This window comes from Agrobacterium tumefaciens (assembly GCF_017726655.1).
Taxonomy (GTDB): Bacteria; Pseudomonadota; Alphaproteobacteria; order Rhizobiales; family Rhizobiaceae; genus Agrobacterium; species Agrobacterium tumefaciens_B.
Genome location: NZ_CP072308.1, coordinates 2,052,501 through 2,109,649, shown reverse-complemented (window position 1 = coordinate 2,109,649; position 57,149 = coordinate 2,052,501). Strand labels below are relative to the sequence as shown.

General features: G+C 58.5%; 54 protein-coding genes (2 of these 54 cut by a window edge). 18 read left to right on the top strand and 36 right to left on the bottom strand.

Going from position 1 to position 57,149, the window contains the following annotated elements:
- From rho to hemE, 3 genes are all read right to left on the bottom strand, one after another.
- Positions 1-1,027, bottom strand: the 5' portion of a protein-coding gene (rho, locus tag AT6N2_RS10465; RefSeq protein WP_004444236.1) for a transcription termination factor Rho. Its footprint begins 239 nt before the window's first position; only the first 1,027 of its 1,266 coding nucleotides appear in the window; the start codon lies at positions 1,025-1,027; the stop codon falls past the left edge of the window.
- Between the two features lie 186 nt (positions 1,028-1,213).
- Positions 1,214-1,759 (bottom strand): protoporphyrinogen oxidase HemJ, encoded by a 546-nt coding sequence (gene hemJ / locus AT6N2_RS10460; protein WP_209086445.1) that lies wholly within the window; start codon positions 1,757-1,759, stop codon positions 1,214-1,216.
- On the bottom strand, positions 1,756-2,790 hold the full coding sequence (hemE, locus tag AT6N2_RS10455) for a uroporphyrinogen decarboxylase (RefSeq protein ID WP_209086442.1): 1,035 nt from the start codon (positions 2,788-2,790) through the stop codon (positions 1,756-1,758). The genes hemJ and hemE overlap by 4 nt, the downstream gene beginning before the upstream one ends.
- 407 nt (positions 2,791-3,197) lie before the next feature.
- Between hemE and AT6N2_RS10450 the strand changes: the two genes are divergently transcribed.
- From AT6N2_RS10450 to dnaQ, 5 genes are read left to right on the top strand one after another with little or no spacing between them, the layout of a single operon-like run.
- Positions 3,198-4,019: a pyruvate, water dikinase regulatory protein gene (locus AT6N2_RS10450; RefSeq protein ID WP_063951559.1), complete on the top strand. Its 822-nt coding sequence runs from the start codon at positions 3,198-3,200 to the stop codon at positions 4,017-4,019.
- Between the two features lie 29 nt (positions 4,020-4,048).
- Positions 4,049-4,648, top strand: a complete 600-nt coding sequence (locus tag AT6N2_RS10445) for a Maf-like protein (RefSeq protein WP_209086439.1) — start codon at positions 4,049-4,051, stop codon at positions 4,646-4,648.
- The gene (locus AT6N2_RS10440; protein ID WP_209086437.1) at positions 4,641-5,501 is read left to right on the top strand and encodes a shikimate dehydrogenase; all 861 of its coding nucleotides are present in this window, start codon (positions 4,641-4,643) and stop codon (positions 5,499-5,501) included. The genes AT6N2_RS10445 and AT6N2_RS10440 overlap by 8 nt, the downstream gene beginning before the upstream one ends.
- On the top strand, positions 5,501-6,109 hold the full coding sequence (gene coaE, locus AT6N2_RS10435) for a dephospho-CoA kinase (protein ID WP_209086434.1): 609 nt from the start codon (positions 5,501-5,503) through the stop codon (positions 6,107-6,109). Before AT6N2_RS10440 ends, coaE begins: the two co-directional genes overlap by 1 nt.
- Positions 6,102-6,800 (top strand): DNA polymerase III subunit epsilon, encoded by a 699-nt coding sequence (gene dnaQ / locus AT6N2_RS10430; protein WP_144578396.1) that lies wholly within the window; start codon positions 6,102-6,104, stop codon positions 6,798-6,800. The genes coaE and dnaQ overlap by 8 nt, the downstream gene beginning before the upstream one ends.
- A 94-nt stretch (positions 6,801-6,894) precedes the next feature.
- Here the strand turns inward: dnaQ and secB are convergent, their stop codons facing one another.
- Both secB and AT6N2_RS10420 read right to left on the bottom strand, forming a co-directional pair.
- Positions 6,895-7,377 carry a protein-export chaperone SecB gene (gene secB, locus AT6N2_RS10425; RefSeq protein WP_209086431.1) on the bottom strand — a complete coding sequence of 161 codons (483 nt, stop codon included), beginning with the start codon at positions 7,375-7,377 and terminating at the stop codon, positions 6,895-6,897.
- A 92-nt stretch (positions 7,378-7,469) separates the two neighbouring features.
- Entirely contained in the window at positions 7,470-7,994 is a 525-nt protein-coding gene (locus tag AT6N2_RS10420) for an FxsA family protein (protein WP_063951565.1), read from the bottom strand.
- A 141-nt stretch (positions 7,995-8,135) separates the two neighbouring features.
- Here AT6N2_RS10420 and AT6N2_RS10415 point away from each other — a divergent pair, with 141 nt between their 5' ends.
- The 5 genes from AT6N2_RS10415 to gyrB all read left to right on the top strand — a co-directional run bounded on the left by AT6N2_RS10415 (position 8,136) and on the right by gyrB (position 13,462).
- Positions 8,136-8,834 carry a Tim44/TimA family putative adaptor protein gene (locus tag AT6N2_RS10415; protein ID WP_209086415.1) on the top strand — a complete coding sequence of 233 codons (699 nt, stop codon included), beginning with the start codon at positions 8,136-8,138 and terminating at the stop codon, positions 8,832-8,834.
- A complete protein-coding gene (mltA, locus tag AT6N2_RS10410) occupies positions 8,831-9,943 on the top strand; it encodes a murein transglycosylase A (protein WP_209086412.1) in 1,113 nt (370 codons plus the stop codon). The genes AT6N2_RS10415 and mltA overlap by 4 nt, the downstream gene beginning before the upstream one ends.
- Positions 9,940-10,509, top strand: a complete 570-nt coding sequence (locus tag AT6N2_RS10405) for a Smr/MutS family protein (RefSeq protein ID WP_063951568.1) — start codon at positions 9,940-9,942, stop codon at positions 10,507-10,509. The genes mltA and AT6N2_RS10405 overlap by 4 nt, the downstream gene beginning before the upstream one ends.
- Entirely contained in the window at positions 10,506-10,871 is a 366-nt protein-coding gene (locus tag AT6N2_RS10400) for a helix-turn-helix domain-containing protein (RefSeq protein ID WP_063951569.1), read from the top strand. The genes AT6N2_RS10405 and AT6N2_RS10400 overlap by 4 nt, the downstream gene beginning before the upstream one ends.
- A 155-nt stretch (positions 10,872-11,026) precedes the next feature.
- Positions 11,027-13,462 (top strand): DNA topoisomerase (ATP-hydrolyzing) subunit B, encoded by a 2,436-nt coding sequence (gene gyrB / locus AT6N2_RS10395; RefSeq protein WP_209086409.1) that lies wholly within the window; start codon positions 11,027-11,029, stop codon positions 13,460-13,462.
- A 135-nt stretch (positions 13,463-13,597) separates the two neighbouring features.
- Here gyrB and AT6N2_RS10390 read toward each other — a convergent pair whose 3' ends face one another.
- The 8 genes from AT6N2_RS10390 to AT6N2_RS10355 form a co-directional block, all read right to left on the bottom strand.
- Positions 13,598-14,977, bottom strand: a complete 1,380-nt coding sequence (locus tag AT6N2_RS10390) for a bifunctional folylpolyglutamate synthase/dihydrofolate synthase (RefSeq protein WP_209086381.1) — start codon at positions 14,975-14,977, stop codon at positions 13,598-13,600.
- A gap of 87 nt (positions 14,978-15,064) precedes the next feature.
- Complete coding sequence (accD, locus tag AT6N2_RS10385) at positions 15,065-15,961, bottom strand: acetyl-CoA carboxylase, carboxyltransferase subunit beta (RefSeq protein ID WP_063951571.1); 897 nt, start codon at positions 15,959-15,961, stop codon at positions 15,065-15,067.
- A gap of 27 nt (positions 15,962-15,988) precedes the next feature.
- Positions 15,989-16,828 (bottom strand): tryptophan synthase subunit alpha, encoded by an 840-nt coding sequence (gene trpA, locus AT6N2_RS10380; RefSeq protein ID WP_144578406.1) that lies wholly within the window; start codon positions 16,826-16,828, stop codon positions 15,989-15,991.
- Positions 16,829-16,832: 4 nt separating this feature from the next.
- Positions 16,833-18,053 (bottom strand): tryptophan synthase subunit beta, encoded by a 1,221-nt coding sequence (trpB, locus tag AT6N2_RS10375; RefSeq protein ID WP_063951573.1) that lies wholly within the window; start codon positions 18,051-18,053, stop codon positions 16,833-16,835.
- A 1-nt stretch (position 18,054) separates the two neighbouring features.
- Positions 18,055-18,717 carry a phosphoribosylanthranilate isomerase gene (locus tag AT6N2_RS10370; RefSeq protein WP_063951574.1) on the bottom strand — a complete coding sequence of 221 codons (663 nt, stop codon included), beginning with the start codon at positions 18,715-18,717 and terminating at the stop codon, positions 18,055-18,057.
- A 102-nt stretch (positions 18,718-18,819) separates the two neighbouring features.
- Positions 18,820-19,587, bottom strand: coding sequence for a M48 family metallopeptidase (locus AT6N2_RS10365; RefSeq protein ID WP_209086366.1), 768 nt, complete (start codon positions 19,585-19,587; stop codon positions 18,820-18,822).
- A gap of 68 nt (positions 19,588-19,655) precedes the next feature.
- Positions 19,656-20,888: a polyhydroxyalkanoate depolymerase gene (locus AT6N2_RS10360; protein WP_233282502.1), complete on the bottom strand. Its 1,233-nt coding sequence runs from the start codon at positions 20,886-20,888 to the stop codon at positions 19,656-19,658.
- Positions 20,889-21,013: 125 nt separating this feature from the next.
- Positions 21,014-21,856, bottom strand: a complete 843-nt coding sequence (locus tag AT6N2_RS10355; RefSeq protein ID WP_209086350.1) for a fumarylacetoacetate hydrolase family protein — start codon at positions 21,854-21,856, stop codon at positions 21,014-21,016.
- 125 nt (positions 21,857-21,981) lie between these two features.
- Here AT6N2_RS10355 and AT6N2_RS10350 point away from each other — a divergent pair, with 125 nt between their 5' ends.
- The gene (locus AT6N2_RS10350; RefSeq protein ID WP_209086348.1) at positions 21,982-22,584 is read left to right on the top strand and encodes a nitroreductase family protein; all 603 of its coding nucleotides are present in this window, start codon (positions 21,982-21,984) and stop codon (positions 22,582-22,584) included.
- A 75-nt stretch (positions 22,585-22,659) separates the two neighbouring features.
- On the opposite strand, the gene trxA is transcribed toward AT6N2_RS10350, so the two are convergent.
- The 12 genes from trxA to chvI all read right to left on the bottom strand — a co-directional run bounded on the left by trxA (position 22,660) and on the right by chvI (position 40,271).
- Positions 22,660-22,980, bottom strand: coding sequence for a thioredoxin (gene trxA / locus AT6N2_RS10345; protein WP_063951578.1), 321 nt, complete (start codon positions 22,978-22,980; stop codon positions 22,660-22,662).
- A 77-nt stretch (positions 22,981-23,057) separates the two neighbouring features.
- On the bottom strand, positions 23,058-26,615 hold the full coding sequence (gene addA / locus AT6N2_RS10340; protein ID WP_209086345.1) for a double-strand break repair helicase AddA: 3,558 nt from the start codon (positions 26,613-26,615) through the stop codon (positions 23,058-23,060).
- Complete coding sequence (addB, locus tag AT6N2_RS10335) at positions 26,605-29,790, bottom strand: double-strand break repair protein AddB (RefSeq protein WP_209086342.1); 3,186 nt, start codon at positions 29,788-29,790, stop codon at positions 26,605-26,607. The genes addA and addB overlap by 11 nt, the downstream gene beginning before the upstream one ends.
- Positions 29,787-30,524, bottom strand: a complete 738-nt coding sequence (locus AT6N2_RS10330) for a nucleotidyltransferase family protein (RefSeq protein WP_209086326.1) — start codon at positions 30,522-30,524, stop codon at positions 29,787-29,789. Before AT6N2_RS10330 ends, addB begins: the two co-directional genes overlap by 4 nt.
- Positions 30,525-30,529: 5 nt before the next feature.
- The gene (gene tsaE / locus AT6N2_RS10325) at positions 30,530-32,050 is read right to left on the bottom strand and encodes a tRNA (adenosine(37)-N6)-threonylcarbamoyltransferase complex ATPase subunit type 1 TsaE (RefSeq protein WP_209086323.1); all 1,521 of its coding nucleotides are present in this window, start codon (positions 32,048-32,050) and stop codon (positions 30,530-30,532) included.
- A complete protein-coding gene (locus AT6N2_RS10320) occupies positions 32,047-34,692 on the bottom strand; it encodes a sensor histidine kinase (protein ID WP_209086306.1) in 2,646 nt (881 codons plus the stop codon). Before AT6N2_RS10320 ends, tsaE begins: the two co-directional genes overlap by 4 nt.
- 208 nt (positions 34,693-34,900) lie before the next feature.
- Positions 34,901-36,301 carry an adenosylhomocysteinase gene (gene ahcY, locus AT6N2_RS10315; RefSeq protein ID WP_144578426.1) on the bottom strand — a complete coding sequence of 467 codons (1,401 nt, stop codon included), beginning with the start codon at positions 36,299-36,301 and terminating at the stop codon, positions 34,901-34,903.
- Positions 36,302-36,429: 128 nt separating this feature from the next.
- Positions 36,430-36,705 (bottom strand): HPr family phosphocarrier protein, encoded by a 276-nt coding sequence (locus tag AT6N2_RS10310; RefSeq protein ID WP_004444304.1) that lies wholly within the window; start codon positions 36,703-36,705, stop codon positions 36,430-36,432.
- An 11-nt stretch (positions 36,706-36,716) separates the two neighbouring features.
- Positions 36,717-37,118: a PTS sugar transporter subunit IIA gene (locus AT6N2_RS10305; protein WP_063951584.1), complete on the bottom strand. Its 402-nt coding sequence runs from the start codon at positions 37,116-37,118 to the stop codon at positions 36,717-36,719.
- A gap of 125 nt (positions 37,119-37,243) precedes the next feature.
- On the bottom strand, positions 37,244-37,708 hold the full coding sequence (locus AT6N2_RS10300; RefSeq protein WP_209086302.1) for an HPr kinase/phosphorylase: 465 nt from the start codon (positions 37,706-37,708) through the stop codon (positions 37,244-37,246).
- On the bottom strand, positions 37,698-39,488 hold the full coding sequence (gene chvG, locus AT6N2_RS10295) for a two-component system sensor histidine kinase ChvG (RefSeq protein WP_063951586.1): 1,791 nt from the start codon (positions 39,486-39,488) through the stop codon (positions 37,698-37,700). The genes AT6N2_RS10300 and chvG overlap by 11 nt, the downstream gene beginning before the upstream one ends.
- Before the next feature lie 57 nt (positions 39,489-39,545).
- On the bottom strand, positions 39,546-40,271 hold the full coding sequence (chvI, locus tag AT6N2_RS10290; RefSeq protein WP_003505377.1) for a two-component system response regulator ChvI: 726 nt from the start codon (positions 40,269-40,271) through the stop codon (positions 39,546-39,548).
- Positions 40,272-40,609: 338 nt separating this feature from the next.
- Between chvI and AT6N2_RS10285 the strand changes: the two genes are divergently transcribed.
- Both AT6N2_RS10285 and arfB read left to right on the top strand, forming a co-directional pair.
- A complete protein-coding gene (locus AT6N2_RS10285) occupies positions 40,610-42,220 on the top strand; it encodes a phosphoenolpyruvate carboxykinase (RefSeq protein ID WP_209086299.1) in 1,611 nt (536 codons plus the stop codon).
- Between the two features lie 129 nt (positions 42,221-42,349).
- On the top strand, positions 42,350-42,784 hold the full coding sequence (gene arfB / locus AT6N2_RS10280) for an alternative ribosome rescue aminoacyl-tRNA hydrolase ArfB (protein ID WP_063951588.1): 435 nt from the start codon (positions 42,350-42,352) through the stop codon (positions 42,782-42,784).
- A gap of 18 nt (positions 42,785-42,802) precedes the next feature.
- Here arfB and coaA read toward each other — a convergent pair whose 3' ends face one another.
- The 7 genes from coaA to hisB are packed head-to-tail and all read right to left on the bottom strand — an operon-like array spanning position 42,803 to position 47,423.
- Positions 42,803-43,804: a type I pantothenate kinase gene (gene coaA / locus AT6N2_RS10275; RefSeq protein WP_172801665.1), complete on the bottom strand. Its 1,002-nt coding sequence runs from the start codon at positions 43,802-43,804 to the stop codon at positions 42,803-42,805.
- Positions 43,801-44,124 carry a phosphoribosyl-ATP diphosphatase gene (locus AT6N2_RS10270; RefSeq protein WP_063951589.1) on the bottom strand — a complete coding sequence of 108 codons (324 nt, stop codon included), beginning with the start codon at positions 44,122-44,124 and terminating at the stop codon, positions 43,801-43,803. Before AT6N2_RS10270 ends, coaA begins: the two co-directional genes overlap by 4 nt.
- Before the next feature lie 15 nt (positions 44,125-44,139).
- Positions 44,140-44,916 (bottom strand): imidazole glycerol phosphate synthase subunit HisF, encoded by a 777-nt coding sequence (gene hisF, locus AT6N2_RS10265; protein WP_063951590.1) that lies wholly within the window; start codon positions 44,914-44,916, stop codon positions 44,140-44,142.
- Complete coding sequence (gene hisA / locus AT6N2_RS10260) at positions 44,913-45,656, bottom strand: 1-(5-phosphoribosyl)-5-[(5-phosphoribosylamino)methylideneamino]imidazole-4-carboxamide isomerase (protein ID WP_209086296.1); 744 nt, start codon at positions 45,654-45,656, stop codon at positions 44,913-44,915. Before hisA ends, hisF begins: the two co-directional genes overlap by 4 nt.
- Before the next feature lies 1 nt (position 45,657).
- Positions 45,658-46,308 (bottom strand): imidazole glycerol phosphate synthase subunit HisH, encoded by a 651-nt coding sequence (gene hisH / locus AT6N2_RS10255; protein WP_063951592.1) that lies wholly within the window; start codon positions 46,306-46,308, stop codon positions 45,658-45,660.
- 1 nt (position 46,309) lies between these two features.
- Complete coding sequence (locus AT6N2_RS10250) at positions 46,310-46,804, bottom strand: DUF2628 domain-containing protein (protein ID WP_209086293.1); 495 nt, start codon at positions 46,802-46,804, stop codon at positions 46,310-46,312.
- A 22-nt stretch (positions 46,805-46,826) separates the two neighbouring features.
- Positions 46,827-47,423: an imidazoleglycerol-phosphate dehydratase HisB gene (gene hisB, locus AT6N2_RS10245; protein ID WP_063951594.1), complete on the bottom strand. Its 597-nt coding sequence runs from the start codon at positions 47,421-47,423 to the stop codon at positions 46,827-46,829.
- Positions 47,424-47,624: 201 nt separating this feature from the next.
- Here hisB and hslV point away from each other — a divergent pair, with 201 nt between their 5' ends.
- The 4 genes from hslV (at position 47,625) to AT6N2_RS10225 (ending at position 52,980) form a co-directional block, all read left to right on the top strand.
- A complete protein-coding gene (gene hslV / locus AT6N2_RS10240) occupies positions 47,625-48,149 on the top strand; it encodes an ATP-dependent protease subunit HslV (RefSeq protein WP_004444336.1) in 525 nt (174 codons plus the stop codon).
- A 73-nt stretch (positions 48,150-48,222) separates the two neighbouring features.
- A complete protein-coding gene (hslU, locus tag AT6N2_RS10235) occupies positions 48,223-49,530 on the top strand; it encodes an ATP-dependent protease ATPase subunit HslU (RefSeq protein ID WP_063951596.1) in 1,308 nt (435 codons plus the stop codon).
- A 196-nt stretch (positions 49,531-49,726) separates the two neighbouring features.
- Positions 49,727-50,692 carry a DUF1402 family protein gene (locus AT6N2_RS10230; protein WP_209086290.1) on the top strand — a complete coding sequence of 322 codons (966 nt, stop codon included), beginning with the start codon at positions 49,727-49,729 and terminating at the stop codon, positions 50,690-50,692.
- A gap of 119 nt (positions 50,693-50,811) precedes the next feature.
- Complete coding sequence (locus AT6N2_RS10225; RefSeq protein ID WP_209086288.1) at positions 50,812-52,980, top strand: malate synthase G; 2,169 nt, start codon at positions 50,812-50,814, stop codon at positions 52,978-52,980.
- A 77-nt stretch (positions 52,981-53,057) separates the two neighbouring features.
- Here AT6N2_RS10225 and AT6N2_RS10220 read toward each other — a convergent pair whose 3' ends face one another.
- A complete protein-coding gene (locus AT6N2_RS10220) occupies positions 53,058-53,771 on the bottom strand; it encodes a L,D-transpeptidase (RefSeq protein WP_063951598.1) in 714 nt (237 codons plus the stop codon).
- A gap of 184 nt (positions 53,772-53,955) precedes the next feature.
- Between AT6N2_RS10220 and AT6N2_RS10215 the strand changes: the two genes are divergently transcribed.
- Positions 53,956-54,441, top strand: coding sequence for an MmcB family DNA repair protein (locus tag AT6N2_RS10215; protein ID WP_063951599.1), 486 nt, complete (start codon positions 53,956-53,958; stop codon positions 54,439-54,441).
- Between the two features lie 58 nt (positions 54,442-54,499).
- Here the strand turns inward: AT6N2_RS10215 and AT6N2_RS10210 are convergent, their stop codons facing one another.
- From AT6N2_RS10210 to hrpB, 3 genes are all read right to left on the bottom strand, one after another.
- Complete coding sequence (locus tag AT6N2_RS10210; RefSeq protein ID WP_063951600.1) at positions 54,500-55,087, bottom strand: ActR/PrrA/RegA family redox response regulator transcription factor; 588 nt, start codon at positions 55,085-55,087, stop codon at positions 54,500-54,502.
- Positions 55,088-55,160: 73 nt separating this feature from the next.
- Positions 55,161-56,468: an ActS/PrrB/RegB family redox-sensitive histidine kinase gene (gene actS, locus AT6N2_RS10205; protein WP_209086285.1), complete on the bottom strand. Its 1,308-nt coding sequence runs from the start codon at positions 56,466-56,468 to the stop codon at positions 55,161-55,163.
- Positions 56,469-56,497: 29 nt separating this feature from the next.
- A protein-coding gene (gene hrpB / locus AT6N2_RS10200) for an ATP-dependent helicase HrpB (protein WP_209086269.1) crosses the window boundary here: on the bottom strand, positions 56,498-57,149 show its end. The gene runs 1,829 nt beyond the window's last position; 652 of the gene's 2,481 nt are visible here — the last part of the coding sequence; its start codon lies off the right edge, out of view — the gene reads right to left on this strand; it ends in the stop codon at positions 56,498-56,500.

The following is a 57,149-nucleotide window of genomic DNA, read 5'->3' as shown; positions in this document are numbered from 1 at the left end:
TACCCGTTCCCTTGAATTCCTCGAAGATGACTTCGTCCATACGGCTGCCGGTATCGATCAGCGCCGTCGCAATAATCGTCAGCGAGCCACCTTCTTCGATATTACGCGCGGCACCGAAGAAGCGCTTGGGACGCTGCAGCGCGTTGGCGTCGACACCGCCGGTCAGAACCTTACCAGAGGAGGGAACGACGGTGTTGTAGGCGCGGCCAAGGCGCGTGATGGAATCCAGCAGGATGACCACGTCACGGCCATGTTCGACCAGGCGCTTTGCCTTTTCGATGACCATTTCAGCGACCTGCACGTGCCGAACTGCCGGTTCGTCAAAGGTGGAGGACACAACCTCACCCTTTACCGAGCGCTGCATGTCGGTCACTTCTTCCGGGCGCTCATCGATCAGGAGAACGATCAGATAACATTCAGGATGATTTGCAGTGATCGAATGGGCGATGTTTTGCAGCAGGACCGTCTTACCGGTGCGCGGCGGCGCCACGATCAGTCCGCGCTGGCCCTTGCCGAGCGGCGCAACGAGATCGATGACACGCGATGACAGATCCTTCGAGGTCGGAACATCGAGTTCCATCTTGAAGCGCTCATTAGGGTAAAGCGGTGTCAGATTATCGAAGTGAACCTTGTGGCGAATCTTTTCCGGGTCATCGAAATTGATCGTGTTGACCTTCAGAAGCGCGAAGTAGCGCTCGCCTTCCTTCGGGCCACGGATCGGCCCTTCGACTGTATCACCGGTTTTCAGCGAAAAGCGGCGAATCTGCGAGGGCGAGATATAAATATCGTCCGGGCCAGGAAGATAGTTTGCATTCGCGGAACGCAGGAAGCCAAATCCGTCCTGCAGAACTTCAACGACGCCTTCGCCGATGATTTCTATGTCCTGGCTCGCGAGAACTTTGAGGATTGCGAACATGAGCTCCTGCTTACGCATAGTGCTCGCATTTTCAACTTCCAGGGATTCAGCAAAAGTCAGCAAGTCGGTAGGCGATTTGCTCTTAAGTTCCTGAAGCTTCATTTCAGCCATGAAGAGAAGACCGTTTGATAATGTAATGTCGGGGGAGGGCGTGTTCGCGAATCAGATGCTGTGGGAAAGACCGCAGATGACTGAATAATTCACATGCCACGAAGATGAGTGGGCTGAAAATAGCGATTGAACACGTTCCCCGCAAGAGGAAAGCACGAATTCCGCGAAATTTATCGTCTGACCGGCCTAACCAAAAGGTTTCACAACCACAAGTATGACAATCAGGATCATCAGCAGGGTCGGAACTTCATTCATCAACCGCCAGTGACGGGCAGGTCTCGTGTTTTCATCCCGCGCAAACCGTTTTGCACTCCGCGTGAAATACACATGCGTCCCGGTCAATAGAACGACCAATCCGATCTTGGCATGCAGCCAGCCACCGGAAAATCCGTAGACCGACCACGCGAGGTAGAGACCGAGAACCCAGGATATCATCATCGCAGGGTTCATGATGACCCTGATCAGCCGCTGCTCCATCACCTTGAAGGTTTCGGACTGTTGCGAACCCGCGGGCGCATCCGTGTGATAAATGAAAAGCCGCGGCAGATAAAAAATCGCTGCCATCCAAGAAATCACGGCGATGATGTGAAGCGCCTTGATCCAGAGATAAAGATCGGCCGGATCTGCGTATAATAACAACGCTATGAACGCCAGGAAGACGCCAAGCGCGATGCCGGCACGCAAGGCCGCCCTTTTTCCAGAAAGGGTGGATGTCTGTTTTTCGGCGCTCATGCCGAAGCTCCAATGCCACGCACCCGCTGCACCAGCCGCGTCACGTTTTCCGGGTCCGCCTGCGGCGTAATGCCATGGCCGAGATTGAAAATCAGCGGGCCCTGTCCCAGTGCCTGCAGCACGGCGTCAATACCATCCTGCAAAGCCTTTCCGCCCGCCACCATCAGCATCGGGTCCAGATTGCCCTGGACAGGACCTTCCTTCTGCAACTCGGCTGCAAAGCTTAATGGAACCGACCAATCGAGCCCAATTGCATCAGCGCCTGTCTTGGAGCGATAGTCCTTCAGCAGGTAACCGGCGCCCTTGGCGAAAGCGATGATCCGCGCATTAGGTCGGCGGGCACGCACGGACGCGATAATCCGGGCAACCGGCTTCACCGCGTAGTCCTCAAATTCCTTTTCGCCGAGAACGCCCGCCCAGGAATCGAAAATCTGCACGGCATCAGCGCCCGCATCGATCTGCGCCACGAGATAGTCGGCAGACACCTCAGCCAGAAACGACAGCAGCTTTTCCATCGCGGCACGCTCCTGATAACCGAAGAGCCGCGCCGGTGCCTGATCCGGCGTGCCATGGCCAGCAATCATATAGGTCGCGACCGTCCAGGGAGCGCCACAGAAGCCGAGAAGAGTGGTTTCATCCGGCAAGCTGTTGCGTAATCGTGAAACCGTTTCGAAGACAGGTGACAGATGCGTCATGACGCCAGATGCATCGAGACTGGCTATCCCGGTGACATCGATCGGGTCCATCGCTGGCCCTCTGCCTTCAGTGAAGGAAACGTTGCGATGCAGCGCGTCGGGGATGACAAGAATATCGGAGAAGAGAATGGCTGCATCCAACCCGAACCGGCGTATCGGCTGAAGAGTGACTTCCGTCGCCAGTTCAGGGTTATAACAGAGGTCGAGGAAACTTCCCGCTGTCTTGCGCGTTTCACGATACTCCGGGAGATACCGCCCAGCCTGGCGCATCAGCCATATAGGTGGCGGCGTGACCGTCTCACCGTTCAACACCGTCATTACCTTACGTTCACTCATGGCACCAAGCTTCCAAAAAATAAAATCAAAGAGATTTAAAAGATTTTCTATTTCTTAGAGTCTGTGAGTAGCAAGGATTAATATCGTTCCAGCTGAAATGCCGCAGGACGCCATTTGATGAGAGAAGTGCAAGGAACATCCGGCCACGCTTTCAGGCCTAATGGTGAAAAGCGATTTAACATAATATTTTCAGTTAGTTGATCAAATCCACTTGCCGACGCTACCTGTGAATGACCTGTGGAAAATTTCCGACAGTTTTCGGTTCTTCCAACAATTCACAGGCTTGGCAAGAACGATTGCAGCCACTTGCGGATTGTGGAAAAACACCACCTTATTCACGTCGCGGTTCGGCCCGCAGGACGATTCAGGGATTTGTCCCGGTTTATCAACAGCGGGAGAAAAACAGCGTGGAGAACAAAAAAAGCTTCTTCCATCTGCACTTGATTTCGGACTCAACAGGAGAGACTCTGATGTCGGCGGGTCGCGCCGTATCCGCCCAGTTCCATGCTTCCATGCCGGTGGAACATGTCTACCCGATGATCCGCAATCAGAAACAGCTCGCGCAGGTGGTCGATCTGATCGACAAAGAACCCGGCATCGTTCTCTACACCATTGTTGATCAGCAACTGGCGGAGTTTCTGGATTTGCGTTGCCATGCGATCGGCGTGCCCTGCGTCAACGTACTGGAACCCATTATCGGCATCTTCCAGAGTTATCTTGGGGCACCATCCAGGCGCCGGGTGGGCGCACAGCATGCGCTGAACGCCGATTATTTTGCCCGTATCGAAGCGCTCAATTTCGCGATGGACCATGATGACGGACAGATGCCGGAAAATTACGATGAAGCCGATGTCATCATTATCGGCATCAGCCGCACGTCGAAGACGCCAACGAGTATCTATCTCGCCAACAGGGGTATAAAGACGGCCAACATTCCCGTCGTACCCGATGTGCCATTGCCAGAAAGTCTTTATGCCGCCACCCGACCGTTGATCGTGGGTCTAGTAGCGACGTCGGACCGCATTTCTCAGGTGCGTGGAAATCGGGAGCTGGGGACAACTGGCGGGTTCGACAGCGGTCGCTACACCGATCGCGCCACGATCATGGAAGAACTCAAATACGCACGCGCGCTGTGCGCACGCAACAATTGGCCGCTCATCGATGTCACGCGCCGTTCGATAGAGGAAACGGCGGCCGCAATCCTTGCCCTTCGCCCAAGGACGCGATAATCCGAATCCCATCATCGGGAGCGGAAGTCATGCCACAAGAGTTGATCCTCGCCTCATCCAGCGCATCGCGCCAGATGTTGATGCGAAATGCCGGACTGATATTTTCAGCGATCCCCGCGAATATTGATGAACGCGCCTTGGATGAGAAGCTGGAGCGAGAGGGCGCGAGACCTGAGACGGTAGCCCTTGAACTTGCTAGGGCCAAGGCGCTGTCCGTAAGTACGCTTCATCCGCAGGCTCTGGTGCTTGGGTGCGATCAGACCATGTCCCTTGGCGCTCGCGTTTATCACAAGCCAGCAACCATGAAGGAAGCTGAAGCGCACCTACTATCCCTCTCCGGTCAGGTTCACCGTCTTAACAGCGCGGCCGTTCTTGTTCAGCATGGCGAAGTGATCTGGGAGACCGTGTCGAGCGCAGAGTTGAAGGTGCGCGAGTTGAGCGCTGAATTTGTCTCCCGACACCTGAAACGGGTGGGTGAACGCGCTTTGAGCAGCGTGGGCGCATACCAGCTGGAGGGAGAAGGAATCCAGCTATTCACCTCAATCGACGGTGATTACTTTACGATCCTCGGCCTTCCGCTTTTACCAGTGTTAACAAAATTGCGCGATCTGGGTGTCATCGATGGTTGATTCACGTGAAACATTAACCGTAAATGCCTTCGTCGTCGGATACCCGATTAAGCATTCCCGATCGCCTATCATCCATTCCCACTGGTTGAAAACATTCGGTATTACTGGCTCCTATAAGGCTGTCGAAGTCGCGCCAGCCGACTTCGGAAACTTCATCATGTCCCTGAAGCACGGTGGACCCGGCGCACCGGTCGGTGGAAACGTCACCATTCCGCATAAGGAAGCAGTTTGCCAGCTCGCCGACAGACCAGATGAACTGGCGCGGGAACTCGGCGCTGCCAACACGGTCTGGATGGAGGAGGGCAGGCTGTGTGCCACCAATACGGATGGTTACGGTTTTGTCGCCAATCTCGATGAACGTCATCCCGGCTGGGACAAGACGGAGCGCGCGGTCGTTCTTGGTGCCGGTGGTGCCAGCCGAGCGGTTATCCAGTCACTGCGTGACCGGGGGATCGCTGAAATTCACGTCCTCAACCGAACTGTCGAAAGAGCCCATGAACTTGCCGACCGTTTCGGCCCGAGGGTTCACTCCCACCCGCAGGCCGCGCTTCACGAGGTCATGCAAGGAGCAGGGCTGTTTGTAAACACGACATCCTTGGGGATGGACGGAACGGAGGTCCCACGTCTTGATTTTTCGCCGCTCGCCGCTGGCGCGGTGGTCACCGATATCGTCTATGTTCCGCTCGTCACGCCGATTCTGGAAATGGCGCAGGAGCAGGGGATCGCAACGGTCGACGGTCTGGGCATGTTGCTGCACCAGGCAAAGCCCGGTTTCAAGACGTGGTTCGGCCAAATGCCTGAGGTTGATGAGACACTGCGATCGCTGATCATTGCGGATATGGAGAGACATTGATGATCGTCATCGGTCTCACCGGCTCGATCGGTATGGGAAAAACCACCACCGCCCGCCTGTTTGCTGCCGAGGGTGTGGCTGTTCTTGACTCCGATGCGGTCGTTCATGAGCTCTACCGTAAAGAAGCGGCCCCGCTGATCGAAGAGGCCTTTCCGGGAACCACTGTTTCCGGTGTCGTTGACAGAGGGAAACTCGGGGAAGTCTTACGAGAGAATCCGGCTAATTTTAAGAGGCTGGAGGAGATCGTGCATCCGCTGGTGCGAAAAAGGCAGCGAGCTTTTCTGGCCGCGGCACAAAATGAAGGGCGAGAATTCGCGCTGCTCGACATTCCACTGCTCTTCGAAACCGGTGCGGAAAATAGGGTCGATAAAGTCGTGGTGGTAAGCTGTTTGCCTGAAGTACAGCGGGAGCGGGTGTTATCCCGCCCGGGCATGACGGAAGAGAAATTCGCAATGATCCTCGCCCGCCAGATGCCCGATGAGGAAAAGCGGCGACGCGCCGATTTCATCGTGGAATCGGGAAGTGGTGTCGAAAATGCGCGGGATCAGGTAAGAGAGATATTGCAGACATTGGCCGCTCAGTCGCGCCGCGGAGAGACGAATGCGTGAGATCATTTTCGATACGGAAACCACGGGGCTAGAATCCAAGCTGGACCGTGTCATTGAAATTGGCGGGATTGAACTGATCAACCACTTCCCGACCGGGCGTACGCTGCACCTCTATATCAATCCGGAAGAACGCAAGGTTCATCCAGATGCGCTTGCGGTTCATGGCATCACTGACGAGTTCCTGAAAGACAAACCGAAATTCGCCGAGGTTGTTGACCAGATACGTGACTTCTTTGAGGGCGCGCGCTGGGTCGCCCATAACGCGACCTTCGATATGGGTTTCATCAATGCGGAATTCGCGCGGCTGGGCATTGAGCCCGTTTCACCTGAGTTGGTGACCGACACCCTGTCGCTTGCCCGCCGCAAGCACCCGATGGGACCGAATTCGCTGGATGCACTTTGCCGGCGGTATGGCATCGACAATTCACACCGCACAAAGCACGGCGCGCTCCTCGACTCCGAACTGCTCGCCGAAGTTTATATTGAGATGATCGGCGGTCGTCAGACCGCACTCGGTTTTGGCTCATCTGCCAAAGAGCAAACGATCGTCATCGAAGAGGACGTCGCGTTTGAGCCGATGCAGAGGCCACGGCCTCTGCCGCCAAGGCTGGATGCGGAAACCATTGCGGCCCACGGTAAACTCGTCCTTGGCATGGGCGACAAGGCGATCTGGAACCGATATCAGAATTGATCATCGCTCGGCTGAAGCGCCAACAAAGACCAAACAAAAACCCGGGCGAAGAACCCGGGTTTTGTTTTTCGTGCAATTTGCCGTTGGCTGCAGATCAGTTTGGAACAGCCTGAATCTGAGCCTTGGCCTGTTCTTCGGCAACGCGCTGGGCAAACATCTGCGCAAAATCGATCGGATCGATCATCAGCGGCGGGAAGCCGCCATTGCGGGTGACGTCGGCAATGATCTGGCGGGCAAAGGGGAAGAGCAGGCGCGGGCACTCGATGAAGAGAACCGGCAGCATGTGCTCCTGCGGGAAACCGGAGATGCGGAACACGCCGCCATAAACCAGCTCGGCAGCGAAGAGAACCTTGTCGCCATCCTTTGCTTCAGCGTTCAGCGTCAGCACGACGTCGAAGTCCGAACCGGAGATCGGATTGGCGTTGACGTTCACATTGATATTGATCGACGGCGCATTTTCTCGTGCCTGCAGCGAACGGGGAGCGCCCGGATTTTCGAAGGACAGATCCTTGATGTACTGGGCAAGAATATTCAGAGATGGGCTAGCTGCGCCCTGTGCGCCATTTTCAGCGGTCATTACGGTTCCTCGCGGCGTGATTTCGTGGAAGGCGGTCTATCATTTCGACCCCGGGCTTACAACCCTTCGTGATCGCGCGCGGTCCAGCTGGGTCAGGGTTTGGGGAGGTCCCGATCATCGGGTCGGCTTGACCAAGGCGAGTCCTTCGGGCCGTCGCGGTGAAATTCCTCTTCGTCGAGATCAACGACTTTCGAACCGCTGCGGGCGCCGGGGCTGGTTTGATATCCCGAATAATTTCCCGACTGGCGGAAGGAGCCCCCAACAACGACGCGCGGCCCGAAAGCCTTCCACATGAAACGGCGAATGGCCGGCGAGAGAAGCAGCAGGCCAAGAATATCGGTGATGAAGCCAGGAATAAATAGCAGGATGCCTGCAACGACACGCATGGCGCCGTTCACCAGCTCATCCGCCGGCTGCGCGCCCGTGCGACCGGCATCCTGGAGATTTCTCACCATCCCGATGCCGCCAAGTCGAAGGATTAGCAGGCCGAGGAAGGATGTGAACAGAACGAGCGCGAGTGTCAGCCACAGTCCGATAGCCTTGCCGACGACAATGAAGCCGGCAATTTCGAGGATTGGCATCATCAGGATGACGATGGGGAGAAAGGAAAAACGCATCTTCTAGCCTTGCGTGTGCATCTCTGGCAGATTGCCGGTTCCCGGGGACACCGATGATTGAATCTGCATATTTGAATGATGATCAGATGCAGACTATATGATGGTGTGACATTCGAATTTAAATGGCGGTAATGGTAAAACATGGGCTTTAGCGACTTTATCACATTGTTTTTTCTCGTTGCAGCGGTGCTGATCTTCTTTCAGCTGCGCAGTGTCCTCGGCCGCCGCACGGGCAATGAAAAGCCGCCATTCGACCCCTACAGTCCGCGAGACGTGGCTAAGGGACCCGTCACGGACGATAACAAGGTCGTGACGCTACCGAAGCGCGGCGAAAGCGAGGAAGAGAACCGGTTTGCCGAGGCGGATGCGCTCGCACGCGTCGATACACCTTTGAATGCCGCGCTGCGGGACGTGATGACCAAGGACCCGACCTTCCGCCCGAAGGAGTTCCTCAACGGTGCCCGCATGGCCTACGAGATGATCGTCATGGGTTTTGCAGACGGGGACCGAAAAACGCTCAAAAACCTCCTGTCCAAGGAAGTGTTCGACGGTTTCGAGGCAGCGATCGCAGAGCGCGAGAGCCGTGGCGAGGTGGTGAAGTCCACCTTCGTCGGCATCGAGAAAGCGGATATCACACAGGCGAGCGTCCGCGATTCCGAAGTGCAGATTACGCTCAGGATCGTCAGCCAGCTCATTTCGGCGACCTACGATAAGGATGGCAAGCTGGTGGACGGTGACCCGGATGCTGTGGCGGAGGTCGACGACATCTGGACCTTCTCGCGCGACATACGTTCACGCGATCCGAACTGGAAGCTGATCGCCACTGAATCCGAGCAATGAGCACGCCCTTTTCCATCGAGGAAGTGTCGTTCGGCGATCTGCCAGGATGGCGGGAAGACGACCCCGCCAGACTTTTTCCGCCCATGGCCGCCGTCCTGTCGCATCTTCGTAAGGGCAAGCCATACAAGACAGGCGAACTCGGCATAACTGCCGCCGAGCTCGTAACGCTGCTGGAAGCCGCAGCGTCCGTGGAAATCCAGACACCCGAACAGGCGCGGGCCTTCTTCGAGACCAATTGCGTCCCTTTCAGAATTTCGCCGGCAGAGGGAAAACGCGGATTTGTAACCGCCTTTTACGAACCCGAACTTGAGGTCTCGGCTGAAGCGGACGACCTTTGGCGCTATCCGATCTATCGCAGGCCACCGGAATTGGTGGATGTCGATGACACCAATCGTCCCGCAGATTTCGACCCCTATTATGCTTTCGGAAAACGGGATGACACGGGCATCTCCTATTTTCCCGATCGTCGCGCGATTGATGAAGGCTATCTCGAGGGTAGGGGGCTTGAGATTGCCTGGGCGAAATCCAAGGTCGATTTGTTTTTCGTGCATGTACAGGGGGCGGCGCGGCTCGTTTTTCCAGATGGTACGGTCAAGCGCGTCACCTACGCGGCAAAGGCTGGCCACCCGTTCTCACCGATAGGCCGGCTGCTGCTTGATCGGGGTGAACTGGATCCGAAAACGATCTCAATGCAGACAATCCGCAAATGGCTTGCCGATCACCCAGATCAGGTCGACAGCGTGCTGTGGCACAACCGATCCTACATTTTCTTCAGGGAAGCGGATGTCACGGGCCTGGATATGGGGCCAATCGCGGCGGCGAAAGTGCCGCTCGTTGCGGGGCGTGCGTTGGCGGTGGACAGGCTGATCCATACGTTTGGGCTGCCATTCTTCATCCATGCACCAACGCTGACCCATCTGGATGGGGGCAAGCCTTTCGCGCGGCTGATGCTGGCGCTGGATACGGGTTCTGCAATCGTCGGCCCCGCGCGCGGCGACATTTTCACGGGCTCCGGTTTCGAGGCGGGCGAGCTTGCCGGCACGGTTCGCAACGAGGCGGATTTTTATATATTGCTTCCACGCGCCGTTGCGGGGAGATATCGGTCATGAAAGGCAGTCGCAAGCTCGGCAGGGAAGAAAGAGTACTGTGGGGAAAGGTTGCCAAAACCACGCGGCCCATCTCCGGCAGACTGGAAGATCTGCTGGCTTTCGATGACTTAGAAGAAGCGGCTGTTGAACCTTCTCCGCTGCAGGCGGCGAAAGACAGCTTTCCGCGCATGCTGGTTGAACCGGCCGAACCACCGCCACTGACAAAAGATAAAAAGGGCAAAATCCATCATCCGATGGAAAAGCCGGTCAAACGGAAACTGACGCGCGGGCGGCTGCCTCTGGAAGGACGCATCGATCTGCACGGGATGTTCCAGAGCGAGGCGCATGCGGTTCTCCTGGATTTTCTGCTGCGGGCGCATGAACGGGGCTTAAGACATGTGCTCGTCATCACTGGCAAGGGTCGTTCCATCGGCAGCGACGGGGCCTTGAAGCGGGCGGTTCCGATGTGGTTCTCCAAGCCGGAATACCGCCATCTTATTTCGTCTTATGAAGACGCGTCCGCCAATCATGGCGGTGACGGCGCGCTTTACGTTCGGTTATCGCGCCGGCGGAGCGAAAAATCATGACGCCTTTCGCGGAAGCCGTGCGACAATTGCGGGAGCGAAAAGGCGTAACGCAGAAGCAGATGGCCGCCGCCATCGGTGTATCCCCCGCCTATCTCTCGGCGCTGGAACATGGCAAGCGCGGACGGCCCAGTTTCGATCTGCTTCAGCGCATCGCAGGCTATTTCAACATTATCTGGGACGAGGCGGAGGAACTGTTCTTCCTCGCAGGATCATCGGACCCGAAAGTAACGATCGACACCATCGGATTGCCACCACAATATACGGCTTTTGCGAACCGTCTGGCGCGGGATATTCGCAAGCTGCCGCCGAGTGTGGTAGAGGAACTATCAGCCGTGCTGCAAAAAAGCCGTTCTTGCGATTGAAACCCCCTCTATCCCCTGCTTTATGAGCATCCTGAAGCATGCGGCCTTTGGGTTTGGGAGTAGAATTTCTATAGTCGCATGTCGGATTTGAGTGATTCGCTGGCTTCAGGCCCACTCACTGGAAACCTGGCCAGGAAACTTTGGAAAGAGTACTTATGACCGAAACATCGTCAAGCGAAGTCGGCGCGAACGCGGAATATGGAGCCGATTCGATCAAGGTCCTGAAAGGCCTTGATGCCGTGCGCAAGCGGCCCGGCATGTATATCGGCGATACCGATGACGGTTCCGGCCTGCATCACATGGTTTACGAAGTCGTCGACAACGCGATCGATGAAGCGCTGGCGGGCCATGCGGACCTGGTGACAGTGACGCTGAACGCCGATGGTTCGGTCACCGTCACGGATAATGGTCGCGGCATTCCGACAGATATTCACTCGTCAGAAGGCGTCTCGGCTGCCGAAGTCATCATGACGCAGCTGCACGCGGGCGGTAAGTTCGATCAGAACTCCTATAAGGTGTCTGGCGGCCTGCATGGCGTGGGCGTATCGGTGGTCAACGCGCTTTCGGTCTGGCTGAAACTCCGCATCCGCCGAAACGGCAAAGTCCACGAGATCGGCTTTACGCACGGTGTTGCCGACGCGCCTCTTTCGGTTATTGGCGAATATGAGGGCCGCTCCGGCACGGAAGTGACCTTCCTTGCCAGCCCTGAAACCTTCACCATGACCGATTATGATTATGGCACGCTGGAGCATCGTCTGCGCGAACTCGCGTTCCTGAATTCCGGCGTCCGCATTCTGCTCACCGACAAACGCCATTCGGATGTTAAGCAGGAAGAACTGCTTTACGATGGCGGTCTCGAAGCCTTCGTCCGTTATCTCGACCGCGCCAAGAAGCCGCTGGTTGATAAGCCAGTCGCCATCAAAGGTGAAAAGGATGGCATTACGGTTGAGGTCGCCCTCTGGTGGAACGACAGCTACCACGAGAACGTGCTTTGCTTCACCAACAACATTCCGCAGCGCGATGGTGGCACCCATATGGCGGGTTTCCGCGCCGCCCTGACGCGCCAGGTGACGTCCTATGCCGAAACCTCGGGAATCCTGAAGAAGGAAAAGGTCAGCCTGCAGGGCGAAGACTGCCGTGAAGGTCTGACGGCCATTCTTTCCGTTAAGGTTCCGGACCCCAAGTTTTCCTCGCAGACAAAAGATAAGCTTGTGTCTTCTGAAGTGCGTCCTGTCGTCGAAAGCCTTGTCAACGAGGCGCTTTCCACCTGGCTGGAAGAACATCCTTCCGATGCAAGGATCCTTGTCGGCAAGGTGGTTGAAGCGGCTGTTGCCCGCGAAGCTGCCCGCAAGGCGCGCGAATTGACCAGGCGCAAGGGCGCGCTCGATATTGCCTCTTTGCCCGGCAAGCTTGCTGATTGCTCGGAGCGCGACCCGGCGAAATCCGAATTGTTCCTCGTTGAGGGTGATTCTGCCGGTGGCTCGGCCAAGCAGGGCCGTTCGCGTGAAACGCAGGCCATCCTGCCGCTGCGCGGAAAGATCCTGAATGTCGAACGCGCCCGCTTCGACAAGATGCTCTCCAGCCAGGAAATCGGCACGCTGATTACGGCGCTTGGCACCTCCATCGGCAAGGACGAGTTCAACGCCGACAAGCTTCGCTATCACAAGATCATTATCATGACGGATGCTGACGTCGACGGCGCCCACATCCGTACGCTGCTGCTGACCTTCTTCTTCCGCCAGATGCCGGAACTGATCGAACGCGGCCATCTCTATATCGCCCAGCCGCCGCTCTATAAGGTGACGCGCGGTAAATCCGTTCAGTACCTGAAGGACGAAAAAGCTCTGGAAGAGTACCTGATTTCCATGGGTATCGAGGAAGCATCGTTGACGCTTGGCACCGGAGAGGTGCGGGTGGGTGCCGATCTTCGAGAAGTCATTCTGGACGCGGTGCGGATGCGCTCGCTGATCGACGGGCTGCATTCCCGTTATAGCCGCTCGATCGTTGAACAGGCCGCCATCGCCGGCGCGCTCAACCCCGAGCTTTCGGCCGATCCGACCCGTGCGGCAGAGACCGTTGCCGAAGTTGCGCGCCGGCTCGATATGATCGCGGAAGAAACCGAGCGCGGCTGGGCTGGTACTGTCCTTGAGGATGGCGGCTTGCGATTTGAGCGCATGGTCCGCGGCGTCAAGGAAGTCTCTACCCTCGATATGGGTCTGCTCGGCTCTGCTGATGCCCGTCATATCGACCAGCTTGCCGCGCGCACGCGTGAAATTTATGCGACACCGCCCGTCCTGCAGCGCAAAGACGGCACCATGGAACTGGCCGGCCCGCGCGCGCTTCTGGATGCGATATTCGCCGCGGGCCGAAAGGGTCTTTCCATGCAGCGTTATAAGGGCCTTGGTGAAATGAATGCCGAGCAGCTGTGGGAAACCACGCTGGACGCGAATGTCAGATCGCTCTTGCAGGTCCGTGTCAGCGATGCGACGGATGCCGATGGCCTGTTTGCGCGTTTGATGGGCGATGAAGTTGAGCCACGCCGTGACTTTATTCAGGAAAACGCGTTGAGCGTTGCCAACCTGGATATTTGATCCTCAGTGGAAAGTCCGCCTGGGCGATTCACGTGAAACGAAATCTTAGCAAAAAAGCCCGGCGGTGAATTTCCGCCGGGCTTATACATTAAAGGCCGAAACATTGTTTTGATGTTCCGGCCTTGTTTGTCTTTTTTATTCAGGAACCGTTCCGTTGAAGGAGAGCGCGTTTCCGGCAAGATAAAGCGATCCGCCGATCAGGATGCGGGGCGGCGGGCCTTCGGGGTCGACGCGTCCTGCCAGTTCCTCCAGCGCATGCGTTAGCGAGGATGTGGGTGCCGCCACAAGACCGGCATCAAAGGCTGCGTGGGCGAGAACGACGGGATCGATGGCCGCTTCAGTGCCGCTGATCGGAACGGTAAACACATATTCGGCAATATCTGCGAAGGCCTTGAAATAGCCGACCGGATCCTTGGTGTTGATCATGCCTGCGATGATAAACAGCGGACGGGGCGTCTTTTCTTCAAACCCTGCCATCGCTTCAGCGATAACTTCGCCCGCACCGGGATTGTGACCGCCGTCGATCCAGATTTCCGAGCCTCTCGGCGCGATATCGTGGATTCTTCCGGTCAGAATACGCTGCAACCGGCCGGGCCACTCTACCGATGTCATGGCCTTCTCGATCATCCGTTCAGTGACCTCGAAGCCCGCTGCCTTCACCGCGCGGATCGCTGCTGCGGCATTGGCAAGCTGATGGCGGCCGGGAAGCCGTGGCAGAGGCGCATCGACCAGACCGAACTCATCCTGGTAGACCATCCGTCCAAATTCTTCGTGAGCGGAGAAATCTTGCCCGTACACTGTGAATGGGCATCCCAGCCGCTCGGCCGTGGTTACCAGCGTCTCGAGTGCCGCATCATATTCCTGATGGCCGATGACGACGGGCGACCCCTTCTTCATGATGCCTGCCTTTTCGGCGGCGATCAGTTCCACGCGGTCACCGAGATAGGCCTGATGATCGAGGGATATCGGCATGATGACCGACACCGCTGGATGGTTGATAACATTGGTTGCATCGAAGCGACCACCAAGTCCAACCTCGACGACGGCCGCATCGGCGGGATGCTCGGCAAACAGCACGAACATCGCAGCCGTCAGGATTTCGAAGACAGTTATTGTCTGCCCGGCATTGGCAGCACGGATACGACGCAAGGCATCCGCGAACACCTCGTCCCTGACATAGCGGCCCTTTTCTCCAGCAACGCCGAGGCGATATCTCTCGTGCCAATTCACCAGATGCGGCGACGTATGGACATGTACAGCGAGGCCCGCTGCTTCAAGCAAGGCGCGGCAGAAAGCCGTCACTGAGCCTTTGCCGTTGGTACCGGCGACATGGATCACCGGTGGCATTCTGTTTTGCGGATTGCCGAGTTTTTCGAGAAGACGGGAAATTCTGTCGAGTGAAAGATCAAATCCCTTGGGGTGGAGCTGCATCAGCTCTTCAATGATCTTTTCGGCCTCACCAATCGCGGGCTTGGTCATGTCTTCTGTTCGCCTTTCAGGCGTTTCGCTTGCCATTTGCTGCCGCCTCAAGAAATGAAATCAGGCAACATATAGCATCATCCCGGAGGCAAGTTATGCCTCCGGGCGACATATTTTTTTGCCTCAGGCCGAAGCAGCCAGCGGCACGACGGCGTTTGCGTTGTCGGCTGGCGCCTTGGTCATGATCTTTAGCATGTTGGCCAGCGTGTCCGGGATTTCCCGGCGATCGACCACCATGTCCACCATGCCGTGCTCCAGCAGGTATTCCGAGGTCTGGAAACCTTCCGGAAGCTTTTCGCGAATGGTCTGCTCGATGACGCGCTTGCCGGCGAAGCAGATTTCTGCACCTGGCTCGGCGATGTGCACATCGCCCAGCATCGCGTAGGAGGCGGTGACGCCGCCCGTCGTCGGGTTGGTCAGAACCACGATATAAGGCATGCCAGCTTCTTTCAGCATATTCACTGCAACCGTGGTGCGGGGCAGCTGCATCAGCGACAGAATGCCTTCCTGCATGCGCGCGCCACCGGAGGCCGGGAACATCACAAGCGGGCAGCGCTCGGAAATAGCGCGCTCGAATGCCTTCACGATGGCTTCGCCGGCGGCGATGCCGAGCGAGCCGCCCATGAACTGGAATTCATGCACGACGGCGACGATCTTCAGCCCCTTCAGCAGCCCAACGCCGGCAAGGATCGTATCGTCCTGCTCCGTCTTTGCACGGCTGTCGCGCAGGCGATCGGTATATTTCTTGGAATCGCGAAATTTCAGCGGGTCCTGCGCCACCTTCGGCTGCGGCAGAGCCTCATAGACGCCGCCATCGAAAAGATCGGCAAGGCGCGCCTTTGCCGGCATCTTCATATGATAGCCGGACGCCGGGATAACCCACTTGTTGTCCTCAAGGTCCTTATGAAAGACCATCTCGCCGGTTTCGGGGCACTTGATCCAGAGGTTCTCCGGAACCTCGGGGCGGCGGCCGAGCATGGAATTGATCCGCGGCCGAACGTAATTGGTGATCCAGTTCAACTGTCTACTCCTGACTGGGCCGCGCGCTTATTCCGCAGCGGCGAGGCGCGATGCACGCACGCCCGTTGAAAGTCCTTTTACCAGCGTCGTAACGGCCGGCACGGTGTCTGCGGTCGCCTGTCCGTCCTTGGTCAGGCTACCGGCAATCTGGTTGACGATGGCGGAACCGACCACCACACCATCCGCAACGGCGCCGATCGCCTTGGCATGATCGGCCGTCTTGACACCGAAACCGACACAGACGGGCAGCTCCGTATGGGCCTTGATACGACCGACAGCGCCCGAGATCAACGATGGATCGGGAAGCGCTGAACCGGTAATACCGTTCATCGACACGTAATAAACGAAACCGGAGGTATTTTTAAGGACGGCCGGCAGACGCTTGCCATCCGTGGTCGGCGTGGCAAGCCGGATGAAGTTGATGCCGCGCGCGAGCGCGGGGATGCAGAGTTCATCGTCCATTTCCGGCGGAAGATCGACGACGATCAGGCCATCGATGCCGGCAGCAAGCGCATCGTCGAGAAACGTTTCGACGCCATAGATATAGATCGGGTTGTAATAGCCCATCATCACGATCGGCGTCGCATCGTCCTGCTTGCGGAACTCGCGCGCGAGATCGAGCGTGGTCTTCAGCGTCTGGCCGCCTTTCAGCGCGCGCTGGCCGGCCAGCTGGATCGCGGGGCCATCCGCCATGGGGTCGGAAAATGGCATGCCGAGTTCGATGACGTCGGCACCGGCTTCCGGCAGGGCTTTCATGATGCCCAGCGACGTTTCAAAATCCGGGTCACCGCCCATGAAATAGGTGATCAGGGCCGGGCGATTTTCAGCGCGCAAATCGGCAAAGCGCTTGTCCATACGTGCAGTCATGGTCTTATATTTCCATTCCAAGGAACTTGCTGACGGTGTGGACATCCTTGTCGCCACGACCGGAAAGGTTCATCAGGATGATCTCATCCTTGCCCATCTTCGGCGCGCGCTTGATGACCTCGGCCAGAGCATGGCTTGGCTCCAGCGCGGGAATAATGCCCTCAAGCCGGGTCAGCATCTGGAAGGCGTCCAGTGCCTCATGGTCCATGACCGGCACATATTCCACGCGTCCAATATCACTCAACCATGAATGCTCCGGGCCGATGCCGGGATAATCGAGACCGGCGGAAATGGAGTGACCTTCCTTGATCTGGCCGTCCTGATCCTGCAGCAGGTAGGTCCGGTTGCCATGCAGAACGCCGGGGGAGCCGGCCGTAATGGAGGCACAGTGTTCTTCTCCGGAAAGGCCTTTGCCGCCGGCTTCAACGCCGACGATACGGACGCTCTTGTCGTCAAGGAAAGGATGGAAGATGCCGATGGCATTCGATCCGCCACCGACGGCCGCGATGACCATATCCGGCAGGCGGCCTTCCGCCTCGAGCATCTGTGCCTTGGCTTCCTCGCCGATGACCGCCTGGAAGTCACGAACCATCTCCGGGTAAGGATGCGGACCGGCAGCGGTGCCGATCAGGTAGTAGGTATCCTCGACATTGGTAACCCAGTCACGCAGCGCCTCGTTCATGGCATCCTTGAGCGTGCCGTGGCCGGCCGTGACCGGCTTTACCTCGGCGCCAAGCAACTTCATGCGGAAAACGTTCGGGGCCTGGCGCGCGACGTCGGTAGCGCCCATGTAGACGACACAAGGCAGGCCGAAGCGCGCTGCGACCGTTGCCGACGCAACGCCGTGCTGTCCGGCACCGGTTTCTGCGATGATGCGGGTCTTGCCCATGCGCTTGGCAAGCAGGATCTGGCCAAGGCAATTGTTGATCTTGTGCGAACCCGTGTGGTTCAGCTCTTCACGTTTGAAGTAAATCTTCGCACCGCCGAGTTCCGCCGTCAGACGCTCTGCGAAATAGAGAGGGCTCGGGCGGCCGGTATAATGGGCGCCGAGATGCTTTAGTTCGGCCTGAAACTCGGGATCGGTCTTGGCCTTGTCCCATTCCGCCTGCAAATCGAGAATAAGCGGCATCAGCGTTTCGGCGACAAAGCGTCCTCCGAAAATGCCAAAACGGCCGTCCTCATCGGGACCGGCGCGAAAAGAATTGGGTGTTGGCGCGTCGTTCACTTCAAGCTCCCTTTGGGCCTTTCGACCAATCATTCACCACATCGAAAAATGCATCTATCTTTGACAAATCCTTGACGCCGGGCGCACTTTCCACCCCGGACGACAAGTCTAATCCGCCTGCGCTGGTTTCGGACAGAGCCTCGACGACGTTGTCCTTATTTAAGCCGCCGGAAAGCATGTAATCAACACTTCCGTCGAGCGATCGCAGGATCGTCCAGTCGAAGGACACGCCATTGCCGCCCGGCAGATCGGAACCCGCGGGCGCTTTGGCGTCCAGCAAAATTCGATCCGCAATACCGATATAAGCGTCGATTTTGGCAAGATCAGCGGCATCGCGAATAGAAATCGCTTTCATGACCGGCAGGCCATAAAGCACCTTGACGTTCAAAAGGCGCTCAGGGCTTTCATTACCGTGAAGTTGCAGGATATCCGGCCTGACGAGATCAACGATTTCATCGAGATAATCGTTATCGGCGTTGACGGTCACGGCGACAACTTTTGCAGCACCTCTGGCACCCTTCGCCAACTCGCCGGCGAGGTCAGGTTCGATATGTCGCGGGCTTTTCTCGAAGAAAATAAAACCAACATGCGACGCTCCACGCCTGACGGCGCGTTCAAGCGCTTCCGGTGTCTTCAATCCGCAAATCTTGATATCCGGTTTCATACCCGCGACCTGACATGAAATGCGACAAGAGTCGAGCCAAATCGCACCCACATTTGATGGAATGTTTCACGTTAATCCAGATGGCGATGCCGAAGACAGTTTTCAATCGAAATCGATGGCGTGAAGTCTGGAACCGTGGCGTTTTAACCAGTCCTTGGCCTCATTCGTGTGTGGGCATAGTTTTTCGCACAACGCCCAGAATTTCGGCCCGTGGTTCATTTCGCGCAGATGCGCAACCTCATGGGCCGCCAGATAATCGATGACCGCCTCAGGGGCCATGACGATGCGCCACGAAAAACTGAGATTGCCGTCATGGGAACAGGAGCCCCAGCGGCTGCGTGTATCCTTGAGAGTGATGGACCTGACCGGCCGGCCGGCGATATTGGCATGAAAGGCCACGCGCCGTTCCAGATCGGCCTTGGCTTCCTTTTTTAGAAACGTGGCTATCCGCCGTTTCAGATGTTCCGGCGCACCGCTGACTTTCAAGATGGCAGCGCCGTCACCGTCTCTCGCAACATGGGTCACGCCACGCAGGCTGCCGCTGTGTTCAATCCGATGGGAAATTCCCCTGATGTCGATGGTCGCGCCCGGGAGAAGCACACCGGTTTCAGTTGTTTTCGCAAGCTTGGCCTCCAGCCAGCCCTGATGCCGTTCCAGAAAATCGTCCACATGCCGATGGTGCAAGCCGATCGGGATCGTCAGCTTCAAGGCGCGACCACCGGGTTCGATGCGTAACGTGATGCGTGTCGCGCGCGGATTTTCCCTCACCGTTATCGGCACCTGCCGCCCCGCCACCGCAACGGTGCGCTGGCTCGGCGCGGCCTTCTTCGCTGGCGGGGACTTCAGCGATTTTCTGAGGAGCGAAAACATGAAGCGTTCATAACCGATTCGTCCGTCCCTTGGCCACGCAAATGCTTAACGTGGCCCAACGTCCTTCCCTAGACGATCCGGTGTTTGCCGATGAAATCCAGCATTCGCGGCACGATTTCGGTGCGGAAACGCGAGCCGTTGAAGACGCCGTAGTGTCCGACATCGGGCTGCATGTAATGCGCCCGCTTATCGTCAGGAAGGTTGCGGCAGAGGTCATGAGCGGCCCTGGTTTGGCCCGCGCCGGAAATATCGTCATTCTCCCCTTCGACCGTGAAAAGCGCGACAGTGCGGATGGCGGCGGGATCGACCGCCCTGCCACGGTGCGTCATGTTTCCTTTGGGAAGCGCATGATCGATGAAGACGGTTTCTACGGTCTGGAGATAGAATTCCGCCGTCAGATCCATGACGGCCAGATATTCATCGTAAAACTCGCGGTGTTTTTCGGCCGAGTCACCGTCATTCTTCACCAGGTTCAGGTAAAAATCCTTGTGGGCCGTCATGTGTTTGTCGAGGTTCATGGACATGAAGCCCGACAGTTGCAGGAAACCCGGATAGACATTGCGGCCAAAAGCCGGCTGCGGCCATGGCACCTGCATGACCACATTGTCCCGGAACCACTCGATTGGCTTCGCCTTGGCCAAACCATTGACGGCCGTGGGATTGATGCGCGTGTCAATCGGACCACCCATCAAGGTCATGGAGGCCGGTTTGGATTGGTCGCCGTCGGCCTCCATGAGAGAGACAGCCGCCAGCACGGGCACGGAGGGTTGGCAAACCGCGACGATATGGGTGCCTGGGCCGATTTCGCGCAGCATCTCGATGACGTAGCCGATGTAATCGTCAAGATCGAAGGTCCCATCGCTCACCGGCACCATGCGGGCATCGACCCAATCGGTGATATAGATATCAGCCGAGGGCAGCAGGGCCTCGACGGTGCCGCGCAGCAATGTGGCATAGTGGCCGGACATTGGCGCAACCAGCAGCACCTTCGGCTCCGGGGTCCGCTCGGGATTGGCTTCTTTTTTGAAATGAACGAGATTGCAGAAGGGCCGCGACCAGATGATCTCTTCTAAAACGGGCACTGCCTCACCATCGATGATCGTCGTTGCAAGCCCGAATTCCGGTTTGACATAACGGCGCGTCAGGCGTTCGAACACCTCGAAGCTGGCATCGAGGCTTCGTCCAAAAGCCGTGCTGGAAAGCGGGTTGAGCGGGTTATTGCACGCCTGCCGCATCATGTCGGCGCCCGCGCGCAGGGGCGCCATGGCCGCGTGATTCATTTCATAGAGATGGTAGAACACTGATGACGCCTCCCTCGCGATCACGCTCTTTTTTTCAACCATAGCAGCTTTTCGCAGGTGCACAAAATTTAAGGCGCCAGCGGTTGCCCGCCAGCGCCTCACATTTGGTTGAATGCTGTCGTCGATCAGATGTCGGCGACGAAAGTCTGCTTCTGGGAACCGAGGCCTTCGATCCCGAGTTCCACGACATCGCCGGCCTTCAGGTAACGCGGCGGCTTCAGGCCCATGCCGACGCCGGGCGGGGTGCCGGTGGAAATGACATCGCCGGGGTGCAACGACATGAACTGGCTGAGGTAGGAGACGACGTGCGCGACGCCGTAAACCATTGTCTTGCTGGAGCCTTCCTGCATGGTCTGGCCGTTGACTTTCAGCCACATGCCAAGGTTTTGCGGATCGGTGATCTCGTCCTTCGTGACGAGCCACGGGCCGATCGGGCCGAAGGTATCGCAGGACTTGCCTTTGGTCCACTGTCCGGCCCGCTCGGTCTGGAAAGCACGCTCGGAGACGTCGTGGGAAACGCAATAGCCGGCAACATAGTCCAGAGCATCCGCTTCCGAGACATATTTTGCGGTCTTGCCGATGACAACGCCGAGTTCGACTTCCCAGTCAGTCTTTTCGGAGCCGCGCGGAATGACCACGTTATCGTTCGGACCCACGATAGCGGAGGTGGCCTTCATGAAAATGACCGGCTCCGGCGGCACAGTCGCGCCGGTTTCGGCGGCATGATCGGAGAAATTGAGACCGATGCAGATGAACTTTCCGGTTCCGGCAACGCATGCACCGATGCGATCTTCGCTTAGAACAGGAAGCGTATTGAGATCGAGCGCCGCGATCTTCGCTAGTCCCTCGGGAGAAATCGCATCCCCGCCGATATCCTTCACATGGGCGGACAGGTCGCGGACTTTTCCTTCCGCATCGAGGATTGCCGGTTTTTCCTGGCCGGGTTGGCCAACACGCATCAATTTCATGGAACTCTCTCCCGCTTGTCAGACAATGTGATGCATATATGAACGATGCATTCATACTTGTCACCCCTTGACGATACCGAGTCTCAAAAAATACCTTCATCACCGTCAAACAAAGGACATGTCCCGTGACGAACAGCAACAGCAGGCAATCCGAATATCCCATCGATCCCATCTTTCTGGATCGATGGTCTCCACGTGCCTTCGATGGCAGCGCCATGCCGAAAGAGCATCTCTTGACCATCCTGGACGCCGCCCACTGGGCGCCATCCGCGTCGAACCAGCAACCCTGGCGTTTCGTCTACGCCCACAAGGGCAGCGAGGACTGGCCACTCTTCGTGGAGTTGTTGATGGAGGGGAACCAGAAATGGGCTAGGAACGCGTCCGTTCTTCTCTTCGTTATCTCCCGCGATCACACCATCTCGCGAGACGGCGAGAAGAAGCCATCCGCTACCCACTCCTTCGATGCCGGCGCCGCCTGGTTCTCGCTGGCAATGCAGGCCCATCTGCTTGGGTATCATGCGCATGGCATGGGTGGCATCTTTAAAGACCGGATCGTCGAGAAGCTCAACATCCCCGACGGGTTCAGGGTTGAGGCCGGAGTTGCGATCGGGACGCTGACGGATAAATCCGTTCTTCCCGAGGATCTGGCGGAACGGGAGGTGCCGAGCAATCGCGTGCCCCTGGCGGACGTCGCCTTCGAAGGTCGCTTCACTGGCAAGGCCGACTAAAACTTGGGCGGCTTGGCCGCATAAAGAAAAAGCCCGGTAGCGATGCCGGGCTTTATTCATTTTGGTCGTTTCAGCTTATGCAGCGCTGGAAATCCAGGCAGAAAGCGCCGTCTTGGGAGCGGCGCCGACCTTGATGTCAGCCACTTCACCGCTTTTGAAAATGGCAAGCGTAGGAATGGAGCGGACGCCGAACTGGGCGGCGAGCTCTGGGTTTTCGTCGATGTTAAGCTTTGCGACCTTGACCTTGCCGGCCAGTTCAGAGGAGATTTCCTCAAGGCTCGGCGCGATCATTTTGCACGGGCCGCACCATTCTGCCCAGAAATCCACCACAACGGGTTCGGCGGATTCAAGCACTTCGGACTGGAAGTTTGCGGCGTCGACTTTTACGGTAGCCATATCTGGCTCTCCTTTCAGATAAACTTTTCCGTTATCGATGTGATGCGGGAGCGTCGAAATTTCAATGCCCCGGTATCTCACTTTGTCTTTATTGCGGCAAGGGCATCTCTCATCGCATCGTTGCCAACCTCTATAAAGGCAGCATTTTCCGTATAAATCAGCGCACAGACAAATTCCTTGCCTGGGTAAAGCGGCGCAAGGATTTCGCGGTAGATTGCGAGCTGCGCGATATGGGCAAAGGGTATTTCGTTCGCGCTGCGCGGCGGGACACGGTTTGTCTTGTAATCGACCAGAATGACCTTCTCACCGTCTACTGCCAGACGATCGATGCGACCGGAAACGGCAAATTGCTGGCGACCGAGGATCATCGTTCCCATGATCGAAACTTCTGCGCGGCTATTGGCCGAGAAGGCCTGCTGCACCGCCGGTTCGGCTATGACGCGCAGAACGGCTGCCACCAATCGTTCGCGCTCCTTCGTTGGCCAAAACCGCGCCGCCCTTTCTGCGTAACGCCGCGCTGCCTCTTCCCGCTCGGCTTCCGGCAAATCCGGGAGCGCCTGCAACATGCGATGGACCAGCCGTCCACGTTGCAGGGCAAGTGACGAGACATCGGCCTTTTCGCCGAACAGGGGCGAGCGCACCGCCAGATCATCCGCACCGTCATCGATGATGGTGCCGGCACCGGAAGGGCTGAGCGGCCTTGGCAGGGAAGGCAGCGCAGGCAGCGGTTCAAGAAGGCCGGCAGGAAGCGCATCACCTTCCTGCAGCGCGGGTTCCACCACTTTGCGCGGCGCAGGCGCGGAGCGTGCTTCAGACTTCCGCCAGACAAGCCCCTGCCACTCCTCGCCGTCGGCTCTGAAAAGCTCCGGCCTGCAATGGTCATCATTGTTGGCAAGTGCCGCCTTGACAATGGCGTGCCAGCATTCCGGATTGTCTTTCTGACCACGGTAGCCGCACACGACAAGGTGATCTGCAGCACGCGTCATGGCCACATAAAGCAGCCGTCGATATTCGTCCTCGGCGGCCGTTTTCAATCGCTCGTCGTCGGCGCGAATGAGATGATTGGAGAACCCGCTGCCCGGCAGCCAGACCGGAAAGGCGTCGGCGTCAGTTTCAACGAAACGCAGTTTCGGGACATGGCTATGGTTGAAGGCCTTCGATCCGCCATCAACGATGAAGACCACAGGCGCCTCAAGGCCTTTTGAGGCATGTACGGTCATGATGCGAACTTCGCCGCGATCCTTGTCCTGCTCGCGCTTCACCTCTGGGGAATCGGTTTCCAGAACGGAGAGAAAGGCCTGAAGGCCAGGCAGTCCCGTTCTTTCGTGATCGAGCGCGAAGGAGAGGAACTCATCCAGAACGTCGCTCGCCTCGTTGCCGAGTCTTCCGAGGAACTTCTTACGTCCATCATGCAGGGTGAGAACCGCCGCAAAGAAGTCATGTACCGTTGCTGTCTTCGACAGGGCGATGAAGCCTTCGAGCTTGGCGGCAACATCCGCAAGCGCGCTGTTCTCCTCTCGGGAGAGGACTTGCAGCCTTTTCCAGACGCTCTCCGTCTCAGACCGCGTCGCGGCAATGTCAAAAACGTCGTCTTCCGTGAGGTTGAAGAGCGGGCTTTTCAGCAGCGCAGCCAGCGAAAGATCATCTTCAGGCAGCACGACGAAATGGCCAAGCGCCAGGAGGTCCTGGACGGCAATGTGGTCGGTCAAGCGAAGACGGTCAGCACCCGCAACGGGAATATTCTTGCGACGCTTCAACTCGCGGGTCAGGGCATTGACGAAGGCATGACGTTTTCTCACCAGAACCAGAATGTCGCCGGGTTCAACGGCGCGCTCCACGCCCTTCTCAATGATGGTTTCTCGTCCGATCATGTCGGCGATGCGGGCCGCAATGCGGCGCGCGACGATGGTAGCGGGGGCACTTTCCCGCAATGCATCAAAGGGTGCCGTCCAGTCCTCTTCATCCTCCGTGGTCTCGGGCGCCACCATATCCCACACCTCTACCGTGCCGGGATGTCCCGCGCGGTTCGATCTGTGTTCCACCGGCTCGTTGTCCGCACTGAGGCCACTCGCGTTTTTCGGATCGGAGAAAACCTGATCAACCGCGGCAAGGACATCCTCCGTCGAGCGGAACGATAGCGGCAGGCGAATGCGGTGAAACGCCTGCTCGACCGCGTCGACACGCCTCTTGGTCTCGTCGCGTTCCTGCGAGAAGCGTTCCGGCCTTGCGCCCTGAAAAGAGTAGATCGACTGCTTTTCATCGCCCACGGCAAACAGCGTGCGACGCCCCATGCGGGCGCTTTCACCGGTAAAAAAATCCGCTGCGAGCGACTGGATGATCGACCATTGCACCGGGCTTGTGTCCTGCGCTTCGTCAACGAGAATATGGTCGATGCCCTGATCGAGCTTGTAGTGAACCCAGGCGCCGGCCGTATCCCGATTGAGCAGATTGGCGGCGCGCTCGATCAGGTCCTCGAAATCGAGCTGGCTTCGTTGCTTTTTCAGATCCTCAAAATCGCCGATCAACCGTTCGGCCAGCACGAGCGCGCTCTTGGTTGCGCCCAGCATCCGCACCAGCCGGTACCGGTCGCGACAGGCAACCACGTGGTCCCGCGCCAGAGTCAGGGCATCAACGAGATCCGGCGCGGATTTCTGCATCGCCTTGTTGATGACATAGGGATCCGACTTTTTTTCGCCCTTTGCCGTCAGCAGCGCCGCCTCGACGAATTCCATCCGCCGGAGGGGATCGGTCTGACGCCTGGCTTCTCTCAAAGCGTAAGCAACCTCAATGACACGGGAGCCGCCAACCTCGTCCGCAAGCGTGAGGTAGGTGTCGAGCGTCAGTCCGGAAAGACCCGGAAGCGGCCAGAAGGCGGCAGCTGCGCTTTGCTCGGTTTCGCCAGCGGCGATCTGCATGTCCTGTCTCAGGCGAGCGTCGAGCCCGCCTGAGCGTTGCGCCTCCAGAAGAAAGCCGCGCAGCGCACTGCGATTGGCGATGATGGCGGAGAGCAGCGCCTCCAGCCCGCTTTCGTCAGCGATATCAAGGACATAGGCAAGCGACTGCGCGAGCGCGGTATCGCCGCCGGAGGAAACAGCCGTGAGAAGGGAACGCCGTGCCTCGGCCAGAAGCGTGGTCGCGGCGCGGTCATCAAGGACGGAGAAATGGCCAGCGACATTCGCCTCCAGCGGAAACTGGTGCAGCAGGGCTTCACAAAAGGCATGGATGGTCTGGATTTTAAGGCCACCCGGCGTCTCCAGCGCCTTTGCAAACAGCCGCCTTGCTTCCGCGAGTTTGATGCGATCCGGCACACGGCCCTCGATCGCCGTAATACGGTCCTTGAGGTCGGAATCCGGCAAAGTCACCCATTCCGCCAGCCGGTCGAAGACGCGGCTCGACATTTCCGAGGCCGCGGCCTTGGTATAGGTGAGGCAGAGTATGGCTGCTGGACGGCACCCTGCAAGCAGCAAGCGAATGACCCGCTGGGTCAGCACATGGGTCTTCCCGGATCCGGCATTGGCCGACACCCAGGCGGAGCTGGAAGGGTCGGAGGCAAGCCGCTGCCGCGCGCTGGTCCAGTCGATCCAGCTTTCGGGCGTATCGGCGGCGGGGCCGGCGTCAAGGGGATCAATCGTCATCGCCATCTCCCGGTTCTGCCGTTGACCATTCCGAGACACGGGCGAGGTGATCATATTCGCCGCCGTAGGATTGCTGCTCTTCCGGCACCAGGCGTGAGGCAAAGCCATTTTCGCCCTCGCGGAGTGAGCGGACAAATTTCGCTAATTGCTCGATCGATTCCGTTGCCAGCTCGACAGCTGACTTTGGTGGCCTTTTGCCGCTGCGGCTGGAATGTTCATTATTGACCTGATCGGGAAAAAAGCGGTCGCCCGGCCGCAACCGCACATAAATGAGATTTTCAGGCGTTGGTGATCCCGCTTCTCGGAAGGCCCCGCGCATGAGTGCTGCGGCTTCCAGCGCAAGCTGCGGATCAAGCAGCGCGCGCGCCTGATTGACCGATGGGGCAAGGCCCGTCTTGTAGTCGATGATATCCGCCTGACCGCTGGTCTTGATATCAATGCGGTCGGCGACGCCCGTGAGCCTTATTCCTGCCTCCGGAACTTCCTGCCCAGCCCGCGCCTCGAAAAAACTGCGTCGAACGGAGGGATGCCGTTCCTTTTCCCAGTCGATGAAGGCGCGGGCAACCGCCGCGAAACGCGGTCGCCAGATGACGTCGACATGGGGAGGCAGGTTCTCTGCATCGAAGCATTCGTCGAGAATGCGCTGCATCGCGTCGAGTGACGCCGGGGTACCAGGCACATGAGCCTCACGCGAGTAACGCTCAATGATCCGATGATAAAGGGTCCCGCGATCTGCGGCATTGGGATCCCGGTTAAAGGGTTCCAGCGGATCGAGCCGGAGGATGCGCCGGGCGTAGATCGAATAGGGATCGCGCCGCAGGCGGCCCACTTCGCTGAAGGAATAACGCGTCGGTTGCAACGCGGCCGGCGGTTTGGGGGCGGGACGTTTGGCAGGCTCCTGCTCGATGCTCTCGTCCATCAGGCCTGCCCAGTGGCGATAGGTCTCGCCGCGGTTTCTGAGACGTTCTGCGAAATCCTCGCCGCCTAGCGCCAGAAGCCGCTGCAGCCAGCGCGAGGCCACGGCGGGCGTCGAGCCCTGCCTCAGCGCCCGGGTGTAAAAGATTTGCCTTGTGCCGTTCGCCATTTCGAAATCATGCGCCAGCTGCCCAATGCGCCGCTCCGGAGGTTCCAGCCCGATCGCTGTCTTCATGCTTCGGGAAAGAAAGGGATTGTTGGCAGTCTGACCGGGCCAGAGCCCCTCGTTGAGGCCACCGATGACAACGGTGTCAACGCTTAGAAGGCGTGCCTCAAGGGCACCGAAGATGAATACGCGCGGATGTCGCATCGATCGTGGCTTGATCGATTCGCCTGCCACGAGGGCAGCAAAAATATCGATCCATTGCGGCCCGTCCGCATCGAGGATGTCGCCACTTTCCATCAACTCGGCAAGCAGGCTGGAGAGCTTGTCGCCTGCTTCTCCGGACCAAAGGGCCGAAAGATCGTTGGCGTCATCAGCGCAGATGGCTTCCATAACGCGGCCTGTCCGGGCAGCCCAATCGGAGAGTGGCAGCTTGTCGGTAAAGGCTCGGCCGGAGCGATCACGCCGAACAAAGGCGGAAGACAGCGGCTCGGTGGCATTCGCGATGCGCCGGGCAAGATCGCGGGCCAAATCGACGCTTGCCTCCGGCAGCGCAAGCCGCCAGGCGGGCGGGTGCCGATCGTCGCTTTGCGCCATAAGTTGCGCATCGAGAACAGCTTCGAGATTGCCAATTTCCGTTTCGACGCGACCGCCGCGCAGCGCGATCAACTCCAGCGCCTTTGACGCTGCGACAAAAGCATCGTCGGAAAGACCGAAGCGGGCGAGGGGATGCTTCAAGAGCGAAATGATCGGCACCGGGTCACCGGGCCTGAGGATCGCTTCGAGCGCCAGTTGGGTCAGCCCAGCCTGCGGTGTTGCCGAGAGTGGCGTACCGGCTGAATCGTCGGCCTCGATGCCAAAGCGCTGCAACTCCGTCGCCACGCGCCGGGCAAGACCGCGGTCAGGCGTGATCAGCGCCGCTTGCGATGGTCGCCCGGCGCCCGGCGCCTGTAATGCCAACCGCAAGGCGACAGCGATGGCGGTCGCCTCTTCGCGCTCATTGGCGGCTTCTATCAGTGTCGCGTTCTCAAAAGCGCCGTGAATAAAGCCTGCGGGCCGTTCCTCGCGCCAGCGGTTCCAGTCGCTCGTGGACTTGGCGGGTGCCAGCGCGGCGGAGAATACCGCAGACCGTTTTTCAAGATCGTGGTCGAGCATGCCGATCTGAACGACATCGTCCCGGACAATGCCCAGCTTCTGCAAAAGCATGTAAAGTCCATATTGCGAATGCGTTCGGCTGGACGGATCGGTCGGGTCTTCGGCGATCGCCTGCCATTGCTCTTCTGGCATGGCGAGATCGAGCCCGGGAAGCACGACGGTACCTTGGGGCAGGGCGGCGACGGCGGCGATGAGATCGGCAGCGGCGGGGATGGAGCCGGTGGAGCCAGCGACGATGATCGGCCCCGTATTCGGCAGGTTTGTCAGCCGGTTCGCTTCGGCCCTGAGAATAGCGTTGCGATGTCTGCCGGCCGAAGAACGGTTGAGTTCGGAAAGCCGCGCAGGCCAGAAGACACTCGCGATCTTCAGGAAATCCGCGGTCAGCTGCCACCACTGGGCATGCTCGCCGGTATCGAGGTGCTGAAGCGCTTCCCAATCCTTTTCTTCCGTATCCATCGCATCGATAACCTCGCCGAGCGCGCGCGCGAGCCAGATGGCATCGGCGGGGCTCGCGGGAGCGACGAGCGGCGAATCCGAGTGGATCGCCCGGATAGCGTCAGGCAGGCTGTTGCGCCAGGCGAGGATGAGGCGCGCCAACTCGATCAGCCGGCCGGTGCCGGAAATCGGCGGCGCCAGATCCATGATCTCAGGATTTTCGATATCGAAAAACCCGCTATCGTCGTCCGTTTCCCCAAGGGGGCGGATCAACGGCAGGATGGCGGATCGGCCTCCCAGCAGATCAACAAATTCGGATCGCAATACACGGGCGGAGCGCCGTGTCGGCACATAGATCGTCACCCTCGCGAGCGAAAGCGGATCGGCAGCGTCATATAGATAGTCGGCTGTCAATGTCCCCTCGCAGAGCGTTTCTGCGAGCGTTCTGAGGAACGGGGTTCCCGCAGCGATCGTCAGCACGCGTCTTGCGTGGTGGGAGACCGTCATGCAGAGCGCTTTTCCGTGAATTGCCGGATGATGCCTTCGGCATCATCAATCGCGTCGGGCGTGCCGACGGTAATCCAGTGTCCATCAAGAGAAAGGCCGAAGAGCCGATCTTTTTCAATGGCGCGATCAAAATAGATATTGAGGTTGAAGGCGTCGTCAGGGGCATCGTCCAGGAGACGCGAATTCATGGCGATGGCACCTGCATAAACAACGGGAAACGGATCGCGATCGCGATAGCGTGTCAGCTTTCCATCATCTGCGAGGTTAAAATCCTTCTTTCCGTTGTGGCCGGTGGTACGGTCCATGTCAACGCAGAGGAGCGCCATGTCCATGCGCGTCGGATCGAAAAAATGTGCTAACCGGCGCAGGTTGCTGACCGCATTCGGCATTTCGCCGATCCAGAAAAGGTCGGCATTCATGACGAAGACGGGGCCGGGTTCCAGAAGCTTCAGGCCTTTGGCAAGCCCGCCGCCGGAATTCATCAACTGCGACCGCTCGTCAGAAATCAGGATTTTGACATCCGAGCGGGCCCCCAGATGGGCAATCATCTGGTCGGCATGGTGGTGAACGTTCACCACGACGGTTTCGACGCCAGCTTCCACAAGGGAGTCGAGAGCATAGTCGATCATTGGCTTGCCGGCGATTCTCACGAGCGGCTTAGGGATCGTATCCGTAATCGGCCGCATGCGCGTGCCCAGCCCGGCAGCCAGCACCATCGCGTTTTTGATCGTCATCCTGCTCAACCGTGTTCGTCGTTAAAATCCATGCCCATGCGAATGCACCACTGCTTAAGCGGCGCCAGCTCGGGATGCGACAGCGCTGCATGAAGATAGCGGAACGTCCGCGGCATATGCTTCATATAGCCCGGTTTTCCGTCCCGTTCCAACAGCCGCACCCAGATGCCGGCGAGTTTGCAGTTGCGCTGCGCCGACATGATGGCAAAAGCCCTGAGGAACGTGGCTTCGTCGAACGAAGCCACCGTTTTTCTTCGGTTCATATAATGGGAGAGCAGGCGTGCCTGCAGTTCCGGAGAGATGCTGACCCGCGCATCCTGAACGATGGAAGCGAGATCGTAAGCGGTGGGGCCAATCATCGCGTCCTGGAAATCGATCAGACCGACCCGCCGGACTCCCTCATTCCGGGCCTGCCAGAGAATGTTTGGAGAGTGGAAATCACGCAGCAGAAGCCCTGTTTCGCAGCCGCCAAGCGAATCGATCAGGCCGTCCCAGATCGCGTTGTACTCCTGTTTCTCGCTATCGGTCAGTGGCTTGCCGCGCTTGTGCGGCAGGTACCATTCCACGAGAAGCGAGACTTCTATCTTGATCGCCTCGCGGTCAAACGGCGGAACTTCGTAGGTGCCGCCGTCGCGCATCGGCAGCAAGTTCGGCGGCGGCGTCTGGTGAAGAGCGGCGAGACAGGCGACACTTTGAAGATAACGCTCCTCAATCGGCGTGCCATCGGAAGCAAGCACGCCCTCCCGTCCGAGATCCTCAAGCAGGAGAATGCCCTGATCCAAATCGACGGCAAGGATGTCCGGGGCGCAAAACCCCATGTCTTTCAGATAATCGCCTATTGCAACGAAGGGGCGGGCATCCTGGGCGAGGTGCGCAATTTCCGCATAGGTTTTGCCGTCCGCAACGATCGCGCCTCTCATCGGGCGCCGCCAGTCCATCAGGATCAGATCCGCTCCATCAGCGGAGATCGTCTCATAGGCCCGGGTGGAAGCATCACCGCTGAGAAAGCGGCGAGCGGCGTCCGCCCTACCATGATCGCCTAAGAATTTCCGAATTGCGAAGACACGGTCGAGCCGGCTTCGCGCTTGCGCCGGCGCTTCGATCGTCGCAAGGCGACCGTTGCCAGCATGTGTCAGCCGCAGGAGAATGGTCTGCTGGGCCGGCAGAACCTCGGCGGCGATGTCCGGCCACTCGATCAGGCAGATGCCGTCCTCCAGCATCTCGTCTATTCCCAGCTCGTCCAGTTCTGACACGTCGGAGAGACGGTAGAGATCGAGATGGGCGACAGGAATGCGGGCGTCATAGGTCTGAATAAGGGTGAAGGTGGGACTGGGAACCTCAAGGTTGGGCTCATCGGCCATTGCCCGGATGAAGGCGCGGGCGAGTGTCGATTTGCCGGCGCCGAGATCGCCGATCAGAGCGAGGCAATCGCCGGGTTTGAGAGCCAGCGCCAAGTCTTCACCCAGCCTGATGGTGTCCTTTTCTCCCTCAAGGGAGATGGTGATCGGCGAGGTGTCTTCACTCATTCTGCGGCGATGGAATGCGGCCGGGTGGCGGAAGGGATACGGCAGGTCACGATGGTGCCGTTGCCGGGGCGGCTGTCGATGCTGACTGTGCCGTGGTGCAGGCTGACAAAGCTTTCGACAATGGAGAGGCCAAGGCCCGCCCCCGTGCGCCGCCCGCCGTTGCCGCGTGTCGAGAAGCGGTCAAAGACCGTTTTCAACATGTCCTCGGGGATACCCGGACCCTTGTCGGCCACGGAGAAGACGAAGTCGCCTTCGCTGCGCTGGCAGGAGAGCTGGACCGAAGAGCCCTCCGGCGCGAAATTGATCGCATTGGTCAGCAGCTTGATGAGGATTTGCTTCAGCCGCTGGTGATCGGCTACCAGACTGCCGAGATGGGCGGGTGCAACGATTTCGAGCGAAATGCCGCTTTCCTGCAGGCGGTCGGCGATTTGCACCGACACATCGTCTAGCAGCTCGTTCAGGTCATTATCCGAATAATTGAGCTGCATGATGCCGGCATCGACGGTCGCCAGATCGAGGATGTCGTTGACGATGGTCAGGAGGACCGAGGATGAGGTGGAAATATGATCGAGATATTCCGCCTGCCGCTCCGTCAATTCGCCAATCCCGGGCGTCTTCAGAAGATCGGTGAAGCCGATGATGTTGGTCAACGGCGAGCGAAGCTCATAGGAAACATGTTGGACGAAATCGTTCTTCAGTTCGTCGGCCTTCAGCAGCGCGTCGTTCTTTTCCTTGAGCGCGCGCTCGGCGCGCACGCTGTCGGTCATGTTGACGAAGGTCAGCATGGTCTGCGCATCGGGAAGCGGGATGATGGCATAATCAAGCACGAGCCCGGAAAGCAGTTCCAGCGTTCCCTGTCGGGAAGGCCGCGCATCGTCGAAGCTGGTGATGAATTGGCTGAAGGAGCGCCAGCCGTCCGGCCCGTCGTAAGATGGCGCACAGGCGGTCTCTATGGCGCGGATATGGGTGCCGGTTTCCGCCTGTTCCGCCGTCACGCCCCAGAGCGCCCGGAATGCCGGGTTTGACAGCCGGATGCGTCCATCCGCACCGAACACGGCGACACCTTCGGCAAGATGATCGATGGTTTCGCCCTGCACCTTGACCAAGGTGTTGTAGCGCATCTGTAGATCGACCTGTTCGGTCAGATTTTCGAAGACCCATGTCGCGCCGCCCTGCGGATGGGCTGTGGCGATGACGCGCAGCGTCTGTCCGTTCGGCAGATGCCAGAGGTCAGTCTTGGTATCGAGCGACCGATAAACGGAGAGCGCCGTTTCCTTCCAGTTCTTCCAGTTCAACTGCTCCGGCAACTTGCCGGCGGTGCGCAGCCTGTCGAGAAGCTCGGAATTATCGGGGCCGGACTCCAGGAACACGAGATCGAAGCCCCAGAGAGTGGCGAATGCCTGATTGTAGAACTGCAGCCGCTGCCGTCCGTCGAAAATGGCGACTGGCGTTGCCAGATGATCGAGCGTCTCCGCGTGGCTTTTCAGGACACGCTTCAGTTCCTCGCTGATGGTCTCGGCTTCCGTCGCATCAATCGCGATGCCAGCCGAGCCACCGGCTGTCTTGATATCGACGACGTCGAAGAAGCTGCGGTTACCGGACACCACCGTTGAAATCCGGTCGTGATAGGGAGATTCAGGCGTCGCCGTGGCGCGAATCTTCTGGCGCGTCACGGTGCTCAGCAATTCGCGCTTTTCCTGAACGGCCTGGGCCGCGTTGCGCGCATCCACCGCCTGGGCATAGGCGTGGTTCACCCAGATAAGTTCACCGTCCCCATTTCGCCGCCACACGGGCTGTTCGATGGAATCGAGAAGCTCCTGAAAGGTGGAGACCGAAGCGATAAGGCGCTCGCGCTCCACCTGCAATTCGGCAAGTTCCGCGCGCAGATTGTTGAGCGCGATGAAGCGTGCAAAGGCGTTGCCGCCTGAGACCCGGCCTTGCACTTCGACCACTTCGCCGCGCTGCGTTTCGATGGTGAGGTCGAAACTCTGGGCGTGGCTGCGGAGCTTCTCGATTGATTTTTCAAGCTGGCTTGCGGATGCCGGTTTCAGCCAGCGGCCAAAGGCGAGGAAATCATGATCCGCCTGCGGCACCCCTGTCTCAGCCGGCAACTGGCCGAGAAATTCCGGGCGGCTGTCTGCGCCATCCCAGATAACGATGCGGCGGCTCTTGTCGGAGATCAGCGCTTCGTATTTTGCGATCTTATGGTGGGATTGTGCCAGTGCCTGACGGTACTCGCTACTTTCCGCCTCGATATTGCCGCGCTGGCGCACGAGCCAGACGACGGAAAACAGCGTCGCGGAGATCATGCCGACAAAAAGCGAATAGGTGATTGTTTCTCCGGACGAGAATAGCCGCGCTCCCGTCTTTGCCACCAGCCCATCCTGGGCCATTGCAGCGGTCGCCGAGCCGGTGAGAACGGTTCCCGACAGCAGGAGGTGCATGCGTGAGAATCCAGAACGGATGACGTGGATTGCCAGCCGGCATCGCGCGAAGACATTCGCAGGATTGGTCGTGGCCGGTGTGCGGTCCGGAAAGGCGCGAAAACGCGCTAACGCCTGCGCGCCCAGTGTCACGCCCGCATGCGTGTTTTCAACGCGTTGAACTACCTGCTTGCGCAGATCCGAATTGTGAACCGTCATCCCCGGTCTGTCTCCGTCCTATGTGCCGCATCTTCGACAAGACATCCCATTTCGTCCCCGCCGCCCTTTGGCGTGTCCGAATCAAGTCTGATGACAATACCGCCTTCATAAATCTGCGGGAAGGGAGCGCGCAAAAAAGATGCCGCGCGCTTTGTCAAGCGCACGGCATCTAGATATTGTGTAATATCGGTGGATATTAACTATGAAATTAATATCTGTAGTGTTCAGCCTTGAACGGGCCCTGCTTCGAGACGCCGATATAATCTGCCTGCACATCCGAAAGTTCGGTTAGACGCACGCCAAGCTTTTCAAGATGAAGGCGCGCAACCTTCTCGTCGAGGTGCTTGGGCAGCACGTAAACGTCGTTCTTGTACTCACCCTGCTTGGTAAAGAGCTCGATCTGGCCCAGAACCTGGTTGGTGAAGGAAGCCGACATGACGAAAGACGGGTGGCCGGTCGCGTTACCGAGGTTCAGCAGGCGGCCTTCCGACAGCAGGATGATGCGGTTGCCCTTTGGGAACTCGATCATGTCGACCTGCGGCTTGATGTTCGTCCACTTCAGGTTACGCAGCGAAGCGACCTGAATTTCATTGTCGAAATGGCCGATATTGCCGACGATCGCCATATCCTTCATCTCGCGCATATGCTCGATGCGGATGACGTCCTTGTTGCCGGTCGTGGTGATAAAGATATCAGCGGAAGAGACGACGTCTTCCAGGCGAACGACCTCAAAACCGTCCATGGCGGCCTGAAGTGCGCAGATCGGGTCGATTTCGGTCACCTTCACACGGGCGCCAGCGCCCTGCAACGAAGCGGCCGAACCCTTGCCAACATCGCCGTAACCGCAGACGACGGCAACCTTGCCGGCCATCATCACGTCGGTTGCGCGGCGAATACCGTCAACCAGCGACTCTTTGCAGCCGTATTTGTTGTCGAACTTCGACTTGGTGACGCTGTCGTTGACGTTGATCGCCGGGAAGGGCAGCAGGCCCTTCTTGCTGAGATCATAGAGGCGGTGAACGCCGGTCGTCGTTTCTTCGGTCACACCCTTCAGGGCGTCGCGCTGCTTGGTAAACCAACCCGGCGAAGCCTTCAGACGCTTGTTGATCTGCGCGAAGAGAATTTCCTCTTCTTCCGAACCGGGATTGGACAGAACGTCCTCACCGGCTTCAGCGCGTGCGCCGAGCAGGATGTACATGGTGGCGTCGCCGCCATCATCAAGGATCATGTTGGAGAGACCGCCATCGGTCCACTGGAAGATCTTGTCGGTGTACTCCCAATATTCCGTCAGGCTCTCGCCCTTCACGGCAAACACGGGAATGCCAGCCGCCGCGATGGCTGCCGCCGCGTGGTCCTGAGTCGAGAAAATATTGCAGGAAGCCCAACGGATATCGGCGCCGAGTTCCTTCAGTGTCTCGATGAGAACGCCTGTCTGGATCGTCATGTGAAGCGAACCGGAGATGCGGGCACCCTTCAGCGGCTTGCTTTCGCCAAATTCCTTGCGGCAGGACATCAGGCCCGGCATCTCGGTTTCGGCAATGTCCAGCTCCTTGCGGCCAAATGCGGCAAGGTTGATATCGGCGACGATGTAGTCCTTCTCAAGGCTCATGAAGTTCTCCAGATCAGAAGCGCCACGCGTTGCCGCACGGCTTTTTAACGTAGCAGCGGTTTAGCAGGCCACGAACGATCTGGCAATGATGATATAAAGAAGTCTTTATGTCTTTATATGGTTTCGGTTCAGGCTTCTTCGCCGAAGCGGTCGGCGACAAGCGCCTCAAGCGCCGCCAGCGCCTCTTCCGCCTGATTGCCGCTTGCCTCGACATAGACGCTGCAGCCGGGGCTTGCCGCCAGCATCATCAGGCCCATGATGGAGGTGCCGCCAACCGTCATACCGTCCTTGGATACGGTGATTGTCGCGTCGAAACCCTCGACCATCTGCACGAATTTTGCGGACGCACGAGCGTGCAGGCCACGTTTATTGATGATCGGTAGTTCCCGGGAGAGTGGCGACATGGGCTGACTTCTTACTTACCGCTCAAGACACGGCTGGCGACGTTGATGTATTTGCGGCCAGCCTCGGAAGCGTCCTGAAGGGCCTTGTCCATATTATCTTCGCTGCGAACGCCTGCAAGCTTGATCAGCATCGGAAGATTGACGCCGGCAATAACTTCGACATTGCCGTTATTCATCACTGAAATCGCGAGGTTGGACGGCGTGCCGCCGAACATGTCGGTCAGGATGATGACGCCATTGCCATCATTGGCGCGCGCTACGGCATCGATGATATCCTGCCGGCGTTGATCCATGTCATCTTCGGGACCGATACAAACCGTCTCGATCAATTTCTGGGGACCGACGACATGCTCCAACGCATGACGAAACTCCTCAGCCAGCTTGCCATGGGTGACAAGCACTAGTCCGATCATGAAATGCTCCCTTGCACACGCACTCTCATTGCCGACTATCGCAACGCGGCAATCCTGTCCATTGGTGGGATTTCATCTTGATGAGGAAAATACGAATCGCAAGCCTAAAATCGCCTGAATTGCAGTCACTTCACATTCGTCTTGAAAAGATTCTGAGCAAGTGCAGCAAATTTTCCATAGGGCGTCAGGCTGGAAAGCGGAATACGCAGAAGCGGAAGATGCCCGCCACAGGGCAGGGGCAGAACCTCGTCATCGTCAGGAAGTCTTGGATTTGTGGGCGAAAGAACCGATGTCACGGCAAAATGCAGTGGCGCACACGCGATGCTTTTTAGCGACACAATGCCACTGCCGCGCAATTCCAGCAGGCCAGCGATCGTTTCCGACCGCTCGGCCATGATTGTTTCGCCATCGCGATACACGAAAATCTGATCGTCTGCGATCAGCGCGGCGGGCAAACCGCACCGTTCCGCCTCGGTCAGAAAACTGAAGGCCAGCTCGCTTTTGCCGCTGCCGGAGGGGCCCGTGAATAGGATTCCGGTATTCTGGATAGCGATGGCAGTGGCGTGCAGGTTGAAGCGTTCAACGTTCATGAGTTTCGGCCGCCGGCAGCGACAGGGTGAAGCGAGCACCCGAGATCACGCCGTATTTGTCGACGACGTTTTCGGCCCGCAGGCTACCGCCATGGGCTTCCGCAATCTGGCGGCTGATGGACAGGCCGAGACCGGAATTTTGGCCGAAACCTTCGCTTGCCGGTCGGTCGGTGTAGAAGCGCTCAAAAATCCGGTCGATATCTTCCGCCTGGATGCCGGGTCCGTTGTCTTCCACCTGAACGATGCAGCGGTCCCGATGGCGGGAAAGGCGTACGTTAATATGACCGCTGTCTTCGGCAACGAAGGAGCGCGCATTCTCGATGAGGTTTGTCACGATCTGTCCGATGCGCAGATCATGACCATTCACCACGAAGGAGGTTTTCGCACCGGCCTTCCGGTCGACAACGTAGTCGATCTTCACCGTTTTCTTTTTGGTGCTGATCTGGCGGGATATATCCACCAGACCCTTCATCAGCACGTCGAGATCAACCGGCGAGGCATCGGCGCGCGCCAGTTCCGCATCGAGCCGCGACGCGTCTGAGATATCGCTGATCAGGCGGTCGAGGCGGCGCACATCATGGAAAATGATCTCGGTCAGGCGCTGTTTCGACTCTTCTGTCTTCGCTCGCGGCAGGGTCTCAACGGCGCTGCGCAGCGACGTCAGCGGATTCTTGAGTTCATGGCTAACATCGGCGGCGAAACTCTCGATGGCGTCGATCCGGTCGTAGAGCGCCGTCGTCATTTCGCGCAGCGCGATCGAAAGATTGCCTATCTCATCCTGGCGGGCAGAGAAATCGGGGATTTCTTCACGTGTTCTCGCGCCGCGCCGCACGCGGATGGCCGCCGCAGAAAGACGCCTGAGCGGTGTGGCGATGGTGGATGACAGGAGCAGCGACAGCACGATGTTGACGAGCGTTGCAATGCCGAAGACGCGCATGATGGCAAGGCGCTCGGCATGCACGATCTTGTCGATATCACCCGCCTGCGTCGAGAGCAGCAAAACGCCGAGCACCGCGCGGAAACGCTGCACCGGCACGGCGACCGACACGATAAGCTCGCCTTTTTCGGTGACGCGCACGACCGCGCCGCGGACGCCGGTCAGCGCGTTCATGACTTCGGGGTAGATCGAGCCATCGCCGCCGGGCGCTTCCTTATATTGCGGCAGGCTGCTCGGCTGCAGCATGCGGTTGAACATGCTGGTAAACCATTCGCCCCATGTCTGCGTCTCCGGCGTGACCGGTGGCAGATCGAAGCGCAGGACCTGGCCGCGCGAATAAAGATGGCGCGAGTCGAGCAGCAGATTGGCGTCGGCATCGAATAGCCGCGCGCGGGTCCGCGTCGGCGAAATCAGCCGCCGCAGGACCGGCGCCACACGCTCGGGATTGATCGGGAAGCTCAAATCCTCGTCATTGGGGGCAGGGGTAATGCTCTGACCTGCCTGCAACTCGAGCAGCTTTTCCGGATTGATGGTAATCGAGTTGGTATCGACCGAGGCGGAAGCGGAGACCGCGCCAGCGATGATTTCACCCTGTGTCAGAAGACTTTCCACACGCGCGTCGATCAGTCCTTCGCGGAACTGGTTGAGGTAGAGAATGCCGCCGACCAGAACCACCGTCGCCGCCACATTGAAAAACAGGATACGGCGTGTAAGGCTCGAAAACACCGCATTGCCGAAAATACGCCGGACGATCGTCAGCGGATGGATACGATGGCGGCGTTCGCTGCCGCGATCTTCGGCATCGTCACTGTCCGAGACGTTTTCCGGCGTTTTCTTCAACACGTATTCAAGTCCTTACCGCCCCGGATCGAGCGGTCCCCTCAGCGTGAGTCGGCTCGTTCAAGCCGCTTCGCGGAAGCGATATCCTACGCCATAAAGCGTTTCAATCATATCGAAGTCGCCATCGACCAGTTTGAACTTCTTGCGAAGGCGCTTGATGTGGCTGTCGATGGTACGGTCGTCGACATAGACCTGTTCGTCATAAGCGGCATCCATCAGCGCGTCGCGGCTTTTGACAACGCCTGGCCGCTGCGCCAGCGAATGCAGGATGAGGAATTCGGTCACCGTGAGCGTCACCGGCTCACCCTTCCAGGTGCAGGTGTGACGCTCCTGGTCCATGGCGAGTTGCCCGCGTTCCAGCGTGCGCGCCTGCTGGTCTGCAGTCGGTTTCAGCACGCTGCCGGTTGCAGCGGATGCTTCGCGGCTGCTGGCGCGGCGAAGGATCGCCTTGACGCGCTCCACCAGAAGGCGCTGCGAGAAGGGCTTGGTGATGAAATCGTCCGCGCCCATCTTCAGGCCGAACAATTCGTCGATCTCTTCATCCTTGGAGGTGAGGAAGATAACCGGCAGATCCGATTTCTGGCGAAGGCGCCGCAGAAGCTCCATGCCGTCCATGCGTGGCATCTTGATGTCAAAAATGGCGAGCTGCGGCGGACGGGCAATCAACCCGTCGAGCGCGGAAGCCCCATCCGTATACGTTTCGACCCGGTAGCCCTCGGCTTCAAGCGCGATCGATACCGAAGTCAGAATATTCCGGTCGTCGTCGACTAGCGCGATCGTCTGCATGTAGTTGGTCTCCATCGTCATTTTCTCGTAACTCCCGACATCCACCCAGCCAAGGTTGCGCGCCGCGAGCCACTCTCTTGAGTATAAAGGTGGAACAAATTGTGGCAAAGGAAAAATGGCCATGAAATCGAGGGGGCGCAGCTTCTGATTTTCACAAAAGGTCCGCAGCCGGATTTTAATGCGACTTCAACCGATTTAAAAAGAAATAAAATCTTTTAAATCGATTAATATATTGAAATCACTAAGTTTTTTAATGTCAGCCCCTTGCCTTTCCGAAAGGCGCCACGTATTTTCCGTGAAAATTTCAACGGCCTTACGTCATCAACAAGGAACGCGTCATGAACGAGATTGGGGTTCATAATCCTGCCAATGGAGTCGCAGAACTCGGACTGGGCGAGGCCTCCCGCGTCTTTTATAACCTCAATGAAGGCGAGCTATACGAGCACGCGATCCGTAATGGCGAAGCCGAACTGACCGTGGATGGAGCGTTGCGTGCCGTCACTGGCCAGCACACCGGCCGCTCGCCAAAGGACAAATTCGTCGTTCGCGATGCCTCCACCGAAGACACGATCTGGTGGGATAACAACAAGCCGCTGTCTCCGGCGCACTTCGACCTGCTGCATAAGGATATGCTGTCGCATGCCGCCGGCAAGACTCTCTATGTGCAGGACCTGATCGGCGGCGCCGATGAGGAGAACGCACTGCCGACCCGCGTCGTCACCGAGCTTGCCTGGCATTCGCTTTTCATCCGTAATCTGCTGATCCGGCCGAAGCGCGAGACGCTTGATGGCTTCAGCCAGAAGCTTACCATCATCAATCTGCCGAGCTTCAAGGCTGATCCGGTGCGCCACGGTTGCCGCACGGAAACGGTTATCGCCTGCGACCTGACCAAGGGTCTCGTTTTGATCGGTGGTACGAGCTATGCCGGCGAAAATAAGAAGTCGGTCTTCACGGTTCTGAACTACCTGTTGCCCGCCAAGGGCGTCATGCCGATGCATTGCTCGGCGAATGTCGGTCCGGAGGGCGATTCCGCCGTCTTCTTCGGCCTCTCCGGCACCGGCAAGACAACGCTGTCTGCCGATCCGGCACGCACGCTGATCGGCGATGACGAGCACGGCTGGGGCGAACATGGCATCTTCAATTTCGAGGGCGGTTGCTACGCCAAGGCGATCAAACTTTCGGCTGAAGCCGAGCCAGAAATCTACGCTGCGACCAACCGTTTCGGCACGGTTTTGGAAAACGTCGTGCTGGACGAAAACCGCGTTCCTGACTTCAACGATAACTCGCTGACGGAAAACACCCGCAGCGCTTATCCGCTGCACTTCATCCCGAATGCGTCGGAGACCGGCATTGCCGGCCATCCAAGGACGATCATCATGCTGACGGCCGACGCCTTCGGCGTGCTGCCGCCGATCGCCCGGCTGACGCCGGAGCAGGCCATGTACCACTTCCTCTCCGGTTACACCGCAAAGGTCGCCGGCACGGAAAAGGGCGTGACCGAGCCGGAAGCCACCTTCTCCACATGCTTTGGCGCACCCTTCATGCCGCGCCACCCGGCGGAATACGGCAACCTGCTGCGTGAGTTGATCGGCAAGCACGGCGTGGATTGCTGGCTCGTCAACACCGGCTGGACCGGCGGCGCTTATGGCGTCGGCAAGCGTATGCCCATCAAGGCGACGCGCGCGCTTCTGACGGCTGCTCTTTCCGGCGACCTGAAGAATGCCCAGTTCCGCACCGATGCGAATTTTGGCTTCGCCGTTCCTCAGTCGCTTGACGGTGTCGACAGCGCGATCCTCGATCCGCGTTCCACCTGGGCTGATGGTGCCGCCTACGACGCCCAGGCGAAGAAGCTGGTCTCGATGTTCGTCACGAACTTCACCAAGTTCGAAGACCATGTCGACAGCAGGGTTCGCGACGCAGCACCGGGCCTTTTGCTCGCAGCTGAATGAGTTAAGCCTCATATATGAGGAGGAGGGGAACCCGGCCTGAGCGCCGGGTTTCTTTTTGCCAGGGTGCTCTTGGTTTCCCGCTGTTTTCATTTTTTGCGTTCTGTGGCATCACGGGCGCGGAGAAAGATCATGGCCAGCGACCCGCTTTACATCAGCAACCGTATCACCATCGCCGGCTGGGAGCTGACGGAGCAATTCGTTCTGGCCGGCGGGCCGGGCGGCCAGAACGTCAACAAGGTTTCGACCGCGGTTCAGCTGTTTTTCGACATCGCCAATTCGCCATCCCTTTCGGACCGGGTGAAGGCCAATGCGCTGCGTCTCGGTGGCAGGCGCGTGTCGAAAGAGGGCGTGCTGATGATCGAGGCCAGCCGCTTTCGCAGTCAGGAGCGCAATCGTGAAGACGCGCGGGAGCGGCTAAAGGATTTGATCCTGGAAGCCGCGGCCCCGCCGCCGCCTGTTCGCAAGGCCACGAAGCCGACTAAAGGCTCGGTGGAGCGCCGTTTGAAGGCAAAGTCCGGCCGTTCGGATATCAAGAAAATGCGAGGCAAGCCCTCCGGCGACTAATCCGAGGGTGTTTGATTTTCAGAGCTTACGAAGCGCAACCGTGTCGATCAGGTGGTTCTTGCCTTTGCGCAGAATGAGATCCGCCCGCGGGCGCGTGGGGACAATGTTCTGGCGCAGGTTCTTCAGGTTAATGTTCTGCCAGAGCCCCTCGGCGATGCTGAGCGCTGCCTCCTCACTGATCGATGCATAACGGTTGAAGAAGGAATTGGGGTCGCGGAAGGCGGTCTGCCGCAGGTTCATGAAGCGGTTCACATACCAGTTGTGAATGAAATCCTCGTCGGCATCGATATAGATCGAGAAATCGAAGAAATCGGAAACGATCGGCACGATGCGCCCGCCTGCCGGCAGATCACGCGATTGCAGCACGTTGATGCCTTCGAAAATGAGGATGTCGGGTTGGTCGACAACCGTGTATTCATTGGGCAGCACATCATACGTCAGGTGCGAATAGCGCGGCGCCTTCACATTCGGCTGACCGGCCTTGATTGCCGAGAGGAACCGCAGCAGCGCGCCAATGTCATAGCTCTCTGGAAAACCCTTGCGTTCCATCAGGTTCTCCCGCCGCAGAACCTCGTTCGGATAAAGAAAGCCGTCCGTGGTGATCAGATCGACCTTCGGGCTGGAAGGCCAGCGCGCAAGGAGCTCTTTCAAAATACGTGCCGTCGTGGATTTTCCAACAGCGACGGAACCGGCAATGCCGATGACGAAAGGCGTCTTGTTGACGTCAGCCATGTTGAGGAAGCGGTTGCGCTGCTCGAACAGCAGTTGCGACGCTTCCACATGTGATGACAGCAGGCGCGACAGCGAGAGATAGATGCGCCGCACTTCGTCCAGATCGATCGGATCATCCAGCGAACGTAGCCGCTTGACCTCGTCCGCGGAAAGGGTCAATGGCGTATCGGCGCGGAATTTAGCCCATTCTTCGGAACTGAAGAAGTGATAGGGCGAATATTCGTCCGCACGAAAATGATCGAGTGTCCCTGGCATGCCTCTCTCCCCGCTGCCTGCCGTGACATTCATGACGTCGGCCTCGCCGCCTTTTCCGCAAGGCCGGTCTGGCCTGTGCGCCGCTCAAGCTCGGCAAAAACGTCCGCAAGTGGAATATCGGCAATCTTCAGCACGACAAGCAGATGGTAAAGTAGATCGGCGGCCTCGTTTTTCAGCCCATCGCGATCTTTGGCGATGGCGGCAATAACGCTCTCCACCGCCTCTTCGCCGAGTTTTTTCGCGGCGCGCTCCTGACCGGCCGCAACCAGCTTGGCCGTCCAGGATTCGTCAGGAGAGGCAGCGGCGCGGATTGCGACGATGCGCTCCAGATCGGAAAGGGTAAATGCGCTCATGGGGAAATCCTGCAATCAGTCGAGACGCATGGCGATGCCATGCTCGGCCATGTAGTTCTTGGCTTCACCGATCGAATAGGTGCCGAAGTGGAAGATGGAAGCGGCAAGCACTGCCGTTGCGTGGCCATCGCGAACACCCGCCACCAGATCATCCAGCGTGCCGACGCCGCCCGAGGCGATGACAGGCACGCGGACCTGATCGGCAATGCTGCGCGTCAGGCCGATATCGTAGCCGCTCTTCGTTCCGTCGCGGTCCATCGAGGTGACGAGCAACTCGCCAGCCCCACGCTCGACCATCCTGATGGCGAATTCGACGGCGTCGATACCGGTCGGCTGGCGGCCGCCGTGGGTGAAGATTTCCCAGCGGTCAGCCTCGCCATCTTTCGAAACGCGCTTGGCGTCGATGGAAACGACGATGCACTGGTTGCCGAACTTATCGGCCGCCTGCGCGACGAAATCGGGATCCTTGACGGCGGCAGAATTGATCGAGACCTTGTCGGCACCGCAAAGAAGAAGCTTGCGAATATCGGCAACGCTGCGAACGCCGCCGCCAACGGTTACCGGCATGAAGCAATGATCGGCCGTGCGCGACACCACATCGAAGATCGTATCGCGGTTGTCCGAAGACGCGGTGATGTCGAGGAAGCAGAGTTCATCCGCCCCCGCGGCGTCATAGGCTTTCGCCGCCTCGACCGGATCACCTGCATCGATCAGATCAACGAAGTTCACGCCCTTGACGACACGACCGTCTTTGACATCGAGGCAGGGAATGATGCGGGCTTTGAGGGTCATGCACGTGTCTCCTTCGCAGCCTTGATAAGGGCAAGTGCCTCGGCGGGATCAATGCGACCGTCATAAAGCGCACGGCCGGAAATAGCGCCCTCAAGCTTTACCGCATCCGGCTGCAACATGCGCTTGATGTCATCGATGGAGGCAAGTCCGCCGGACGCGATGACTGGGATGGAGACCGCGTCGGCCAGTTCCAGCGTTGAGGCCCAATTGATGCCGGCCAGGATGCCGTCACGATCGATATCGGTGTAGATGATGGCCGCGACGCCGGCACCTTCGAAACGTTTGGCAAGCTCGATGACGCCGAGTTCGGAGGCTTCCGCCCAGCCTTCAACGGCAACCTTGCCGCCCTTGGCATCGATGCCGACGGCGACCTGGCCGGGAAAACGCTTGCAGGCTTCAATGACCAGAACCGGATCGCGCACCGCCACGGTGCCGAGAATGACGCGCGCAAGGCCGCGGCTCAGCCAAGCCTCGATATGATCGAGTGTGCGGATGCCGCCGCCCAGCTGCACCGGGTTTGTCGTCGCTTTCAAAATGGCATCAACTGCCGCGCCGTTGACCGTCTGGCCGGCGAACGCACCGTTGAGATCAACGACATGCAGCCATTCAAAGCCTTGATCCTCGAAAGCCTTCGCCTGTGCTCCGGGGTCGGTATTATAGACGGTGGCCTGGTCCATATCGCCGAGTTTCAGGCGAACGCACTCACCGTTTTTGAGATCGATTGCGGGAAAAAGGATCATGTCAGGGCTTCCAGCGCAGGAAATTGGAAATCAGGGCGAGGCCGAGCGTCTGGCTTTTTTCCGGGTGGAACTGCGCGCCCGCCATATTGTCGCGGCCGACGAAAGCCGTCATCGCGCCCCCGTAATTGGTCGTAGCGATGACGTCAGTCGCATGCTTGGCCGCCAGATGATAGGAATGCACGAAATAGGCGTGCAACCCATCCGCGCCAGTCTTGATACCCTCGAACAGCGGATGTGCGTGGCGGATTTCCAGCGTATTCCAGCCGATTTGGGGAATCTTGAGCCCAGGATCAGACGGCGTCATTTCGACAACATCACCCTCGATCCATCCAAGTCCGTTGCTCACGGTCTTTTCCAGCCCCCGGGAGGACATGAGCTGCATGCCGACGCATATGCCGAGAAAGGGGTGGGCCTTTTTTTCGACGGCTTCGACGAGTGCCTCATGCATGCCGGGAACGGCATCCAGACCCGCCCGGCAATCGGCATAGGCGCCGACACCGGGCAGCACGATGCGGTCCGCCGAGGCGACGTGATCGGGCTTGTCGGTCAAATCGATGGTTGCGTTGATACCGGCTTCACGCGCGGCGCGCTCGAAAGCTTTGGTGGCCGAGCGCAGATTGCCCGAGCCGTAGTCGATGATCGCGACACGCATGTCAGCGCCTTCCATTCAAGTCGAAAAGAAACGATCCGGCGGGATCGTTGACGAAGTTTGTGTCGCCGCTCTTTTGCGGCGAAGGGGTCCAGACCGGCTGTGACAGCTGTTCCACTGCGTCGGCATTTTCCGAGAGACCGGAGAAATAGATGTCTTCGGCGCTCGAAAGATCAGGCGCTGAAACAACTGACGTCAGCGTCCAGCCTTTGCGGATCAGGTGCCGGACGAGAAAATCGCGTCCCTCCAGCGCCGTGATGAGCCCAGTCGCGAGACCAAAAAGAATCCCGGCAGGTTCGAACCCGGCGAACGTCGAGATCTGCCCGGCGGCAAAAAGGGCGATGACAACGATGGCCGTCGCCAGCCACAGCCGGTTGATCGCAAGCCATAACCATGGCGCAAAGAAAGCCAGCCACACGAAACGATCTGCGATGAAGCGGGTCGTCTTGTGGTCCCTGTCCGGCCCGTTGGGGGCTTCCAGAACGAGATAGCTTGTCATGGGCTTCCTGACAGCTTGGGCGTCAGGCCAGCATGCCCTTCGTGGAGGGAACGCGGCCTGCCTGCCGGGGGTCGATCTCGGTTGCCGCGCGAAGAACGCGGGCAACGGCCTTGAAACATGTTTCAGCGATATGATGGTTGTTAGCGCCGTAATGGTTCAGGATATGCAGCGTGATGCCGGCGTTCTGGGCGAGGGCCTGAAAGAATTCACGTACCAGTTCGGTGTCGAAAGTGCCGATCTTTGGTGCGGAGAAATTGACGTTCCACACGAGAAACGGCCGGCCGGAAATATCGACGGCGGCCTTGGTCATCGTCTCGTCCATGGCTAGGTCGAGCGAGGCGTAGCGGGTGATGCCACGCCGATCACCCAACGCTTTCGCAATCGCCTGACCGATGGCGATGCCGGTATCTTCCACGGTGTGGTGGTCATCGATATGCAGGTCGCCCTGAACCTCTATCTCCATGTCTATGAGCGAATGGCGGCTGAGCTGGTCCAGCATATGGTCGAAAAATCCCACGCCGGTGGAAATTTTTGATTTGCCGGTGCCGTCGATATCCACGCGGACCGAAACCGAGGTTTCGTTGGTCTTGCGGATAATCTCACCTTTACGTTCTGCCATTTTGGCCGCTCCGTGGAAATGTTGCCGTTCCTTATCAGCACGGGACACAAATATCCAGTTGTTCCATCGTCTTGGCTGACCTGCGGGGAACACGGTGCGATCCCGATGATTGCAATCGGAAAAACCCGACTTACATAGAACCCGAAAAGGGCCGCAACCCGGTCCGTTAACTCCAGGCCCGGCAGGGCAGACAGGTGTTTGATGACAACAATCATTACAGTCAGAAAGGGCGGCAAAGTCGTCATGGCTGGCGACGGGCAGGTAAGCCTCGGCCAGACCGTCATGAAGGGTAACGCCCGCAAGGTTCGTCGCATCGGCAAGGGCGAAGTGATCGCTGGTTTCGCCGGCGCAACGGCGGATGCCTTTACATTGCTTGACCGTCTCGAAAAGAAGCTCGAGCAATATCCCGGCCAGTTGATGCGCGCAGCCGTGGAGCTCGCGAAGGACTGGCGGACCGACAAATATCTGCGCAATCTTGAAGCCATGATGCTGGTGGCCGATAAATCGACCACACTTGCCATTACCGGCAACGGTGATGTGCTGGAGCCTGAACATGGCGCAATCGCCATCGGCTCCGGCGGCAATTATGCATTCGCCGCCGCCCGCGCGATGATGGATACCGACAAGTCGGCCGAAGACGTGGCGCGTCAGGCGCTCGATATCGCCGCCGATATCTGCGTTTACACCAATCACAATCTCGTCGTGGAAACGCTCGACGCCGAGTAAGCCAATTTCTCACCAATGGGTCCTGTGGGCCGGGCCGAATGGCCGGCCGGAACAGGAAAGCCGAGAGGACAGAATGACCACTTTTTCTCCCCGAGAAATCGTCTCGGAACTGGACCGTCACATCATCGGTCAGCACGATGCAAAACGTGCCGTCGCGATCGCATTGCGCAATCGCTGGCGCCGCCAGCAGCTCGATGAGAGCCTGCGCGACGAAGTCATGCCGAAAAACATTCTCATGATCGGTCCGACCGGTGTCGGCAAGACGGAAATCTCGCGCCGCCTTGCCAAGCTGGCCGGCGCACCATTCATCAAGGTCGAAGCCACCAAGTTCACCGAAGTCGGTTATGTCGGACGCGATGTCGAGCAGATAATTCGCGACCTGGTCGAGATTGGTATCGGCCTCGTGCGCGAAAAGAAGCGCGCCGAAGTGCAGGCCAAGGCGCATCAGAGCGCCGAAGAGCGGGTGCTTGATGCGCTTGTTGGCTCCACCGCATCGCCGGGCACGCGCGAAAGCTTCCGCAAGAAGCTGCGCGACGGCGAGTTGGACGACAAGGAAATCGATATCGAAGTTGCCGATAGCGGATCGGGTATGCCCGGTTTTGAAATTCCCGGCATGCCGGGCGCCAATATCGGCGTGCTCAACCTGTCGGAAATGTTCGGCAAGGCCATGGGCGGACGCACCAAGAAGGTGCGCACCACGGTATCGAAATCCTATGCCGATCTCATCCGCGACGAATCCGACAAGCTGCTGGACAATGAAATGATCCAGCGTGAGGCGGTGAAGTCGGTTGAAAATGACGGCATCGTCTTCCTCGATGAGATCGACAAGATCGCCGCCCGCGATGGCGGGATGGGCGCCGGTGTTTCGCGCGAAGGCGTGCAGCGCGACCTGCTGCCGCTGGTCGAAGGCACGACGGTGTCAACGAAATATGGGCCTGTCAAAACCGACCATATCCTCTTCATCGCATCGGGCGCCTTTCATGTGGCCAAGCCGTCGGATCTGCTGCCGGAGCTTCAGGGCCGCCTGCCGATCCGCGTTGAGCTGAAGCCGCTCACCCGGGAGGATTTCCGCCGTATCCTGACGGAGACGGAGGCAAGCCTTATCCGCCAGTACAAGGCGCTGATGGCAACGGAAGAACTGGATCTCGACTTCACCGACGACGCAATCGATGCCCTGGCTGACGTAGCAGTTCATCTTAATTCGTCGGTCGAGAATATCGGTGCCCGCCGCCTGCAGACGGTAATGGAGCGTGTTCTGGACGAGATTTCCTTCAACGCGCCGGATCGTGGCGGTTCCGCCGTCAAGATCGACCAGGACTATGTCCGTAAACATGTCGGCGATCTCGCCGCCGATACGGACCTCTCGCGCTATATTCTCTGAAGACTTCAGGGATCGAAGAAAAAGGAGTGCGGCCTTATTTGCCGCACTCTTTTATTTTATCCGCCTCATCTCGCATTCAGCCCGCATTTTGTTTATGGGAAGGGCTGCATTCCCTTTGGAACCGCTTTCGTGGAATGATCAGGTTTGTCAGCAGCTGTGCTGGCTTAGCCGCAGGCTTGAAAAAAGGCATTCGCTCGTGCGCAAAACTCTTTTGGCATTTGCCGCTGCTTTGACGTTCACCGTCACCGCATCCTCCTATGTTGAGGCCGCAACGGTCGTACCGCCCGGCAACCGCAATGCCGAGCAGCCGGGCGTCCCCGGTGCTTCCGCAAAGAGAACCAAGGCGTCCAACACGTCTTATGAGCGGAAATATAAGAAGGTCCTTGATCTCTTGTCTTCCGACAAGGCGCTGATTGCCAAGATCAAGTCGACAGCGGCGCTTTACGGTATTGATCCGATCCACATGATTGGCGCGATCGTTGGCGAGCACACCTATAATGTCGATGCCTATGACAGGCTGCAGTCCTATTACGTCAAGGCGGCCTCTTATGCCGGCGGCAGCTTCCGTTTCGGATACAAGGACGAGACGATCGCGCAGTTTCTGACGCATTCGCAGTTTTCCAAATGCCAGTCGAAGAAGGATTCCTACAGCCTCTGGAACTGTCGCGAAGATGTTTGGGAAGATAGCTTCCGCGGCAAGACCGTCGATGGCGTTGCCTATCCTAACAATCGGTTCAGCGCGGTTTTCTTCCAGCCATTTTACGCGGGCCAGACCTTCGGCCTTGGCCAGATCAATCCGCTGACGGCGCTGATGCTATCCGACATGGTGGCGAGAACCTCGGGTTATGAGAAGCTGGACGAGAACGATGCCGCAGCGGTCTATACGTCAATCATGGACCCGGACCACTCCCTTGCCTTCATGGCAGCCGCCATTCGCAAATCGATCGATGACTACAGGTCGATCGCCGACATGGATATCTCGAAAAATCCCGGCCTGACCTCGACACTCTATAATGTCGGGGGATCGCAGCAGCGCGCGGCGGTCCTGGCGCAGAAGAACCGCCAGCGTGCCGCAAGCGGAGAACAGCCATCGTTGCCGGAAGAGAATTACTACGGCTGGCTGGTGAATGACCGTATCAAGGATCTCCAGGGTCTCTTGTAGGAAAAGACTTATATCCGCTAGATTGTTTCCATAATGGAAATAATATTTGGCGATCAGCCGCAATTGACGAGCAGCCGTCTCAGCGTCCAATCTGTGTCTTCAGAATAGAGGAGGCGCATGTGAGCCGCACGGATAAATTCGGTCTTTCCATTGACGACAGGCTGTATGCCTTTTTGACGGACGATGTGCTTCCCGGCACGGGTCTCAGCAGCGAGGCTTTTTTTGAAGGCTTTTCGGCCATCGTTCATGAGCTCTCTCCGAAGAACCGCGAGCTGCTTGCCAAGCGCGACGCGCTGCAGGAAAAAATTGACGGCTGGTACCGAGAGAACGGAGCACCATCGGATTTCGAGGGCTACGAGGCATTCCTGAAGGAAATCGGTTATCTTCTGCCGGAGGGACCGGCTTTCCAGGTCGAAACAACAAATGTCGATCCGGAAATAGCCGTTGTTGCCGGGCCGCAGCTTGTTGTTCCCGTCATGAATGCACGCTACGCGCTGAACGCCGCGAACGCCCGTTGGGGGTCGCTCTATGACGCGCTCTATGGCACCGATGCCATTTCCGAAGCCGAGGGTGCGGAAAAGGGCAGGGGCTATAACCCGAAGCGCGGCGAGAAGGTTATCGAGTGGGCGCGCAACTTCCTCGATGAATCCGCGCCGCTCGCAAGCGGCAGCTGGTCTGGCGTCACCAGCTTCGAAATCGTTGACGGCCTGCTGCGGCTTGTCGTTGGCGATGCCACGACCGGCCTCGAGGACGAAACGCAGTTCAAGGGTTTCACAGGCGACGCGGCGAAGCCCGCAACGATCCTGCTCGGCAAAAATGGCCTGCACACCGAGATCGTCATCGATCCAACAACCGAAATCGGTAAGGGCGATCGGGCAGGCATATCTGATGTCATCCTTGAATCCGCTTTGACCACCATCATGGATTGCGAGGATTCGGTTGCCGCCGTCGATGCCGAGGACAAGGTGCTGGTTTACGGCAACTGGCTTGGCCTGATGCGCGGCGACCTGACGGAGGAGGTCTCCAAGGGCGGCAGCACCTTCACACGCCGCCTCAACCCGGATCGCTATTATACAGCACCCGATGGCTCCGCGCTCACGCTGCCGGGCCGGTCGCTGATGCTGGTCCGCAATGTCGGTCACCTCATGACCAATCCGGCAATCCTTGATCGGGATGGCCGCGAGGTTCCTGAGGGTATCATGGATGCTGTCGTCACAGCGCTCATTGCACTCTACGACGTCGGCCCTTCCGGGCGACGCCAGAACTCCCGGGCCGGCTCCATGTATGTGGTAAAGCCGAAGATGCATGGGCCGGAAGAAGTGGCCTTCGCCAACGAGATTTTCACCCGCGTCGAAAAGCTCGTCGGCATGCAGCCCAATACCATGAAAATGGGCATCATGGATGAGGAGCGCCGCACCACTGTTAACCTCAAGGAGAGCATTCGAGCTGCGAAGGATCGTGTGGTCTTCATCAATACGGGTTTCCTCGACCGTACCGGTGACGAAATTCACACCTCGATGGAAGCAGGCCCGATGATCCGCAAGGGCGACATGAAGCAGGCGGCCTGGATCGCTGCTTATGAAAACTGGAACGTCGATATCGGCCTCGAATGCGGTCTTTCCGGCCATGCGCAGATCGGCAAAGGCATGTGGGCGATGCCTGACCTGATGGCGGCGATGCTGGAGCAGAAGATTGCTCATCCGAGGGCGGGCGCAAACACTGCCTGGGTACCGTCGCCAACGGCGGCGACGCTGCATGCGACGCATTATCACAAGGTCGATGTTGCCGCGGTTCAGGAAGGCCTGAAAAGTCGCGGTCGCGCCAAGGTTTCCGACATTCTTTCAGTGCCGGTCGCGCCGCGTCCCAACTGGACGCCGGAAGAAATCCAGCGTGAACTTGATAACAATGCGCAGGGTATTCTCGGCTATGTCGTTCGCTGGGTCGATCAGGGCGTCGGCTGCTCCAAGGTTCCTGACATCAACAATGTCGGCCTGATGGAGGATCGCGCGACGCTTCGCATCTCCGCCCAGCACATGGCGAACTGGCTGCGCCACGGCGTGGTGACAGAGGCCCAGATCATCGAGACCATGAAGCGCATGGCCGCAGTTGTTGATGCTCAGAATGCCGGCGATGCCGCTTATCACCCGATGGCATCGGATTTCGACGGCTCGGTGGCTTTCCAGGCTGCTGTCGAGCTGGTGCTGAAGGGCCGCGAACAGCCGAACGGCTATACCGAGCCGGTCCTGCACCGCCGCCGTCTGGAGCTGAAGGCAAAGCAGGCGGCCTGATCAGCCTCCTCACGCACGGTACAAAAAAGCCGCCGGGAGATCCTCGGCGGCTTTTTCTTGATCTGCTGGTGTGACCCTTACTGGATCACGACGACCTTGGTGCTGCGGCCGGGGCGGACGCGGCTGTAAAGGTCGATCACATCCTGGTTGATCATGCGAATGCAGCCGGAAGAGGCAGCGGTGCCGATCGAGGCCCATTCGGGCGAACCATGAATGCGGAACAGCGTATCCTGGCCCTTGTCGTTGAAGAGATACATGGCGCGTGCGCCCAGCGGGTTGGAAAGGCCGGGGCCCATACCAGCTTCGACATATTTCGCCACTTCCGGCTTGCGATCCGCCATTTCTTTCGGCGGATGCCACATTGGCCATTCCTGCTTCCACGCCACATAGGCTTCACCAGCCCAGGCGAAACCAGCCTTGCCGACGCCGATGCCGTAACGCACCGCGCGGTTGCCGGAAAGGATATAATAAAGGAAACGATCGCGCGTATTGACGATAATCGTGCCGGGACGCTCGTTCGTCTGGAACTCGACGATCTGGCGGCGGTATTTTTCGTTCACGCGGTTGATCGGGATGGCTGGGAGCGCATAACCCGCATCGGTCACCGGACCGTAAACATCATTGAAGATCTGCACCGTTTCGACCTTCGCCGGAACGGGATCGGCAACCGGTACGGAGGCTGCGATCTTGCCTGATGTCGGAGTTGCGGATTGGGAAGTCGTTTCGGCGCAGCCGGCCAGTGCCAGTGCTGCCGTCAGACCGAGTATGGTCAATGGGGTACGGATGCGCATGTCGTTCTCGCGGAAAATTCGCCAAATTGTGCGAAGGAGTAGGCTTAATAGGATAAATCGGTTATTTTCCATTCAGCCGCACTTGGCAAGCCGTTGTGCAGCCGCGAAACGGCACCGCATTTAAAATTGCCGGTTGATTGCCTTTTTTGCAACAATAGGCCAAACGCTTCAGCAGCCATTATCCATGACTATTCTTTCCGTTACCAACAATAATCCGTTAATCGACGGCCGCCAGTCGGACAAGGCGATGCTGGTGCGTCGTGGCGTACAGGTGCTGTTGCACGAGATGCGCCACTCGGTCTTGCCGGAACTGCCGCTGGCAAGCGGACGGCGGGCCGATCTCATCAGCCTGTCTTCCAAGGGCGAAATCTGGATCATCGAAATCAAATCCTCGATCGAGGACTTCCGTGTCGATCGCAAGTGGCCCGATTATCGGTTGCATTGCGACCGCCTGTTTTTCGCCACCCATCCAGAGGTGCCAACGGATATCTTCCCGGAAGAATGCGGGCTCTTCCTGTCGGACGGCTACGGGGCGCATATGCTGCGCGATGCGCCGGAGCACAAACTGCCGCCGGCAACCCGCAAATCGGTCATGCTGGATTTTTCGAGAACCGCTGCGACCCGGCTGATGCTGGCTGAATGGACGACGGGGCGCAGTTTCGGGGAATAGCGGCTGGCTTCGGCGCATCGTCCGGACGGAAACCGTTTCCCAATTTAACTGAAAATGCTTATTTTGGCGCGCGTTTGGCAAGAATGCGCTGCAGGGTCCTTCGATGCATGTTCAGCCGTCGCGCCGTTTCCGAAACGTTGCGCTCGCACATCTCATAGACACGCTGAATATGCTCCCACCGCACCCGGTCGGCCGACATTGGGTTTTCGGGCACTTCGGTCTTTTCGCCCTTTCGCTGTGTGAGCGCGTTGAAAACATCGTCCGCGTCGGCGGGTTTGGCCAGATAATCCAGTGCCCCGAGCTTCACGGCGGTTACGGCGGTCGCAATGTTGCCGTAGCCGGTCAGAACAACGATCTGTGTATCGTCGCGGCTCTGCCTGATGGCCTCAATGACCTCCAGACCGTTACCATCGGTCAGGCGCAGATCGACGACCGCATATTTGGGCGGTGCGGCCTTGGAGCGGGTGATACCTTCGCTGACCGTCTCGGCGGTCTCGACGACAAAGCCGCGCGTTTCCATAGCCCTTGCAAGCCGGCGCAGAAATGGGCCGTCATCATCGACGATCAGCAGGGAGCGGTCAGGTCCGATCGGATCGACGTCCTCTGATGCGGTGGTGGCTGAGGGGTTCTGGTTTTCTGTGTTCATGTTTCCGGCCTTCCGGCAACTTTATCGGCTTGGTTTTCTTCTTTTTATCGCCGCTTCAGCGTGAATGGTAAAGTCAACGGCTCCTTTTATCGTCCATCAGCGCCCGAGGCCAGACGATTGTGACGCGTGCCCCGCTTTCGCCAGCGGTGCGGTTACCGAAGGTGACGGCTGCCCCTGACCTCTCCAACAGCGTTTTCGCGATGAATAGGCCAAGCCCCAGCCCGCCCGCCCGCGTATCGTTGTGACGTTCGGTCACATAGGGCTCACCGATGCGGGCAAGCAAATCATGAGCATAACCGGGCCCGTCATCCTCGATAACGACGGTAACCGTCTGCGAATCGTGTGCGACGGTCACGGTTACCTTCTGCCGCGCATAGTCGACTGCATTTTCAATGAGGTTGCCAAGGCCGTAAATGATGCCGGCGTTTCGAATGCCAACCGGCTCCTCTGCGCGGCCGTTCTTTTCCACCAGTTCAAGCCGAATGCCGAACTCCCGGTGCGGGGCCATCACCTCCTCGATCAGGGAAGAGAGCGGCAGGCGGCGCATGTGCTCCTCGTTATCAGCGGAAAGTGACGTCAGCCGGCGCAGGATATCGCGGCATCTTTCGCTCTGGCTGCGCAGCAGTCCGATGTCTTCGCCGAATTTTTCGTCGTGCCCAAGTTCCCGCTCCATCTCCTTGGCGACAACGCTGATGGTCGCAAGAGGTGTGCCAAGCTCATGCGCCGCGGCGGCTGCCAGCCCGTCGAGCTGGGAGAGGTGCTTTTCTCTCTCCAGTACCAGTTCGGTTGCGGCCAAGGCATCGGCCAGCTGGTTTGCCTCGTGAGAAACGCGATACGCATAAAAAGCCGCAAACGAGGTCGTGGCAATAATGGCGACCCAGGTGCCCACATGCAGCAGCAGTTGGATCGGCAGAACTTCGCCGGGATACCACGGAACCGGAAATGGCGAGAAGGCAATAGCCGTCGAGCAGATCACGGCGAAGAGGAGGAGAATGAGCGAGTGCCGCAGCGGCTGCGAGGCAAATGCAATAATGACCTGCACGCAGATCAGCGGCGCGAAGGGATTGGAAAGTCCACCCGTGATATAGATGAGCGCCGTCAGTTGCAGCAGGTCGAATGCCAGAAGCAATGTCGCTTCCCAGGGCTCCAGACGGTATGTCGAGGGAAAGCGGGCCGTTAGAAACAGGTTGGCAAGCGCCAGTGCCGCGATCAGAAGGCCGCACGCCAGAAGCGGCAGGGGAAAATTCAGCCCAAAGGCGACGAACAAGATTGTTGCCGTCTGGCCGGCAACCGCCAGCCAGCGCAGCCAGACAATGGTTTGCAACCTTATCCGGCGACTGGCGCGGCCAAGTCTGGTGGTTTCGATCGGTTGGCTGGCCACCGTCTTCTCCTTTGCCCGTTTCATCGTGCTCATGTCCCACGCGGCTTCGCGCGGCTGGTCGGCAGGGCGGCGGCAGGATCCTCCGGCCACGGATGGCGTGGATATCGCCCGCGCATGTCCGCCCGCACATCCTTCCAGGATCCCGCCCAGAAACCGGGAAGATCGCGTGTCGTCTGTATCGGCCTATGCGCGGGCGAGGTCAATTCCAGGAGGAGCGGCAGGCGACCCTGCGCGATTGCCGGGTGATCCTTCAGCCCGAAAAGCTCCTGCACGCGAATGGAAAGCGTCGGCTCGCTGCCATCGTAACGAATGGGGTGCCGCTGACCCGTCGGCGCCTCGAAATGCGTGGGCGCTAGCCGGCTGAGGTCCCGGGCAATCTCGTGCGGCACAAGGGAGAGGATACCCTCGGAGAGGCTACCGGGTCGGATGTCCTGTAAACTGCGTGCACCGTTCTGGAACGGAACGAGCCAATCATCCAGTCTCGAGAGCAACGCCTCATCACTGACATCGGGCCACGGTTCGCCGATGCTCGCATGCAGGAAGCCGATCCTGTCACGAAGCTGCAGTGTCTCCTTGGAGAACGGGAGAATGCCGATGCCGAATTCTCTAACGCCATTGGCAAGCGCCCTCGCTGCCCTTTCACCATCGGGGCGGGGCAGGGGCGTTTCATCGAGGATAATG

Excerpts from the sequence above, each read along its gene's own strand:
- hemJ (WP_209086445.1), bottom strand. The coding sequence starts at position 1,759 with ATGAGCGCCGAAAAACAGACATCCACCCTTTCTGGAAAAAGGGCGGCC.
- hemE (WP_209086442.1), bottom strand. The coding sequence starts at position 2,790 with ATGAGTGAACGTAAGGTAATGACGGTGTTGAACGGTGAGACGGTCACG.
- AT6N2_RS10445 (WP_209086439.1), top strand. The coding sequence starts at position 4,049 with ATGCCACAAGAGTTGATCCTCGCCTCATCCAGCGCATCGCGCCAGATG.
- AT6N2_RS10440 (WP_209086437.1), top strand. The coding sequence starts at position 4,641 with ATGGTTGATTCACGTGAAACATTAACCGTAAATGCCTTCGTCGTCGGA.
- coaE (WP_209086434.1), top strand. The coding sequence starts at position 5,501 with ATGATCGTCATCGGTCTCACCGGCTCGATCGGTATGGGAAAAACCACC.
- dnaQ (WP_144578396.1), top strand. The coding sequence starts at position 6,102 with ATGCGTGAGATCATTTTCGATACGGAAACCACGGGGCTAGAATCCAAG.
- secB (WP_209086431.1), bottom strand. The coding sequence starts at position 7,377 with ATGACCGCTGAAAATGGCGCACAGGGCGCAGCTAGCCCATCTCTGAAT.
- AT6N2_RS10420 (WP_063951565.1), bottom strand. The coding sequence starts at position 7,994 with ATGCGTTTTTCCTTTCTCCCCATCGTCATCCTGATGATGCCAATCCTC.
- AT6N2_RS10415 (WP_209086415.1), top strand. The coding sequence starts at position 8,136 with ATGGGCTTTAGCGACTTTATCACATTGTTTTTTCTCGTTGCAGCGGTG.
- mltA (WP_209086412.1), top strand. The coding sequence starts at position 8,831 with ATGAGCACGCCCTTTTCCATCGAGGAAGTGTCGTTCGGCGATCTGCCA.
- AT6N2_RS10405 (WP_063951568.1), top strand. The coding sequence starts at position 9,940 with ATGAAAGGCAGTCGCAAGCTCGGCAGGGAAGAAAGAGTACTGTGGGGA.
- AT6N2_RS10400 (WP_063951569.1), top strand. The coding sequence starts at position 10,506 with ATGACGCCTTTCGCGGAAGCCGTGCGACAATTGCGGGAGCGAAAAGGC.
- gyrB (WP_209086409.1), top strand. The coding sequence starts at position 11,027 with ATGACCGAAACATCGTCAAGCGAAGTCGGCGCGAACGCGGAATATGGA.
- AT6N2_RS10390 (WP_209086381.1), bottom strand. The coding sequence starts at position 14,977 with ATGGCAAGCGAAACGCCTGAAAGGCGAACAGAAGACATGACCAAGCCC.
- trpA (WP_144578406.1), bottom strand. The coding sequence starts at position 16,828 with ATGACTGCACGTATGGACAAGCGCTTTGCCGATTTGCGCGCTGAAAAT.
- AT6N2_RS10370 (WP_063951574.1), bottom strand. The coding sequence starts at position 18,717 with ATGAAACCGGATATCAAGATTTGCGGATTGAAGACACCGGAAGCGCTT.
- AT6N2_RS10365 (WP_209086366.1), bottom strand. The coding sequence starts at position 19,587 with ATGTTTTCGCTCCTCAGAAAATCGCTGAAGTCCCCGCCAGCGAAGAAG.
- AT6N2_RS10355 (WP_209086350.1), bottom strand. The coding sequence starts at position 21,856 with ATGAAATTGATGCGTGTTGGCCAACCCGGCCAGGAAAAACCGGCAATC.
- trxA (WP_063951578.1), bottom strand. The coding sequence starts at position 22,980 with ATGGCTACCGTAAAAGTCGACGCCGCAAACTTCCAGTCCGAAGTGCTT.
- addA (WP_209086345.1), bottom strand. The coding sequence starts at position 26,615 with ATGACGATTGATCCCCTTGACGCCGGCCCCGCCGCCGATACGCCCGAA.
- addB (WP_209086342.1), bottom strand. The coding sequence starts at position 29,790 with ATGACGGTCTCCCACCACGCAAGACGCGTGCTGACGATCGCTGCGGGA.
- AT6N2_RS10330 (WP_209086326.1), bottom strand. The coding sequence starts at position 30,524 with ATGACGATCAAAAACGCGATGGTGCTGGCTGCCGGGCTGGGCACGCGC.
- tsaE (WP_209086323.1), bottom strand. The coding sequence starts at position 32,050 with ATGAGTGAAGACACCTCGCCGATCACCATCTCCCTTGAGGGAGAAAAG.
- AT6N2_RS10320 (WP_209086306.1), bottom strand. The coding sequence starts at position 34,692 with ATGACGGTTCACAATTCGGATCTGCGCAAGCAGGTAGTTCAACGCGTT.
- ahcY (WP_144578426.1), bottom strand. The coding sequence starts at position 36,301 with ATGAGCCTTGAGAAGGACTACATCGTCGCCGATATCAACCTTGCCGCA.
- AT6N2_RS10310 (WP_004444304.1), bottom strand. The coding sequence starts at position 36,705 with ATGTCGCCACTCTCCCGGGAACTACCGATCATCAATAAACGTGGCCTG.
- AT6N2_RS10305 (WP_063951584.1), bottom strand. The coding sequence starts at position 37,118 with ATGATCGGACTAGTGCTTGTCACCCATGGCAAGCTGGCTGAGGAGTTT.
- AT6N2_RS10300 (WP_209086302.1), bottom strand. The coding sequence starts at position 37,708 with ATGAACGTTGAACGCTTCAACCTGCACGCCACTGCCATCGCTATCCAG.
- chvI (WP_003505377.1), bottom strand. The coding sequence starts at position 40,271 with ATGCAGACGATCGCGCTAGTCGACGACGACCGGAATATTCTGACTTCG.
- AT6N2_RS10285 (WP_209086299.1), top strand. The coding sequence starts at position 40,610 with ATGAACGAGATTGGGGTTCATAATCCTGCCAATGGAGTCGCAGAACTC.
- arfB (WP_063951588.1), top strand. The coding sequence starts at position 42,350 with ATGGCCAGCGACCCGCTTTACATCAGCAACCGTATCACCATCGCCGGC.
- coaA (WP_172801665.1), bottom strand. The coding sequence starts at position 43,804 with ATGAATGTCACGGCAGGCAGCGGGGAGAGAGGCATGCCAGGGACACTC.
- AT6N2_RS10270 (WP_063951589.1), bottom strand. The coding sequence starts at position 44,124 with ATGAGCGCATTTACCCTTTCCGATCTGGAGCGCATCGTCGCAATCCGC.
- hisF (WP_063951590.1), bottom strand. The coding sequence starts at position 44,916 with ATGACCCTCAAAGCCCGCATCATTCCCTGCCTCGATGTCAAAGACGGT.
- hisA (WP_209086296.1), bottom strand. The coding sequence starts at position 45,656 with ATGATCCTTTTTCCCGCAATCGATCTCAAAAACGGTGAGTGCGTTCGC.
- hisH (WP_063951592.1), bottom strand. The coding sequence starts at position 46,308 with ATGCGTGTCGCGATCATCGACTACGGCTCGGGCAATCTGCGCTCGGCC.
- AT6N2_RS10250 (WP_209086293.1), bottom strand. The coding sequence starts at position 46,804 with ATGACAAGCTATCTCGTTCTGGAAGCCCCCAACGGGCCGGACAGGGAC.
- hisB (WP_063951594.1), bottom strand. The coding sequence starts at position 47,423 with ATGGCAGAACGTAAAGGTGAGATTATCCGCAAGACCAACGAAACCTCG.
- hslV (WP_004444336.1), top strand. The coding sequence starts at position 47,625 with ATGACAACAATCATTACAGTCAGAAAGGGCGGCAAAGTCGTCATGGCT.
- hslU (WP_063951596.1), top strand. The coding sequence starts at position 48,223 with ATGACCACTTTTTCTCCCCGAGAAATCGTCTCGGAACTGGACCGTCAC.
- AT6N2_RS10220 (WP_063951598.1), bottom strand. The coding sequence starts at position 53,771 with ATGCGCATCCGTACCCCATTGACCATACTCGGTCTGACGGCAGCACTG.
- AT6N2_RS10215 (WP_063951599.1), top strand. The coding sequence starts at position 53,956 with ATGACTATTCTTTCCGTTACCAACAATAATCCGTTAATCGACGGCCGC.
- AT6N2_RS10210 (WP_063951600.1), bottom strand. The coding sequence starts at position 55,087 with ATGAACACAGAAAACCAGAACCCCTCAGCCACCACCGCATCAGAGGAC.